This is a genomic window from Marinobacter sp. LM1 (genome assembly GCF_042763285.1).
GTDB lineage: Bacteria > Pseudomonadota > Gammaproteobacteria > Pseudomonadales > Oleiphilaceae > Marinobacter > Marinobacter nauticus.
This window is the reverse complement of the sequence record NZ_CP114373.1, coordinates 2,013,586-2,071,256: the sequence shown is the minus strand read 5'-3', so window position 1 is coordinate 2,071,256 and position 57,671 is coordinate 2,013,586. Positions and strand designations below refer to the sequence as shown.

Annotated in this window: 46 protein-coding genes and 1 other RNA gene (2 of these 47 only partly in view); 11 read left to right on the top strand and 36 right to left on the bottom strand. The window is 53.3% G+C overall.

Translation table 11 applies throughout. The features are described 5' to 3' along the window. From OZ656_RS09685 to OZ656_RS09660, 6 genes are all read right to left on the bottom strand, one after another. On the bottom strand, window positions 1-1,052 hold the 5' portion of the coding sequence (locus tag OZ656_RS09685; protein ID WP_278350663.1) for an HRDC domain-containing protein. 100 nt of this gene lie to the left of the window's left edge; only the first 1,052 of its 1,152 coding nucleotides appear in the window; it begins with the start codon at window positions 1,050-1,052; the stop codon falls past the left edge of the window. 17 nt (window positions 1,053-1,069) lie between these two features. After that, entirely contained in the window at window positions 1,070-1,672 is a 603-nt protein-coding gene (recR, locus tag OZ656_RS09680; RefSeq protein ID WP_278350664.1) for a recombination mediator RecR, read from the bottom strand. A 33-nt stretch (window positions 1,673-1,705) separates the two neighbouring features. Then, window positions 1,706-2,029 carry a YbaB/EbfC family nucleoid-associated protein gene (locus OZ656_RS09675; protein ID WP_061331094.1) on the bottom strand — a complete coding sequence of 108 codons (324 nt, stop codon included), beginning with the start codon at window positions 2,027-2,029 and terminating at the stop codon, window positions 1,706-1,708. 4 nt (window positions 2,030-2,033) lie between these two features. After that, window positions 2,034-3,947: a DNA polymerase III subunit gamma/tau gene (gene dnaX / locus OZ656_RS09670; protein WP_278350665.1), complete on the bottom strand. Its 1,914-nt coding sequence runs from the start codon at window positions 3,945-3,947 to the stop codon at window positions 2,034-2,036. A 124-nt stretch (window positions 3,948-4,071) separates the two neighbouring features. Then, window positions 4,072-4,168: signal recognition particle sRNA small type (gene ffs, locus OZ656_RS09665), an RNA gene on the bottom strand. A gap of 71 nt (window positions 4,169-4,239) precedes the next feature. Continuing rightward, window positions 4,240-4,995 (bottom strand): 2OG-Fe(II) oxygenase, encoded by a 756-nt coding sequence (locus OZ656_RS09660; RefSeq protein WP_278350666.1) that lies wholly within the window; start codon window positions 4,993-4,995, stop codon window positions 4,240-4,242. 109 nt (window positions 4,996-5,104) lie between these two features. Here OZ656_RS09660 and OZ656_RS09655 point away from each other — a divergent pair, with 109 nt between their 5' ends. The 9 genes from OZ656_RS09655 to OZ656_RS09615 all read left to right on the top strand — a co-directional run bounded on the left by OZ656_RS09655 (window position 5,105) and on the right by OZ656_RS09615 (window position 18,392). Further along, window positions 5,105-6,025, top strand: a complete 921-nt coding sequence (locus OZ656_RS09655) for a D-hexose-6-phosphate mutarotase (RefSeq protein WP_379945175.1) — start codon at window positions 5,105-5,107, stop codon at window positions 6,023-6,025. Between the two features lie 30 nt (window positions 6,026-6,055). Continuing rightward, the gene (locus tag OZ656_RS09650) at window positions 6,056-6,871 is read left to right on the top strand and encodes a lysophospholipid acyltransferase family protein (RefSeq protein WP_278739662.1); all 816 of its coding nucleotides are present in this window, start codon (window positions 6,056-6,058) and stop codon (window positions 6,869-6,871) included. Then, window positions 6,871-7,818 carry an SDR family oxidoreductase gene (locus OZ656_RS09645; RefSeq protein WP_011785102.1) on the top strand — a complete coding sequence of 316 codons (948 nt, stop codon included), beginning with the start codon at window positions 6,871-6,873 and terminating at the stop codon, window positions 7,816-7,818. The genes OZ656_RS09650 and OZ656_RS09645 overlap by 1 nt, the downstream gene beginning before the upstream one ends. A 124-nt stretch (window positions 7,819-7,942) precedes the next feature. Then, the gene (prsK, locus tag OZ656_RS09640) at window positions 7,943-10,081 is read left to right on the top strand and encodes an XrtA/PEP-CTERM system histidine kinase PrsK (RefSeq protein ID WP_379945174.1); all 2,139 of its coding nucleotides are present in this window, start codon (window positions 7,943-7,945) and stop codon (window positions 10,079-10,081) included. Between the two features lie 183 nt (window positions 10,082-10,264). Then, the gene (prsR, locus tag OZ656_RS09635) at window positions 10,265-11,587 is read left to right on the top strand and encodes a PEP-CTERM-box response regulator transcription factor (RefSeq protein WP_379945210.1); all 1,323 of its coding nucleotides are present in this window, start codon (window positions 10,265-10,267) and stop codon (window positions 11,585-11,587) included. Between the two features lie 50 nt (window positions 11,588-11,637). Beyond that, the gene (locus OZ656_RS09630) at window positions 11,638-14,340 is read left to right on the top strand and encodes a tetratricopeptide repeat protein (RefSeq protein ID WP_278350671.1); all 2,703 of its coding nucleotides are present in this window, start codon (window positions 11,638-11,640) and stop codon (window positions 14,338-14,340) included. A 120-nt stretch (window positions 14,341-14,460) separates the two neighbouring features. Continuing rightward, window positions 14,461-16,425, top strand: coding sequence for a PA14 domain-containing protein (locus tag OZ656_RS09625; protein ID WP_278350672.1), 1,965 nt, complete (start codon window positions 14,461-14,463; stop codon window positions 16,423-16,425). Between the two features lie 148 nt (window positions 16,426-16,573). After that, a complete protein-coding gene (locus OZ656_RS09620) occupies window positions 16,574-17,254 on the top strand; it encodes a PEP-CTERM sorting domain-containing protein (RefSeq protein ID WP_226538098.1) in 681 nt (226 codons plus the stop codon). A gap of 67 nt (window positions 17,255-17,321) precedes the next feature. Further along, window positions 17,322-18,392: a glycosyltransferase gene (locus tag OZ656_RS09615; RefSeq protein ID WP_278350673.1), complete on the top strand. Its 1,071-nt coding sequence runs from the start codon at window positions 17,322-17,324 to the stop codon at window positions 18,390-18,392. On the opposite strand, the gene xrt is transcribed toward OZ656_RS09615, so the two are convergent. Genes xrt through OZ656_RS09555 form a run of 12 tightly spaced genes read right to left on the bottom strand, consistent with a single transcriptional unit; the run spans window position 18,334 to window position 32,909 of the window. Beyond that, the gene (gene xrt / locus OZ656_RS09610; protein ID WP_278350674.1) at window positions 18,334-19,887 is read right to left on the bottom strand and encodes an exosortase; all 1,554 of its coding nucleotides are present in this window, start codon (window positions 19,885-19,887) and stop codon (window positions 18,334-18,336) included. The genes OZ656_RS09615 and xrt overlap by 59 nt on opposite strands. Before the next feature lie 12 nt (window positions 19,888-19,899). Further along, window positions 19,900-21,021 carry a GNAT family N-acetyltransferase gene (locus OZ656_RS09605; protein WP_278350675.1) on the bottom strand — a complete coding sequence of 374 codons (1,122 nt, stop codon included), beginning with the start codon at window positions 21,019-21,021 and terminating at the stop codon, window positions 19,900-19,902. Beyond that, entirely contained in the window at window positions 21,018-21,917 is a 900-nt protein-coding gene (locus OZ656_RS09600; protein ID WP_278350676.1) for a glycosyltransferase, read from the bottom strand. The genes OZ656_RS09605 and OZ656_RS09600 overlap by 4 nt, the downstream gene beginning before the upstream one ends. Window positions 21,918-21,952: 35 nt before the next feature. Further along, entirely contained in the window at window positions 21,953-22,834 is an 882-nt protein-coding gene (locus OZ656_RS09595) for a glycosyltransferase (protein WP_278350677.1), read from the bottom strand. Next, window positions 22,813-23,880, bottom strand: a complete 1,068-nt coding sequence (locus OZ656_RS09590) for a hypothetical protein (RefSeq protein WP_278350678.1) — start codon at window positions 23,878-23,880, stop codon at window positions 22,813-22,815. Before OZ656_RS09590 ends, OZ656_RS09595 begins: the two co-directional genes overlap by 22 nt. Then, complete coding sequence (gene asnB / locus OZ656_RS09585; RefSeq protein ID WP_278350679.1) at window positions 23,873-25,804, bottom strand: asparagine synthase (glutamine-hydrolyzing); 1,932 nt, start codon at window positions 25,802-25,804, stop codon at window positions 23,873-23,875. The genes OZ656_RS09590 and asnB overlap by 8 nt, the downstream gene beginning before the upstream one ends. A gap of 3 nt (window positions 25,805-25,807) precedes the next feature. Continuing rightward, a complete protein-coding gene (locus OZ656_RS09580; RefSeq protein ID WP_278350680.1) occupies window positions 25,808-27,322 on the bottom strand; it encodes an oligosaccharide flippase family protein in 1,515 nt (504 codons plus the stop codon). Further along, window positions 27,319-28,449, bottom strand: coding sequence for a glycosyltransferase family 4 protein (locus OZ656_RS09575; RefSeq protein WP_278350681.1), 1,131 nt, complete (start codon window positions 28,447-28,449; stop codon window positions 27,319-27,321). The genes OZ656_RS09580 and OZ656_RS09575 overlap by 4 nt, the downstream gene beginning before the upstream one ends. Before the next feature lie 25 nt (window positions 28,450-28,474). After that, window positions 28,475-29,839 (bottom strand): O-antigen ligase, encoded by a 1,365-nt coding sequence (locus tag OZ656_RS09570; RefSeq protein ID WP_278350682.1) that lies wholly within the window; start codon window positions 29,837-29,839, stop codon window positions 28,475-28,477. After that, a complete protein-coding gene (locus OZ656_RS09565) occupies window positions 29,832-30,845 on the bottom strand; it encodes a polysaccharide deacetylase family protein (RefSeq protein WP_379945173.1) in 1,014 nt (337 codons plus the stop codon). Before OZ656_RS09565 ends, OZ656_RS09570 begins: the two co-directional genes overlap by 8 nt. Next, window positions 30,842-32,011 carry a glycosyltransferase gene (locus tag OZ656_RS09560; RefSeq protein ID WP_278350684.1) on the bottom strand — a complete coding sequence of 390 codons (1,170 nt, stop codon included), beginning with the start codon at window positions 32,009-32,011 and terminating at the stop codon, window positions 30,842-30,844. The genes OZ656_RS09565 and OZ656_RS09560 overlap by 4 nt, the downstream gene beginning before the upstream one ends. Window positions 32,012-32,027: 16 nt before the next feature. After that, complete coding sequence (locus OZ656_RS09555) at window positions 32,028-32,909, bottom strand: glycosyltransferase (RefSeq protein ID WP_278350685.1); 882 nt, start codon at window positions 32,907-32,909, stop codon at window positions 32,028-32,030. Window positions 32,910-33,261: 352 nt separating this feature from the next. On the opposite strand from OZ656_RS09555, the gene OZ656_RS09550 reads away from it, so the two are divergent. After that, complete coding sequence (locus tag OZ656_RS09550) at window positions 33,262-34,623, top strand: hypothetical protein (protein WP_278350686.1); 1,362 nt, start codon at window positions 33,262-33,264, stop codon at window positions 34,621-34,623. A 126-nt stretch (window positions 34,624-34,749) separates the two neighbouring features. Then, the gene (locus tag OZ656_RS09545; protein ID WP_278350687.1) at window positions 34,750-35,952 is read left to right on the top strand and encodes a glycosyltransferase family 4 protein; all 1,203 of its coding nucleotides are present in this window, start codon (window positions 34,750-34,752) and stop codon (window positions 35,950-35,952) included. On the opposite strand, the gene OZ656_RS09540 is transcribed toward OZ656_RS09545, so the two are convergent. From OZ656_RS09540 to OZ656_RS09455, 18 genes are all read right to left on the bottom strand, one after another. Beyond that, window positions 35,949-37,025 (bottom strand): glycosyltransferase, encoded by a 1,077-nt coding sequence (locus OZ656_RS09540; RefSeq protein WP_278350688.1) that lies wholly within the window; start codon window positions 37,023-37,025, stop codon window positions 35,949-35,951. The two genes, OZ656_RS09545 and OZ656_RS09540, sit on opposite strands and share 4 nt — an antisense overlap. Continuing rightward, on the bottom strand, window positions 37,004-38,023 hold the full coding sequence (locus tag OZ656_RS09535) for a CapA family protein (RefSeq protein WP_278350689.1): 1,020 nt from the start codon (window positions 38,021-38,023) through the stop codon (window positions 37,004-37,006). Before OZ656_RS09535 ends, OZ656_RS09540 begins: the two co-directional genes overlap by 22 nt. Next, window positions 38,024-39,415 (bottom strand): phenylacetate--CoA ligase family protein, encoded by a 1,392-nt coding sequence (locus OZ656_RS09530; RefSeq protein ID WP_278350690.1) that lies wholly within the window; start codon window positions 39,413-39,415, stop codon window positions 38,024-38,026. 14 nt (window positions 39,416-39,429) lie between these two features. Further along, on the bottom strand, window positions 39,430-40,557 hold the full coding sequence (locus tag OZ656_RS09525; RefSeq protein WP_278350691.1) for a glycosyltransferase: 1,128 nt from the start codon (window positions 40,555-40,557) through the stop codon (window positions 39,430-39,432). Beyond that, window positions 40,554-41,696, bottom strand: a complete 1,143-nt coding sequence (locus tag OZ656_RS09520) for an acyltransferase (protein ID WP_278350692.1) — start codon at window positions 41,694-41,696, stop codon at window positions 40,554-40,556. Before OZ656_RS09520 ends, OZ656_RS09525 begins: the two co-directional genes overlap by 4 nt. Then, window positions 41,696-42,853, bottom strand: a complete 1,158-nt coding sequence (locus OZ656_RS09515) for a glycosyltransferase family 2 protein (protein WP_278350693.1) — start codon at window positions 42,851-42,853, stop codon at window positions 41,696-41,698. The genes OZ656_RS09520 and OZ656_RS09515 overlap by 1 nt, the downstream gene beginning before the upstream one ends. Continuing rightward, window positions 42,850-43,749 carry an XrtA system polysaccharide deacetylase gene (locus OZ656_RS09510; protein ID WP_278350727.1) on the bottom strand — a complete coding sequence of 300 codons (900 nt, stop codon included), beginning with the start codon at window positions 43,747-43,749 and terminating at the stop codon, window positions 42,850-42,852. The genes OZ656_RS09515 and OZ656_RS09510 overlap by 4 nt, the downstream gene beginning before the upstream one ends. A 28-nt stretch (window positions 43,750-43,777) precedes the next feature. Then, on the bottom strand, window positions 43,778-45,064 hold the full coding sequence (locus tag OZ656_RS09505) for an outer membrane beta-barrel protein (RefSeq protein ID WP_278350694.1): 1,287 nt from the start codon (window positions 45,062-45,064) through the stop codon (window positions 43,778-43,780). Next, window positions 45,057-45,962, bottom strand: coding sequence for a polysaccharide biosynthesis protein (locus OZ656_RS09500; protein ID WP_226538094.1), 906 nt, complete (start codon window positions 45,960-45,962; stop codon window positions 45,057-45,059). Before OZ656_RS09500 ends, OZ656_RS09505 begins: the two co-directional genes overlap by 8 nt. Next, on the bottom strand, window positions 45,962-47,479 hold the full coding sequence (locus OZ656_RS09495) for an XrtA system polysaccharide chain length determinant (protein ID WP_278350695.1): 1,518 nt from the start codon (window positions 47,477-47,479) through the stop codon (window positions 45,962-45,964). Before OZ656_RS09495 ends, OZ656_RS09500 begins: the two co-directional genes overlap by 1 nt. 39 nt (window positions 47,480-47,518) lie before the next feature. After that, window positions 47,519-48,121, bottom strand: coding sequence for an XrtA/PEP-CTERM system exopolysaccharide export protein (locus OZ656_RS09490; RefSeq protein ID WP_022991121.1), 603 nt, complete (start codon window positions 48,119-48,121; stop codon window positions 47,519-47,521). Window positions 48,122-48,227: 106 nt separating this feature from the next. Then, the gene (locus tag OZ656_RS09485; RefSeq protein WP_278350696.1) at window positions 48,228-49,640 is read right to left on the bottom strand and encodes a TIGR03013 family XrtA/PEP-CTERM system glycosyltransferase; all 1,413 of its coding nucleotides are present in this window, start codon (window positions 49,638-49,640) and stop codon (window positions 48,228-48,230) included. A gap of 143 nt (window positions 49,641-49,783) precedes the next feature. After that, a complete protein-coding gene (gene prpD / locus OZ656_RS09480) occupies window positions 49,784-51,262 on the bottom strand; it encodes a 2-methylcitrate dehydratase (RefSeq protein WP_278350697.1) in 1,479 nt (492 codons plus the stop codon). Between the two features lie 33 nt (window positions 51,263-51,295). Further along, window positions 51,296-52,474, bottom strand: a complete 1,179-nt coding sequence (gene prpF, locus OZ656_RS09475; protein WP_379945172.1) for a 2-methylaconitate cis-trans isomerase PrpF — start codon at window positions 52,472-52,474, stop codon at window positions 51,296-51,298. Between the two features lie 73 nt (window positions 52,475-52,547). Next, entirely contained in the window at window positions 52,548-55,172 is a 2,625-nt protein-coding gene (gene acnD / locus OZ656_RS09470) for a Fe/S-dependent 2-methylisocitrate dehydratase AcnD (RefSeq protein ID WP_278350699.1), read from the bottom strand. 8 nt (window positions 55,173-55,180) lie between these two features. After that, on the bottom strand, window positions 55,181-56,314 hold the full coding sequence (gene prpC / locus OZ656_RS09465) for a 2-methylcitrate synthase (RefSeq protein ID WP_278350700.1): 1,134 nt from the start codon (window positions 56,312-56,314) through the stop codon (window positions 55,181-55,183). Between the two features lie 47 nt (window positions 56,315-56,361). Continuing rightward, window positions 56,362-57,249, bottom strand: a complete 888-nt coding sequence (gene prpB / locus OZ656_RS09460; protein ID WP_272999084.1) for a methylisocitrate lyase — start codon at window positions 57,247-57,249, stop codon at window positions 56,362-56,364. Between the two features lie 17 nt (window positions 57,250-57,266). Continuing rightward, window positions 57,267-57,671, bottom strand: partial view of a GntR family transcriptional regulator gene (locus OZ656_RS09455; RefSeq protein WP_023010396.1) — the 3' portion only. Its footprint extends 276 nt past the window's final position; the window shows 405 of its 681 coding nt (coding positions 277-681); its start codon lies beyond the right edge, outside the window; it ends in the stop codon at window positions 57,267-57,269.

Genomic DNA, 57,671 nt, shown 5'->3' with positions numbered 1-57,671 from the left:
ATCAGCTTCTCAATACGCTTACGCGGCGCCAACAATTCCATTGGAATATCAACGCGTTCCGCGGCATTACTAAAGTAACGCTTAACTTTCTTGTAAAGCGCTTGCTGATCCCGGCTCAGCGGTCTTGGAATGAGCTCAAGCCCTGAATTATCGGTATCACGGGCGGCCTGCACAAGTTGAACCAGCTGCTCACCATAACGTTTAACGAAACCACCGGGTACGCCCTGAACATCCCTGATCACGGCAGCTGATGACGGCAACCGCTCAGCAACGGCAATCAGCAAGCCATCGTTCAGGACCCTGTTGCGGGGTCGGTCCTGGCGACGACACTCCTGCTCACGCCACGCAACCAGTGCCCGGAGCACCGCTTGCTGTTCCCGGTTCAGGGTCCAGCCTCCCCGGAGTTTCAGATAATGCTGCTCCGGGTCTTCCTGGGTAGCGGCCTCACTGGCAAACCGGCTGGATTCATCCGCCAGAGCATGTTCCAGGTTTCTTTGCCTCAGGTTGGTCAACACCCAGCCGTAGAGTGGCTCCAGAAAACGGATATCGTCCAGGGCGTAGCGCTCCTGGGCCGGCGTCAGTGGCCGTGACACCCAGTCCGAGCGGGTGGCGGACTTATCGAGTGCTTCACCGAACAGCGTCTCAACCAGGCGGGCGTAACCTACAGAGAATCCGGCACCGGCCAGCGCGGCACCGATCTGCAAATCCAGCACACCGGCTGGTTCCACAGTCAGCCAATGGCGGAATAACTCCAGATCCTCACTCATGGCATACAGCAGTTTTGGACGGTTTTCATCGGCCAGCATCGCCCGGAACGATTCCGAGGCCTCAGCCACCTCCGGATCCACCAGCCAGAACTGTCCGCCAGCGCCCAACTGCACCAGGCCAGGAATCGGGTAGAAGGTGGACACCCGCTCGAACTCCGTGTCGAGTGCGACCGGCATGCCGGGTTCAAGGCTTTCGAGCCACTGATCCAGCTGCTCGGGTGTCTCCAGCCAGCGAACGGTATCCGGGGCCGGTGGAATGGCTACGGCCGGGTCGGTTTGGGTCATAAACAGAACCTGGGAACTTATTCAGACAGGGGTTTGCGACCCCGGAATGCATGGGTGAGTGTAAATCCATCAACATAGCCCAGCTCACCGCCAACCGGAATGCCATGGGCCAGGCGTGTAATCAGGATATTCTGGCCATCAAGGCGGTCAGCAATGTAATGGGCGGTGGCTTCGCCTTCCACCGTGGGGTTAGTGGCCAGGATCAATTCCGTTACGCCTTCACGGCGCACCCGATCCAGCAGGCGTTCAATCCCGATCTCCTCCGGGCCCACGCCATCGATGGGCGACAGATGCCCCATCAACACGAAGTAACTGCCTTTGTAATCGCCGGCCTGCTCAATGGCGAGCAGGTCTGAAGGGCTTTCAACCACGCACAGGGTGCCATTGAGGCGCTCGGGTTTCTCGCAGATCTGGCAGATTTCGGTGTCCGAGAAGTTCTGACAACTGTCGCAACGGCGAACACCGTCCATCGCGTGATTCAGCGCCGCTGCCAGCCGTGTTCCGCCAGAGCGCCCCCGCTCCAGCAGATGAAAGGCCATGCGTTGGGCCGTCTTCTGGCCAACACCGGGCAGGCATCGCAGGGACTCCACCAATTCATCAACCAGGGGGCTGAATGCCATGACTACTCCTTAAAAAATCGATGGCAGGCCGGCTCAGAACGGCATCTTGAAACCGGGCGGCATCCCCATGCCAGACATCATGCCGGACATTTTTTCTTTCTGGTTGGCCTCTACCCGGCGAACCGCATCGTTCACGGCGGCAGCCAGCAGGTCTTCCAGGATTTCCTTGTCTTCAGACAACAGGGACGGATCGATATCCACTTTGCGGACATCGTGCCGGCCGTTCATGGTGACTTTTACCAACCCGGCGCCGGATTCCCCGGTCACTTCGGCTTTGGCGATCTCTTCCTGGGCCTTCTGCATCTGCTCCTGCATCTGCTGGGCCTTTTTCATCAGGTCGCCCATATTGTTCATCATCTACTTATCTCCTGGCTGTTTCTGCGGGGCGTATACTTTCTTCGACGACCCGCCCTTCAAATCGTTCCACAATACTCTTGACCAGAGGATCCTGTCGGATGGACTCTTCCGCAGCTTTCTGGCGCGCCGCCCGCTGGCGCTCCTCGAAGGCGGCCGGCGTATGCAACCCCGGCACACCCTGCTCTATCTTCAACTGTGTGGCGTCGCCGAAGCGTGATCTCAAGGCCGCCAGTATTTTTTCTTCGTGGCGAGCATTGAGCAGCCGCGCATGCCCCTCATCCAGAGTCAGCACAACCGCCTGCCCTTCCATTCTCATGGACGAATAGCTGGCCAGGTTTCCAGGCATGCCGGTAATACCCAGCGAGCGGAAATCACGTTCCCAGACAAACCCGTCGGAGGTAACCGGTTGCTCGGGCTCGGCAGGGGCTGGCTCAGGCTCGTTCACCAGGGCCTGGTCAGCATTTTGCTCTGACTGCACCGGATCAGGGGCCGAAACTGGTTCCGGCGCTGACTCTGGCTCGGGTATCGCGCTTGCGTCAGGCTCAATACTGGAATCCGATTGCGGCACCGGCTCTTGCCACTCGGGTGATTCAGCCTGAACGCCGTAGTCTTCTGGCTCCCAGGGTGGCGGGTCATCCACCATGGGTGGCTGCGGTTCAAGTTCAGCTACCGGCTCCGGACTGGGAGCCGGCTGAGGCGCGGGCTCGGGTTGCGGTGCCGCGGCGACAGCCTGGGTGGGCGCGGTTTGCGAAACCGGGCCAGGCTCAGGTTCTGAATCCGCCGGGCCATTGTTGCTGTTGCCAGAGGCCAGCGCCGGCGGTTCCCGGCGATCGGTACCCGGTCGAAACGCCAGCATGCGCAGCAAGGTCATTTCAAAGCCCATACGGGCATCCGGTGTCACCGACAGATCTTTCCGGCCAATCAACGCGGTCTGGTAAAACAACTGAGCATCTTCGGCACTCAGACGACGGGCCAGTTCCTGCACCTGGGCAGCATCGCCCATGGCGTTGTCGGCACTGCCCGGCACCACCTGCTCCATGGTGACGCGATGAAACAGGGACAGCATATCGGACAGGATGACGCCGTAATCCGGCGCAAAATCCGAGATCCGGTTAATTTCAGACAGCAGGCCGGGGCCATCACGCTCAACCAATGCGTTAACAATGCGCTGGATATCGCGCTGATCGATGGTGCCCAGCATATTGCTGACATCACTGGCAGCCAGGTTCTCGTTGCCGAATGCAATCGCCTGGTCGGTCAGGCTGAGGGCATCCCTCATACTGCCATCGGCCGCCCTCGCCAACAGCCACAGAGCCGGGTCTTCAAACGGGATCTGTTCTTCGGTCAGAACGTGCTGCAGGTGGCCAACAATGTGCTCCGGCGTCATCCGCTTGAGATTGAACTGCAAACACCGGGAAAGCACCGTCACCGGCAGCTTCTGGGGATCAGTGGTGGCCAACAGGAACTTGACGTGTTCAGGAGGCTCTTCCAGGGTTTTCAGAAAGGCGTTGAAGGACTGGTTGGTGAGCATGTGCACCTCATCGATGAGGTACACCTTGTAGCGGCCGCGCGTGGGGGCGTACTGCACGTTGTCGGTCAGTTCCCGCATGTCATCTACACCGGTGCGGGAGGCAGCATCGATTTCGATCAGATCAACAAAACGGTTCTCCAGGATCTCCTTGCAGCTGTCGCATTCACCGCAGGGATTCGGCGTTATGCCGGTCTCACAGTTCAGACAGCGGGCCAGCAGGCGGCCAATGGTGGTTTTGCCCACGCCCCGGGTGCCGGTAAACAGATAGGCATGGTGCAGGCGCTGGTGTTCCAGGGCGTGAATAAGCGCCTGTAACACATGTTCCTGCCCCACCATGTCTTCAAAGGTACGGGGGCGCCATTTCCGGGCTAAAACCTGATAGCTCATGATCCATCAACTGCTCTGAAAAATGGGAACAACTCTAGCATGGACAGGCAATGAGAAGAAGCATGCGCTTGCGCAACAAACGGGAGAGGAAACAGGCAAAACAAGAGGCTGGATATGGGGGTGACCCCACCAGCGATCCCCCGGCACACACATCCACCGCTTCGGCTGCTCCCTTCCGGGCCTGACCGGGTTCACGGTTTCATGTTGCGGAGGCACCAATGGGGCCACCATAACGGCGTTTCGGGGCATTTCCCTCGAAAGCGGCGCGCATATTAACAGAAGGGTATAAGGACTACAACGGCAAAGGGACTTCGTCCTGCCGGAACCAACAGGCAATGCTGTACCGGGTGCGATTGGCGGGCAATACCTCGTGGGGCACATCCTCACTCAGAAACAGAGCCGCACGCCCTGCTTCCGGCCGCACCAGACCAACCATCTGATCTTCGTTGTCGGGGCTGAACACCCGCAACTCTCCCCCGTCTTGCAGCTGCCATCCTTCATTCAGATACAGCACCAGGCTGACCACACGGGATGCCCTGCCCCGGAAACTGTCCAGGTGGCGCTTGTAGAAATCGCCAGGCTGGTAGGTGGCATAATGCGCTTCATAGCGCTTCAGCCCAAGAAACAGGCGCTGGTTCAGACCAACCCGCAGGGCATCAAAGAACCGGAACAGCTCCGACTGGGCGGCGGTATAGCCATCAAGCCAGGCGATTTTATCCCGGCGGACGCTACGATCACGGGTCAGATCGGCACCGCGCCCAATCCCTGCTCGCCCCATGGCTTCGGTACGGTCCAGTATCTCTACCTCGTTACGAAGCGCAGCGATCAGGCCAACGGGCAAATGACCGAGCAGATCCAGCTCAATCCAGGCTTTCTCGCTCAGGCTATCGGCGAGTTCATCCAACCAGCCATCGGAGACCAACAAAGAATCACAGCGGCCAGCTGCCCCGATAATGTCTCCAGCCACCTTGTCCAACCGGCCCGCGGACTGCTCGAGAAGCGGCTCCGGCATCGGCAAGACCGACGCTACCGGATTTTCTGATTCCATGTTCAGACCCTCACAATTTTGACGTATTGTATTCAGAAACTCGCCGCGCGCACGGTTTTAAATTACTCTGAAGCTACGGAGTTTTACCTAAAGGAAGCAGTTTCTGAATATGTCGGACAGCAGTAGCAAGCCGCCAGCAACCGGAGGCCCGGGCAACTGGTCATTTACCCGCTGGAGTACCATCGGGCAACTGGAGGCACTTGAAGTTCATCACCCATTGTTCCAGGCCACGTTGTTTCTACAGGGGGCACACCTCACCCATTTCGCGCCAATGGATGAACGCAACTGGCTCTGGCTCAGTGAACTCGCCCGTTTTCAACCTGGCCGAGCAATTCGCGGTGGCATTCCCGTGTGCTGGCCCTGGTTTGGAGACCCACTCCGGAACCCGCCGGAAATCCGCAAGCGCATAGCGTCATCCTCAGCCCACGGCTTTGCCCGCACTGCTTTATGGCGACTGGAAGATGTTCGGGAAAGCGCCCATGAAGTAGAGATCAGCCTGTCGCTCAGCGCCAACGACGATTTTGAAGAACACAGGGATGGCCACGCCCTGGCCCTGATCACATTCAGTTTTTCCGTTCGCGGTTGCCAGATTGCTCTGACAACCACCAATCTTTCGAAAGCGCCGCTGGCGTTCAGCCAGGCCCTTCACACTTACCTGCCCACTGACGACATTCAGCGAACCCGCGTGCTGGGCCTGGGAAACAGCCAGTACATCGACACGCTGAAAGACTGGGACTACGTCTCACAGGAAGGGCCAGTGTATTTCGAAGGTGAAGTGGACCGGATATACGAAACCGGCGAAGCACTGACCGTAGTAACACCTTCCGGCAAGCGAAAGCTTACGTCTGTGGGTAGCGATTCAACCGTGGTCTGGAACCCGGGCCCGGGAAAAGCGCAGCGTCTTTCTGATTTTCCAGACTCTGCCTGGCAGAAAATGCTGTGCGTCGAAACAGCCAATGCAGCATCGGATTATCGGGTATTAAATGAAGGCCAGAGCCACACACTGGGCGTATTCATCGGCCGCGCCTGAGCGGCAACTTCTTTGACACAGGGAGCGGGCATGGGCCTGGCATCGTATCTGAGATCGAAACTGATACCAGCGGAACTGGACGAACAGGTAAACCGCATTCGCAAACCCATCGGCACACTGGGCTACGATCCCTGGGGTTATAACAACGAAGCGGTGAAATACGGCTTTTCCGTTGCCCGGCAATTCTACGAGAAATACTTTCGGGTCAGCGCCTCCGGCGTTGACAATGTGCCGGCAGAGGGCCCGGTGCTGATTATTGCCAACCACTCCGGCCAGTTACCCATCGACGGCCTGCTCATTGGTTACGCCCTCGCCTCACGGGAAAAAAATCCTCGAATTCCCCGCGCCATGATCGAGCGCTTCTTTCCGACGGTGCCGTGGCTTGGCAATCTCCTGAACGAAATCGGCGCCGTGCTCGGAGACCCGGTCAACTGCGCGAAGATGCTCGCCAACAATGAAGCTGTGATTGTGTTTCCGGAGGGCGTAAGAGGCTCCGGCAAGCTCTACCGGGACAGGTATCAACTGAAACGTTTCGGCAACGGTTTTATGCATCTGGCCATGAAGTACAAGGCGCCCATTGTGCCTGTGGGCGTAGTGGGCTGCGAAGAGACCATCCCGGCCATTGCCAACATCAAGCCACTGGCCAATGCCCTGGGCGTACCCTACGTTCCTGTCGCCCTGCCCGTGGTGCTCCCCGCCAAGGTACACCTGAATTTCGGGGAACCCATGTATTTTGATGATACCGAAATCCCTGAAGAGCAGGTCACCGAACGGGTAGAAGCTGTGAAAGCCGAGATCAGCCGACTGATTGACAAGGGACTGAGCGAAAGGAAAAGGCTGTTCTGATGAGCAAGCACCAAAGACCCCGCATTCTGATCACAGGTGCTGCCGGTGCGCTGGCCCAGCAAGTGATCCGCCGCCTGCGAGAAAGCTGCGACCTGGTGGCCGTCGATTTCCGGGAACAGGTTTACCTGGGCGACGACATCCCCAGCTACTGCATTGACTTCAACAAGCGGGTCTTCGAAGACCTGTTCCGACGCTATGAGTTTGATGGCGTGATACATCTCGGCCGCATCCTCTCCAGCCAACTGACCCGCATGCGCCGCTATAACGCCAATGTACTGGGCACCCAGAAGCTACTGGACCTGTCCCACAAATACGGCATACGCCGGGTGATTGTGCTCTCCACCTACCACGTCTATGGTGCCGTGGCCTATAACCCGGCGCTGATAGACGAGTCCGCCCCCCTCAAAAGCGCAGGCCTGAGTGCCGACCTGGTGGATTCAGTGGAGCTTGAGAACCTCGCCAACATCTATCTTTGGCGCTACCCGGAACTCAACATCACTATTCTTCGGCCCTGCAACATCGTGGGCCCCGGTGTTCGCAATACCATGAGCACCCTGCTCAGCAGTGAGCGGGCACCCGTATTGGCTGGCTTTTCGCCGATGATGCAGTTCATCCATATCGACGACATGGCAGACGCCATTGTCGCCGCCTGGGCAAAGCCCGTAAAAGGCGTGTTCAATGTCGCGCCGCAAGACTGGGTCGCCTACCAGCACGCCTTGAAGCTCTGCGGTTGCAAAACCATACCCATTCCCTCCATTCCACCGAGCGTGCCGAAGGCCATTGCCCGGGTTCTGAACCTGCGCAGCTTCCCTCCGTACCTGATGGCATTCTTCAAATATCCGGTGGTGATTGACGGTCGCGCCTTCGCCCGGGAATTCGGTTTTGAGCCCAAACGGCCATTGAAAGAGATTTTCCGGTATTATCGCGATAACAAAAAACCGGTGTGAAACTCATCGGTAATTTGAGTATTCAAATAGACGAACGGCCCTTTTCGGCGCTACCCTGTACATATTAAATACAGTACCCGGGCACCGGCAGGCCCGGGATTCCCGGTGTTCAAGGAAAGAGCTAATGTTCAGGGATCTCAGCGTGATCAGTCACGGTGCGGCAGCCGCTGTCTTTGCGGTTCTGGCCGTTCTTGTGGCAACCCGTTATCTTCGCCGCGACATTGATCGTGCTCTGTTCCTTGCCGCCATTGTTACCGCCCTGTGGGCCTCCGTCCTGGTTACCCAAAGCCTCTGGGGATCGCCCGGATTCTTCACCCGCTACCTCCTGGAACTGCTCAGAGACACAGCCTGGTTACTCCTGCTGTTCGCCATGCTTCGCGACGGCTTTCGGCAAGGCCGGTTCACCAGTCAAATAAAGAAGGTATTGGGTGCCGCAACGGCGATACTGATCATCACCTTGCTGGCCCTTGGTACACTTGAGTTCGCCCTCCACATCGATCTTGTCAGCGGTAAAACCAAGGTGATCGGCCAGATCGCCCTGTCACTCCTGGGCCTGTCGCTGGTCGAGCAAATCTGGCGAAACTCTACTGTCTTCGGCCGCTCCAGCATGAAATACCTGTGCATTGGCGTTGCCACCATCTTCGCCTTTGATTTCTTCATGTATGCCGATGCGCTGCTGTTCGGGCAAGTCGCGGATTCGTTCTGGAATGCGCGCGGTTTTGTGAACGCCGCACTCATGCCCCTTTTTGCCATCAATGTGGTGAACACACGCAAACAACCTGTGGACTTCCAGTTGTCCCGTTCGGCCGTATTTCACGCTGGCACACTCATCTTCGCGGGCGGATACCTGTTACTGCTGGCCATCGGCGGTTACTACGTACGCGCCCTGGGTGGTGAGTGGGGCGAAGCCCTGCAGGTTCTGTTCATCACCGTTTCCCTGGCTTTTCTGGTCACACTTCTGCTGTCGCGGCGTATTCGCGGCCGCCTGATGGTCTTCATCAGCCAGAACTTCTTCGACTACAAGTACGATTATCGCGATGAATGGCTCAAGCTCACCAAGGAACTTGCCAACCTGAGCAACGAACCACCCCTGCCCGAACGAGTAGTGCGCATTCTGGCCGGACTGGTGGAAAGCAATGCCGGCGCGCTCTGGATAAAGGGCGAGCAGAAAGATTTCCACCTGAAAGCAAGCGTCAATATCGCGACTCCGAAGTACACCATCATTGACGAAGACTCGGATATGGTGAAGTTCTTTAAAGATCGTGAGTGGATCATTGATCTGAGTGAATACCGGGAAGACCCGGTGAGCTACAACCTGCTGGAAATACCGGACTCCATCACCAAGACCCCGGAAGCCTGGCTGGTCATCCCTCTGTATCTCGATAACGAACTCTACGGCATTGCCATGGTCGGCGCTCCCTACGCCAGGGTGGAGCTTAACTGGGAGAACTTCGACCTGATCAAGGTGGTAGCCCGCCAGACCTGCAACCTCATCGCCCAGAACGATGCCCAGAACCGGCTCTCACGGGCCATGCAGTTTGAAGCCGTCAGCAAGGCCAGCGCGTTCATGGTGCATGACCTGAAAACACTGATCGCCCAGTTGTCCCTGCTGGTCAAGAATGCGCCCAAACATCGCAACAACCCAGCCTTTATCGACGACATGATTGCCACCACCGATCATGCGGTCCGTAAAATGTCGAACCTCGTGGATCATATCCGCAAACCATCCTCCGGGGCGGACGAGCATCGTGCTCCCATAGACCTGACCCAACTGGTCCGCGAGCTGATTGAAGACAACAGCCGCCGCAGCCCGGCACCGATGCTACTGGGTGCTCCACCCGCCATCCAGGTATGCGCCGACAAAGAACAGCTGCGCAGCGTGCTGGGCCACCTGATTAGCAACGCCCAGGACGCCACGGCTCCAACCGGGGAAATCACACTGAACCTGAAAACGGCCAAAGGCAGCGTGGTGCTGTTTATCCAGGATACCGGCAGCGGCATGACGGAAGAGTTTATCCGCACCCGGCTTTTCAAACCCTTCGAAAGCACCAAAGGGCTTACCGGTATGGGGATTGGAGCCTATCAGGCCCGGGAATACATACAGGAACTGGGCGGTTCGATTGACGTAACCAGCGAGCCCGGCCTGGGCTCCTGCTTTTCGGTACGTATTCCGCTGGCCAATGCAGCAACCGGCGAATCAGCCGGGAATAAGCCGGAACCGACAGATTCCGGCTTTGAGGAAGGCAGGCAAGCCGTCAATTAACCGACGGAGAAGACTATTTTATTAAGCGAGCATTGCAAAGTGTCAATGTTCAGTTAAGAATCAGAGTCATGGAATCGCGTTCGCCTCATGGGCGTCTATCCGATATGAACACGGAACAAAGGACTGGTTGTTGTTGTGAAGCAGTTATTGATAGTCGAGGATGATCCTGGCCTCCAGAGCCAGATGCGATGGTGCTTCAGTGAAGACATTGAAGTCTCGGTGGCCGCTGATCGGGAGGCAGCGCTAACGGCACTTCGGCGTCTCGAGCCTGAAGTGGTGACGCTGGATCTTGGCTTGCCACCCGACCCCGGCGGCGCCACTGAGGGTTTCGCACTGCTGGAAGATATCCTTCGCCTGGCGCCCATGACCAAAGTGATCGTGGTGACTGGGCGGGAAGACAAGGAAAACGCCGTCAAGGCCATAGGCATGGGAGCCTGCGACTTCTACCAGAAGCCGCTGGATGCCGACATCCTCACCTTTGTGGTAAATCGGGCATTCCGCCTCGCGGAACTGGAAAAAGAAAACCGCGAACTGTCCTCGCAAGGCAATGGCACCAACATCAAAGGCATTGTTGCCGCCAGCCCCGAAATGCTGGTGATTTGCCGCACGGTCGAAAAAGTTGCACCTACCGATGTCACCACCCTGATTACCGGCGAAACCGGTACCGGCAAGGAACTCCTGGCCCGGGCCCTGCACGACCTGAGCCATCGCGCCGACAAACCCTTTGCGGCCATCAACTGCGCCGCCATTCCGGAAAACCTGCTGGAGAGCGAACTGTTCGGGTTCGAGAAAGGCTCCTTTACCGGCGCGACCCAATCCAAGAAAGGCAAGATTGAGAGCGCCAACGGCGGCACCCTGTTTCTCGACGAGATTGGCGATATGCCGATGGCACTGCAGGCCAAACTGCTTCGCTTCCTGCAGGAACGAGTGGTCGACCGGGTAGGTTCGGTAAAACCGATTCCCGTTGATGTCCGGGTGGTGTGCGCCACCCACCGGAATGTTCAGGACCTGATTGCCCAGGGCGATTTCCGGGAAGACCTGTATTACCGGATCAGTGAAATCACACTGGATGTGCCTGCCCTGCGTGAACGGGATGGCGACCCACTGGTGATCGCACAATCCCTCCTGAAAACCCTGGGGAAACAAATGGACCGCCCTAACCTCACGTTCTCGGACGATGCGGTTCAGGCAATCAATGCCTACAGCTGGCCAGGCAATGTGCGTGAAATGATCAACAAGGTGAAGCGGGCGATCATCATGGCCGATGGCAAGCGCATCACCGCCGAAGACCTGGTTCTGCCCCTTGAAGCGTGCGACACCGACTTTCAGCTCAACCTGCGCCAGGTACGTGAAGCGGCAGAACGAAAAGCCATTATGCAGGCCCTGACCACCAGTAATTTCAACATGGCTCAGGCATCGCGTCTGCTGGGCGTTACCCGCCCGACGCTATACAACCTGACCGACAAATACCGGATTGAGACCAACACGGCCCCAAACGAGGCCTGAGACACCCAATGCTGGAACAGAACAAGACCCGACGAAAGAAGGAACAGGGCATGAAAATCAAAACTATTGCGCGTGCATCACTGCTCTCCGCTGCCATTGCTTTGACCCTGACGGGGTGCAACAGCGAACCGGACATGTCTCAGGAAGACATTCAGTACATCAGCCATGTTGACCAGGCACGGTTTTTCCAGCGCCAAGGTGAGTTGAAAGCAAGCACCATCGAGGCCAGAAGCGCCATCGATCTCCAGCCGAATCGCGCCGCCCCCTACTTTGTCATCATCCACAACCTGCTAACTGCCGGTGATGCGGCGAACGCTGAACGGCAACTGGACAAGCTCCTTGAGAAGACGAACATTGAGGAGCTGGGCCAATCGGAACGCAACCAGGCTGCGTTGATCCGGGCTGAAGCCCGTATTCTCCAGGGTAAACACCAGGAAGCCCTGGAATCTCTGGACCAGATTTCATCGCCCTCTCCGGATCAACAGTTGCAGGCAGACAACCTGAAAGGTCGCGCCTGGTTGACCAGCGGCGACTTTGACAAAGCCGAAGAGGCCTACCAGAGCGCGTTCGACAAACACAGCAATAACGTTATTGCCATGATCGGCCTGTCCCGGGTTGCCACGGCCAAGGGCGACTTCGACACTGCAAAGGAACGCCTTGAGAAAGCCATAGAAATTGACGCTGAACACGAGGACGTCTGGCTCTGGAAAGCGCAATTCGCCCATGCCCGCCAACAATGGGCCGAAGCAGAACAGGCGTACATACGCGCCCTGGAGACCATTGGCCAGTTCGACGTTATGACCTTCCGGAAATACCAGACCATTTCGGCCCTGATCACCGTTCTGCGTGAGCAGGGCAAATCGGCGGAGGCATTTGTCTATGAGGAAATCCTTGCCAAGTCCGGTCCGGGTACGATCAAAAGCAACCTGGAAGCCGCGGCCTCAGCCTATAATGATGGCGACCTGAATACCGCCGCCAGGTATCTGCAGGAAGTCCTTAACCAGGTTCCCAACCATCAACAAAGCGCATTGATGCTGGGCGTAATACGTTATCGGCAAGGCCGCCCCGAGGAGGCGGAGAAACTGCTTGCACCGCTGGCCGATATGGAAAACGCCGATGAAGTACGCAAACTCCTGGCCGCCACCCGCATATCCATGCGCGACCCGGCTGGCGCAAAATCACTGCTGGAAGACCTGGAGGGCAGCGACGCCGATCCACAAACACTCGCACTGGTAGGCATTGCAAGCCTGGCTTCTGGCGACGATCAGAGTGGCCGCCAGCTCCTGGAAAAGTCGCTGGAACTGGCACCAGACAACCACAACCTGCGTTTGCGCTATGCGGCTTACCTCACTCAAACCCGTGATTTCGCCAATGCCATCAAACAGGCCAGTCAGATTCCGTCGGATGCCACGGAGGCCCTGCAGGCCACAATTCTGACATCCCAGGCCCAGGCGTTGTCTGGCAATTCGCAGGCGGCAACAGACACCCTGGATACCTGGCTTAAAGCCAATCCGGAAAGCATGGCGGCTTTGATCGCCCGGGGAAACCTGGCCAGCAGCCTGAACAACACCCAACAGGCGGCCAGCTACTTTGAGCGGGCGCACAAGCAACACCCGGAAGAAGCAGCTCCTCTGGTAGCTCTGGGCAACCTTGCCCGCGAACAGCAGAACACAGAGCAGGCGATTACCTGGTACCGCCAGGCGGTCGAAACCAACCCGAACAACCTGCCCGCCATTCAGGCCCTTGCCGGTGTGATGAAGCGCGATCAACTGACCGGGCTGATGCAGGAAATCAGCACGCAACATCCTGAGGCAAACGGACCGCGGCTGATCCTTCTGGAATCCGCGCTGATCAACAACGATACGTTGCGAGCCGATGAACTGACCGCCCGGTTGATGGAAAGAGAGCGTGAAGATCAGCCATCGCAGGCAGAGCCGATGGTGGCTGCGGTGTACGAAGGCATAGCCACTCAAATGGCACAGCGCGACAACAGCTCACGTGCTCTTGAGATCCTGAGCCGGGGTCGGGCGCTCTTCCCGGAGAATGAGGCCATTGCATTAAAAGTGGCTGCCATCGAATTCAGCAATGGCAACGCAACCGCCGCGCGAAGCGCGCTGCAGGATGCCAAGCAGCATCACCCGGACTCCCCTGCGCCCTATCAAGTAGAAGCCAGCTATTACGAGAATCAGGGCGAACATCAGCAAGCCGCTGAACTGTATCAACTGGCCCTGGCCAAACGACAAACGGCGGAACTGGCCATCGCCCATGCTCGCGCACTCTCTAACGCCGGCCGATCTCAGAATTCGATAGAAGCACTGCAGGAAGCCAACAAACAATTCCCGAACAATTCGTCAATTCTGCTTACACTGGCGCTTCAAACCCAGCAAGCAGGCCAGACGGATGCGGCCATTGAGCACTACCAGCAGGTTCTGCAACAGACCCCGGACAACGCCCTGGCGCTGAACAATCTCGCCTGGCTGTATTACGAGGCCGGCAACAGCGAAGCGGCATCACTGGCCAAACGCGCCTACGAACTGGTGCCCGAAAATGCTGCGATTGCAGATACCTACGGCTGGATCCTGTTCGAGGCTGGTGAACACGAGCAAAGCCTGGCTGTACTGGAAAGAGCCCATTCCCTGGCGCCGGATTCCCAGGAAATCGCAATGCATCTGGCCGAAGCTTATCGAGCCACCGGGCGCACCGATGCGGCCCAGCAGATCATGGACAAGTTCAGCTCAGGCAACAACGGCTAATCATTACTCACGCTATAACCAAAAAGAGGACATAACGAAACGTTCCTAGCCGCCGGTGGCAGCCCTGACCCACTGCAACAATACTTTACATATTGTTTCCAATAGCAAGGAAGGTGGGTTATGGCTGCTATCAAAGTGTTGAGCGTAGGCACCGTGGTGGTTCTGCTCAGCGGCTGTCAGAACTGGCAGTTCAGGGATATTGAGGATTTGCCACCGACAGCCGCGATACCAGAGACGAGCGAACCGGGAAAGGTCGATGTCTGGTATTTTGACGGTATCTCCGGGAACTACGTTCAGGGCATGCTGGACGCAGAGAAATATCCGGATTCGCCCGATGAAATCACTGAACTCACCCAACTACGCCAAGCCACCAGCCGAGCCAATAATTACGGCACACTGATCCGGGGCTTTATCGAGCCCCCCGAAACGGGCGAATACACCTTTTACATCAGTGGCGACGATCAGACACAACTGTGGTTATCTGATTCCCAGAACCCGGACGGTGCGGTTCAGATCGCCTCCACCATGTCCACGCCCCTCGATAATTTCACCCGCTATGCCTCACAAACCTCCGGCGTACAATATCTGGAGGCCGGCAAAAAATATTACTTTGAATTCAGACACAAGGAAGGTGGATGGGACGACCACTTTACCGTTGCCTGGTCCGGCCCCGGCATCTCTCAGCAAGTGATCAGCGGCAGCGCGCTATACAGCTACGCCCAGAAAGCCCCTGACTCGGCCCCCGAGATGACATCCGAAGATGCCTACCATCTGGGCTACCGAATCGGCTACTTTGACGCTGAACAGGGCCTCTCATTCAACAGCCAGTACCCCCCACTTGATGCGGACAGTGATGATCTGTACGACAACTGGGAGATTGTGTACGGGCTGGATCCATCCAATGCCGCCGATTCAAAATCCGATACCGACAATGATCTGCTTACCGCCATGGATGAGTTCTGGGCCAGGACCAATCCCGGCACCGAAGATACTGATAACGACGGGATTCCGGATGGGTACGAATACGCCTATGGCACGGACCCCACCAACCCGGGCGATGCCAATGTAGATCTTGACGGTGATGGCTACACCATCCTGCAAGAGTACCAGGCCGGCACCAATCCCACCGATGCCAGCGACTTCCCTGCCCCCCAGGAAGTGTATGCAACCGGATTCGTCGGCCAGTACTTCACAGGCACCGAGTTTGACAGCTTCGTTTACAGTCAGCGGGATGCGACCGTCGACTTCAACTGGAATAGTGGAAGCCCGGCAGCGGAGCTTCCAAAGGACCGGTTCAGCGTGCGTTGGCAGGGATGGTTCACACCCCCCCACAATGAAGGAACCCGGGACTACACCTTCACCACCACCACGGATGATGGTGTTCGGCTTTTCCTCAACGGGTCTACCGTCATTGATCAGTGGAAGAACCAATCCCCCACCAGCTACAACGCCACCGCGAGTCTCGAAGCAGGGACCCCCGTTGCCATCACCATGGAGTACTTTGAGTTCGGCTGGGGTGCCACCGCACAACTGGCGATTACCGACGCCGCCACTGGAGATGCCATATCCACGACCAACACCGTCCAGCATCTGACATTGGACAGCGAGTTCGCCGAAAGCACCTTGAACGACGGCATCGACGATCTTTACAAACTTCGCTACGGACTCCCCCTGATGCAACCATCAGCCAGCCGGGTGCTTAACGATAGCGGCGTGACGGTTCTTGAGGCTTATCAATCGGGCCTGCACCCGTACACGCTCGAAACCGTATCGGAGCCAGAATCACCGGTCACCAGCCAGCCCGGTGGTACCGGCGATGCCAGCGGCAGTGTGACACTGTCGTGGACGCCTCCGGGCACCAGGGTAGACGGCAGCAGCATTTCGCTGAGCGAAATTGACCGTTACCGGATCAACTACGGACAGGATGCTGCAAACCTGACTCAAACCCTGGAGGTGCCGGCAGGCACAACCTCAACCACGGTTACCGGCCTGGCGCCCGGCACCTGGTACTTTACGATTCAGGTAATCGATATCAATGGATTGAGTAGTGAACCGTCTGATCCGGTAGAGCATCAGGTTAACTAAGTGAGCATTCTGGTTGTCGAGTTATTTTACAACCAAACAGCAGCGGCCAGAAAATTTCATTAATATTCAATGACTTAAAATCTGGCACAAAGCCTGCTTATTAGAGGATGACGTAACGCAAAGACCACTCACTGGAGGAGTGACTCAAATGAAAAAATTGACTCAAGGCTTGGCAATGGCTGCAGCCGTCGGTTTTGCGGGAGTAGCTCAGGCTGCCTATATCGATTCTGTTGCCAATGCAAACGCACCTGGCGCTGTAGCTGAGCAAAGTGTTCCGGGAGACAACGATTACGCCACTCGCGTAGGTGGTACCTGGACAGCGGATGCACCTCTGTACAACGTGGGTGATACCGTATTGTTCGGCCACAACCTGAAATCCACCAGCTCCGATCCGTTCAAGCTGACCTTCACCTACCTGGGTAAAGAAGCGAACGACAACAACCAGTTTTACTGGGGTAACACGCTGGTATTCGATACCAACAGCAATCCTGATGACCAGTTCAGCGCCGTATTCTACGGTGGTCTTGACGCCCTGCTGAACTTCAAGTTCATCAATGGCAGCGGAGTTACCATCAACAACGATGGCGCCAACGGCAGTCAGTTCAACAACATCGCCAAACCGAACTCCAGCACCAACTTCAACCTCTTCTATGTTGAAGAAGATTACTTCGTAATCAGCCTGGACGATGGCTATGTTGGCGATGACAACCATGACGATATGGTGATCGCAGTTCGTGCCACCAAGGTTCCCGAGCCTGGCACGCTGGCTCTGCTTGGCCTTGGTCTCGCTGGCATTGCAGTCCGGATGAAAGGCCGTAAAAAAGCCTGACATCGAGTTCTATGCTACGCTTTAAAAGCCCTGCACTTGCAGGGCTTTTTCATTTCAGGTCAGGTTCATGGATGTACTGATTGTTTATGCCAATAGCGGCAGAGGGCTGCAAAAAGATGCCAGGATACTGGAAGCAGCCCTGCAGCGGCTTGGGCACCAGACCAGGCAGGTTCAACTGCCCCCTACTCCCGTATGGCGTTCCCGCCTTTCAGCTTATCGATTCAAGGCATTAAAACGATTTTGCCCCGGATTTCTCAGCAAACTCTTCTATCGCAGTCAGATCGGCTTACTCAGGCTGCTACGTCCGGTTCAACAGGCGGATCTCGTCATTCACCTCGAGAATGTCTGGATATCTCAATTGGCTGCTGGCCGACACCACTGGCTCATCCCTAACCAGGAATGGTTCATTGAATCGAGAGGTCCCTACCTCAGCTTTACCAACCGTATACTCTGCAAAACACACCACGCGGTATCGATTTTTTCCGCCTTACATGCAGACACCCACTACCTGGGTTTTACCGGCGGTGAAGTTAGCGCTCAAAACGATTCAGAAAGGAAAAACTACGGTTTGGCTTTGCATGTAGCTGGCAACAGTCGGTTCAAGGGCACGCAACGTGTTATGGCATGTTGGCAGAGGCATCCAGAATGGCCAGAACTGGTCGTTGTCTCCCAGCATCTGGACACCACCCCCGCCGCCAATATCAGGGTAGAGAAGAACCTCACGAACAATGAACTGAACACACTCTGGGCCCAGGCCGGTTTCGCGGTACTACCTTCAGAAGTGGAGGGTTATGGCCAGGTACTGGCAGAGGCCATGGCTTACGGCTGTATTACAATAACAACTGATGCACCGCCCATGAACGAGCTGGTTGGGAAGGACAGAGGCTTTCTGGCACACGTGGAAAGAAACCTGACGTTTCGCCTGGGCACCCGTTACCTTGTCTCAGAACACGCTCTGGAGCGGAGCATTCAAGCTGCGATAGACCAGCCACCGGCCACGCTGGCCCACATGTCCAGGCTGGCAATCGAATGGTATTCAACCAATCACGAACAGTTTCTGTCCCGATTAGAGAGCCAACTCAACGATCTGATCGCACCACCTCTTGATCAATCTGCTCAAGAATCACCGGAAAAGTAGACTCGATAAACTCAGCGAGCGTTGCAGTCACCTCACAGCCATCACACGCCACTGCGGAGATGAGTAAAGAGGCATCATCACGGCCACTGAAGAACCCGCCCACCTGAGCAAGCTTCGCGCGCCACTGATCGGTTTCCCACTGCCCCTGAACAAAGTAGCTATATCCCAGATGCACACGTTGTCCGGAAACACGATGTTTCAGGGTGACTCCCTGCACCGGGATATTCAGGCTGTTTTCAACATCAAAGAAGCCTTCCGGAATCCAGAAATCACGGTCATAAAGGCGGTTACTGTACTGGATGAGTTCCGCACGATGCCTCTGATAGTCATAGGTAAACGCGCCGAGATAGTAGGTTGTGCCCAAACCTTGCCCTGCGCGGGCCTGCAAACGGTCAAACAGGGTCTGCGCATACACTCTGTCTGGATTGAGAACGTTGGGGCGCCACCCCTCCAGTGCAGATCCGAAGACCGGGGAATACCTTTCACTTAAATCAATGGCGTACCCCTCGGGTTCAGAAGCAATGTTGCCTCGCTTGTCCGGCAAAGCAACCCAGGTAACCAGCCCCAACAGCGCGACAACCGTTACAGCAACGGTAGCTTTACCTGCGGGTTTAGCGTGATCTTGCTTCTCGTCATTATCCTGGCTGGCAACAACCTGGTCGTCCCGTTTCTCAAGCTGACGAGCCAGAAAATAAAGGGGAACAAGCGTGCCCGCAAACACCCACCAGCCAAAGTTTTCATGATCCTCGATCAGGCCGGACTGCATGTTCGTTTCATACCCCATGTAGATGATGACGAACACCCGGATCCAGTTGGCAAGTAGAGCGAATGCCACCCCCAAACAGAATAACGTGATGCGGGATCGTAACCTCGACAGGTATAACTCGCCATAAATCAGAACCAGCGCCTGCCCCACCAGCAGATACCGGAGTCCAGAGCATCCATGAGCAACTTCAAAGGTTCCGACACCGATGAGGTAAACGAAAACGCCCTCCACCTCAAAATCAATATCGAAAAAACCCAACAGGAACTTATTAACGGAAACGGTAATTACCTGTAGCGCCCAGGCCAGGAAATCCCACACAGGAATGGTCAGAAACAGCAAACCCAGCGGCACAATGAACCAGCGAGCCTGGCGCCACCCCATCAGCGTCGCGCAGGCAGCAAACAAAAGAGGCACCAACGCCAATTGCTGAAGCGCCTGAAGACGAATCAACCCCCCTACCCAATAGGCAAGCAGACACGCTATCAAAGGAAGAACCCAAACCGGGGCGAAGCCCGGGGCCACCGGATTGGCCTTCGCCTTTCGCCAGATCAGATACAGCGACACGCCGGCTAACAAAAGACCATGGGAGTATGATTCGTCCCACTTTACCCATCGCGTCACGATTCCTTCCAGAGTAGGAAAAGTAACGAATGCCAGCACACATAAGACAAGCAGGAACGGCCACAGGCGACTCATCAGGCTGATAGACGGCATCCTTTCCATATTCATGACAACACCCGCTCAGAGACGAAAGAAACGATTAATTGAGGACACTAAACGGGGCGGCATACACCCCCTTGCCCCATAAGCCATTTTAAGAATGGGAGAACGAACATACTCAACGGTGGTAAACAACACCTGCTCCCCTCTGAAGTGCTGTTTGTAGAACGTATTTTTCCCGGACCCGGCCAGCAAGTCGTAACTGACAATGCTCGAATCCTGAAAGGATCGCTCAATGGCATAACCCAGATGGAGCGTGCCCAAGGACAATTTGTTGTGGAAATCCTGAATGAACCCCGCCTGCAGGTTGTATACCCGATTGCCGGCGCGGACATCATAAAGTACAGACACAATCTGATTGTCGGCTCTCAGTACCGACATTCTCGCGGATTGGCTTCCGGAGAGCCGGTTCAGAAGTGCCTCATGGAAGCGAACAGCATTATCGTCAAAGCAGGGCTTTCCCCAACGCTCGCAGTGAAAACGATTGAGTAATGCCAGAAACGTCTCCGGGGTCTGCCATTCCTCGAAGGAACCATGAAAAGTACCTTCAAACAACTCTCGCCGATTATAGGCTTTCAGACGAGTATTCTTTCCAAGCCTTGATAACCAGTCCGTAAACTGTCCCTGAGTTGGAATCACCACACCTTCCGACTCACTCCGAACCACCCGGGAGAGCGCCAGCGTGTGGCTCAGGCCAGATTCGATCATACTCATTGATCTCGCGGAGGCATCCGCAATAATCATCTCATCCCACCGGGCCTCAGCGAGATAGCTCCCAAGCGCCTGCAGGATGGCCAGTTGCTCACGCCGATCCACAATGACGCCCACATATTCCGTGCGCACCGTAGGCCCCAGCTTCCAGGCATTGCCTACCACATGCAGCCTTCGAACTTTCCATCCCAGCGGCGTGCTGACGGCACTCAGGTAGAGCGGAGCCAGGCCAACCAGCGTATCGCCCGGGGCGTATACACCAAGCAGCAACAGATCAAGGTTCAGTCTATCGCCCCAGGTTTCCCACCAGGACGTCTGCCAGGCCCAGCTCATGAACAGCGGGTCGGCATTACTCTGCTCCAGCAGATGGTCCCAGCTTTCCTGCAGCCCGAAAAACTCTTTCTCAGACAAGCGACGAACGGTATAAGTCACATTCGCCTCCCTCGGCTGGAAGTTAGCAGCATTTTTACAGCGAACCGCCAGGGGCCCATCCAGAACGGGTCCTTCGACAATGACCGAAGCAAAGAACGAAAGGCCTGGCGACGCTGACCAGACGAGTACTCATATCGCCCTTTCCGAATAAAAAAATAACTTAACCCCCGGCGGGCCTCACCCCGGGTAACCGCTGAAGGAAAGGCTTTCAGAAAACCCTGGACCAGCTGTTCGTTCGCTCGAAACCTGCTCTCCTTGTCAGAGGAAATCTGGTTTTCCATAACCCGGTAATACCCAAGCACCGCTGGAACATATAGAAACTGATAGCGGGTGGAAAAACGCAACCAGAGCCCGTAGTCCTCCGCCAACCGATCGGCGCTGTCAAAGCCCCCCATCTCGTCAAAGCAGCGCTTGCGGGTCATAGTTGTGTTCATGCTCACAAAATTATCCCGGAGCAACTGCGGCGTGATACGGCCGGAATAACGGGCCATACGATTCACACCATGTTCATGCCCTTCCCCGTCTATGGTTATGAAATCACCATAGACGATATCCACCTCGGGATGTTCCTCAAAGGCCTTCAGACTGGTTTCCAGCTTTGTACTCACCCAGGCATTATCAGAGTCGAGAAAGCAGATAAACTGGCCAAGGGCCTCGGCAATCCCGCGATTCCGGGCCACACTCTGCCCCTGGTTCTCCTGCTTAAGATATCGAATGCGCGAGTCCGCCAGATACCGCTCCATCAGCTCGGCGGTGCCGTCCGTGGAACCATCGTCAATAACGATCAATTCGAAATCAGGAACCGATTGAGACAGAACGCTCTCAACCGCATACGGCAGGTAGTCCGCCCGGTTAAATGTTGGCGTAATGACCGACACCAGAGGATTAGAAGACATGACTGCTTACTTCCCTGTCTTATTCATCGTTGTTTTTATTTCAGCGCTACCGCAAGCAGCGCTCGCCAGACGTTGGTTTCTGCCGGCGCATACTTCAGCGCTTTCATGATTTCTTTGATGCCCGCAAGCTTTTTACCCACGGCGCCCAGGTAACGCCCCTTTCTGATGTAGAAATGGGCAAATCCCTTATCGAATTCACTCGCACTGAGGGCCTCAGGATACTCTCGGCGAAAGTCGCGAATGATGGCTTCATTGACCCGGAACCGCTGTGTTTTATCCGACGAAATCTGGTTTTCCATCACTCGATACCAGGCCCAGTATTCCGGCTCATAGCGAAACTGATAGCGGGCGGAAAACCGTAGCCACAAATCATAGTCGTCAGCCACACGTCGTTTTCCGCTCATGCCGCCCATCTCATCAAAGCAGCGGCGCCTTGCCATTGCGGTGTTCATGGCAACACAGTTGTCCCGAATCATCCTCGCGGCGATGCGTCCCGAATAACGCGACATATTCTTGCGACTGATCTCAGCACCCTGCTCGTTGATAATCACATTATCGCCATATAGCACATCCACTTCCGGATGCTGTTCAAAAACCCTGACTTGTTTCTCCAGCTTATCAAGCGGCCAATAGTTATCCGAATCCAGGAAGCATATGAAGTCGCCGGACGCCTCCGCCAGAGCCACATTTCGGGCCACACTCTGCCCCTGGTTTTCCTGCTGGAACAGACGGACGCGTTCATCCTGCAGGTAGGGTTCAAGCAGCTCCACCGTATTATCCGTTGAACCGTCATCGACGATCAGAAATTCAAAGTTTCCGTACGTCTGCCCCATCACACTCTCAACCGCCTGCAGAATAAACTCCGCACGGTTATAGGTAGGAGTGATAATAGTGATCAAAGGGTCTTTAGCCGACATCCGTTATCGTCCTTGTTAATACGTTCTTCATTCCACGCTTCCCGGGCAGACTGCAGCAGTTCGCCATCAGAATCTCCCCCCATAATGAACCAGCCGCTGGTGCAATCTCCGCTTGACGAAACTCGCTGTGGTGATTCCCACACAAAAAATCGGGGTTGCTCACGGCCTTGATAAAACCCGTGCGCTTTCATGGCCTGCTTCAGCTCCAAATCGGAGGTCAATGCAGAAAAAGAGGTTGCATTCGGCCATTCCCTTAGCATTGCCTCTACAACCGCCGACTTCAGCGCCGCTGATGCTGCTGGCCCGATGTAATCGACCAGTCGAACCTGTCGGTCATCCGCACGGACAACCCCCAGAGCTTTCAGGGAATCATCCTCGTCCCGTACTTCCAGAAATGAATACTGTGCAAACGGATGCCGCTGATAGCGCCAGTCAAGGTAAGCCCAGTCTCTCACAACAACCTTGTCGTAGCCTTGCGCAACTGCCGCCCACAACTCATCAATCTGTTCTCTGGGTGGCAATTGCTGCAGGAGAGACGCCCGCTTGTGTCCGCTCTGCACTGGGCGGTTAACCAGTCGAGTGCAAAATTGCAGAAGCATCAAAGCCCAGTCACGAGCGCTACGAGGCTGACGGATTTTACGAAGAAAATGCACCTGGTCGCTGGCACGCCAACCCATCCGCTGCAATACGATGGCGGCGACCGGGCTGATGCCAAACGACATAAGAATGGGAGAGCGTTGTGCCAACTCTACTTTGATCAACCGGCCTACGCCCTTTCCGCGCTGGCGCTCAGACACCTTGAAGTCGCAGCTCCACATGGCCTGTGTTGGCCGGCCATTCCATAGAATACTTACCGGCACCACCCCGTTGAAGCCGACAACCGTACCATTCTCTTCCGCTACCACCGGAGCAAAGCCACGATCGCGCGCACCAGGATTCTCCTGGAACTGATAACTCCAGATATCACGTTTGAACGCCACATCAGCAAACAGGTTCAGCACCTGCTCCCGATGGCGTTGATCATCATAGGGTTTGATTTCAGCCACCCGTGCGCTCCAGCCATGCCAGAAACATAAGAATGCCCCATAGCTCTGCAGAGTAGTCCTCGCGCCCTTTTAGGTGCTCATGCCAATAGGCATTCACAACTGAGCGGTCGAGATAGTCCTGCTTGTCAAAGACAGACGGTTGCAGCAGCGCCTCCGCCCAGGGGCGCAGAGGGCCCCGTAACCATTGCCCCACGGGCACCGCAAACCCCTGCTTGGGCCTGTCCACCAAGGACTTTGGCACGTGGCGGTACAAAACGCTACGCAGTACCTGCTTGCCCACGCCGCCATTTAGGTTATAGCTCAACGGCAACGACAGCGCGAAGGAAACCACCTTCGGGTCTAACATCGGTATTCTGGTTTCCAGGCTACAGGCCATCGCTGCCCGGTCGACCTTCACCAGAATGTCATCGGGCAGATACCAATTCAGATCGCGCCACATCAACGCTTTCAATCCGTCGGGGGGAACAGCGTGCGGGATTGCCTGAGTCAGACCATATCTGGGTTCCTGAACGTCCCTCCGAAAACACTCGGGCTCATTCCAGAAAGAGACAGACTGTCGATAGAAATCTGACAGATCCGCGGCCGAGGCCAGCGCACGTTCCGCTTTGAGGCGATGACGAATCGCCAGCGTCGACCGACCTCGCTGGGAAGGCACCAGAGTCCGGATCGCCTGAGCCGTTGCACCCTCTGGTAAGCGGGATAACCAGCGCCGGGCGACACCGGCCGGCTTGGTTCGGCTCCGCCAACGGTTATGAACCGAGGGATACCGAGTGTAGCCACAGAACAACTCATCTCCGCCATCACCTGACAATGCAACCGTGACATGCTTCCGTGTCATCTGGCTGACAAGAAAAGTAGGCAACTGCGAGGAATCCGCGAAAGGCTCGTCATAGAGATCTGGCAAACGCGGCACTAGGTCAAGCGCATCCCTGGGAGTTACGTACAACTCTGTGTGTTCGGTTCCCAGATGACGGGCAACCTCTGCGGCATGCTCTGCCTCATTAAAGCCCGGCTCATCAAAGCCAATACTGAACGTTCTCACCTTCTGGCTTGCACGGGCTTGCATGAGTGCAACCACCGTGGAAGAGTCGATACCGCCGGAGAGAAAAGCACCTAAAGGAACGTCCGATACCATCTGGTCTTCGATCACGTTCCCGAGCAAAACCTCCAACTGGTCACTGGCAGCCTCAAAGCTTTCCGGCGCCCGGCTCTCTGTAAAGCAATCCTCAAGACACCAGTAGCGTTGCGGTTCCGGTAACGTACCCGGTGAGGATCCATCAAGAGGAAAACGAACCAGCGAGGCAGGCGGTAATTTCAGAATCCCTTTATGAATACTGATCGGTGCCGGTATCACGTTGTGCCGGAGCAACAGCGCCAGCGCCCCAGGCTCGACACCGCCTTGCCATGCAGGATGCACCCGAAGCGCCTTTAGCTCCGAACCAAACAACAGACTTTTGCCTTGCCATCCATAATACAGTGGCTTTTCACCCATCCGGTCTCGGGCCAGAATCAGTTCCCGGCTTTTCATATCCACCAGGGCAAAAGCAAACATTCCCGAAAACTTCGGTAGGCTCTCTTCCAACCCCCAACGCTCAATTGCGTGGAGCATCACTTCCGTGTCTGAGTGGCCCCGAAAGGTGCATCCCTCCTTTTCAAGCTCTGATCTCAGCTGCCGAAAGTTATAGATTTCCCCATTGAAGGCAATAACAAAGCGCCCACTCGCTGACGCCATCGGCTGCGCACCCGCCGGTGACAGATCCTGAATGGCCAACCTGCGATGCACCAGACCCAAGCCAAGGTCTGCCTTGAGCCAGATACCTGAATCGTCCGGCCCCCGGTGAGCTATGGCAGCCCCCATACCCTCCAGGGTGGCCTCCGGGGCTCTACCCACATCCCTGTTTACGAATCCTGCAAAACCGCACATGGACTATTTCCTTCCTGCGATGCGAGCCAGTCGAGCGCCCACGTAATCTCGTTCTTCTCGGTTCAACACCAGCAGCCAGAAGGCTGCCAGCCAGCCAATACTTCCCAGAATCGCACCCAACAAAATATGGCGGTAACTGTCGTACATCAGATATTGACCAACACCCAGAATAATAACTGCCATTAAACCAGCCGGGACGAAGCCAGGCAGCACAGACGAGCGCAAATACTCTCTGACGGGAAGTTCGAGATGGCGGCAGGTATATCGGAGATATAAAGGGACAAAGATCAACCCGGGAACGACGGAAGCAAAAGCCACGCCCTCAAGGCCATACGGGTGAACAAGAACAAGGCTCAGGCCAATATTCAGTGCGGCGGCCAAAGGAGTGAGGCGTGCAAAAATCCCGTGTTTATCAATCGCCGTCAGATAACGGCTGGCGAACGGATTGATAAAAGGCAGCACCGTAAAGAACACCAGAAACACGATAAGCCATTCCGCCTTCTCACCAAACTCCGGCCCCAACCATACTGAGATAAAAGGCACTCCCAACAACAGAGCCCCCGTGCCCATGGCCAAAAGAATGCTGACAACGTAACGGGACGAAATCAGAAAAACCCGCCGGATGGTGTCGTTCTCAGCCCTCGCACTCAAGCCGCTGAACAGTGGCATAAAGGCATGAGTCAGTGTCCACCCGAGGTTTCGGATGTGCTGAGTCAGGTTCGCGGGAATACTGTAGAACGGAACCATAGCAGGCCCCATAATCAAACCAATCACCAAAACGTCCGTAGCATTTTCAACACGTGTGGCAATACCTTGAACGAATGATTTAAAACCGAAAACAATCAGCTCTTTCAGACGCACCCAGGAGTAGGATCGCCAACGGGCCCTGATCGCACCAAAGGCGGGGCGGGACAGCAACCACATGAAGAGGATGTACTTTATGGAAATTCCAATGGCGTTGATGCCAGCCAAGAGCACCAGACCATTTTCAGGAGTGATCAACAGGTAAAGGAGCGTGGAACCCACGATCGAATTGATAATCGTGATGTTGTTTTTAAGGTAGTACTTCTGGAACCCTTCCAGGTAGCTCTCTGCAACATATCCTGGAAACGAGATTAACAGGTGGGCCCCGATGATGATCAGAAACAGCGTGTATTTCTGATATGGCTCTCCCTCCGGGGCGATCGCACCGGAAAACCAGATTCCCCAGCATAAGAAAAAGGCGAAGAGGAGCAGCCCGACCATCATCATGAACGCAAAGGCGGACATGTACACAGACTCAAGTGCCTGTGAATCCTGCTCGGCGTGGTGTTTCGCGGCATACCGACTGATGGCAGGCCGCAGGCCAAGGTCCAATATCCCCATGTAGCCAATTACAGCGCCAATCATCTCCCACAGACCGTAGTCGTACTTCCCAAGGTTGTGAACGAAAACGGGGGTCATAATGAAGGTGATGACCAGTTTAACGAGCATCACCAGGACATTTGAGCCGGTGTTGACTAATAAAATACGAATCACCTACCGGACTCCGTATTCGCCAAAACACCATCAAAAAGATGTGCCAACTTGCTGGAGGTTTGGCTAACATCAAATCTTAACGCTGCTTCCTCCCTGAATCTGTCCGATTCAAGTTGAAAAGCATTCTGATTTGCCTCAAACAACTGGATCTTCTCGAGAAGCCCGGCCAACGAACCGACCTCGAATACCATTGCTGGAGAATCAGCGACCACCTCCTTCATTCCTATACAATTGGACGTAATGAGAGGCCGACCGGATACCATAACCTCCATCGGTAGGAGTGGGCACGCTTCCCACTTCGAAGGCATGACAACCACATCAACTCCCCGTATGGCTTCGGCCATCGAGTCTGTCGCCGGAAAGAAATGAAAAAATGAATCCAAACCTCGGCTGCGGATATCTGCCTGTTCCTCCCTGATAAAACCTCCCCAGCCGAAGCAACAGACGTGAACCGGCCTCTCACTACTGCGACGATTCAACTGTTCAACAGCATCAACCAGCAGGCCAAATCCCTTCTGGGCCATGAAACGCCCAAAAAAACCAAGTACTAACGCATCATCAGGAATACCTGCCTCATTTCGAAGGTTCCTGACATGGTCACCAAGAAAGGCCTCAGCTTTAATGCCGTTGCGAATTCCCTTCACGCGCCCGCTAGAGCCCAAAGTGGGGAATGTCTCATCAAAATTTGAAACAGCGTCTTCGCCAACAGGATTGATGACATTCGCCAGGGAAAACAAGCGGGCCATAATCAGCTTCTTTAGCCTTCCAAACCTCCCCTGGAAATGCCCCGGCATAAACACATCATGAGTTGTTATGATGTGAGGAATACGAAGTACCCAAAGCGGAAACGCCGCAATCAGGCCAGCGGTGAATCCATGCGAGTGGACTAATTCCGGCCTGGCTTTGACAACCTGCTTTAACAGCGTCATCAATAACATAATCAGGTTTTCAGAAGACTGGCCAACGACATCAACATTAGGCAACGGCGCGACAAGATTCTGCAGTGCTTCGGACTCTGGTGTCACTAAGCTGAAACAATTGTCACTCTGAGCTTGATCGCCATACACGTAGGAAAAGTATGTCCTAATACCACCCCCCGGGTGCCTGGCAAAAACTACAATTCTCATCAGAAAATCCTTTTAAAAGACAAGATCATCTTTTTTGGGGAACATCAACCAAGTTACTAAACCTGTTGGCAGGCCGCGAACTTTCCTCCTGCAACAAGCCAGAGGGTTCATGAAGATTGATCATTCGATAAAACACGACGACAGAACCTGCAAAAAAATACCAATAGTACTGAGACAGCCCCCAATAATTGAAACTGTACGCAGCATACATCCAAAACACCGCAATTAATGCCTTATTTAGATTCATATAGAAAGTATTATTTTCGCCCCGCGAAGTTAAAATCGTTTTAGAGCTATCCACCAAACGGCGATAGACCTTTACAAGAAAAGATATAAAAATAAATGCACCAACAAAACCCAACTCAATTAAAAGTTCAGCATATAAATTATGAGATGCCTGTCGACTACCAAGAATATGTGTTTTTGCCTCGGGAGTGGTCCCTAGTCCGTGCCCTACGATGGGTCGCTCCAACCCAAGTGAAAACTCTCTAAACATACCCTGAATCCGGCCATCGACAGATGCTGCGTTTGATGTTTCCGACTTCCCCACTAACGATAGATATCGATCCTTCTGTTCATCATTCATAACCTGCCAACCCAGAAGTGCAATAGCAATGGTGACAATAATCAGCATCATTTTACGCTTCGACTCTTTGAATATAAAAAAACCAATAACGAGTAAAGCAACAAAAGCCCCTCGAGATTGAGTCAAAATCAATGCATACATTAGTGGGGGTAAAATAACTATATATAGCAACTTGGCCTTCAAGTTCCAAGACCAAAGAATGTAATGAAGAAATGGAATGGCAGTTACGATCACAAACCCTAATTCATTGGGGTTAATTACGTCAGAAGGTGCACCCGCAAGGCGCTGCGAGAATTCACCATGCCCCAAATGCGTACTACTCCCCCAGTAGCCCTCAGTTAAATTAAGAAATAATGGTTCAAAAACCCTCAAAACCTGACAAAGCACAAACACAAAAAAAAGTATTTTTAGTCTTTTCTCCGTATCCACCAACAATACGGTAAAATAAAAAAACACAACGGCTTTTACAAAATCACCTAAATTATTCTTTATAACACTTCCAGGCCACTCAACCAAAGGCAAAGAAACGATGATGTAAATCAATAGGACTCCGAGCGAATATACAATCGGATCTTTAGTCCATCCTTTAAACCGTTCTCTCTGTAAAAACAGGCTTAAACTAATTATCAAAACAAGAACTAGTGTAGGCCGAATCACACCGTAGGCAGGAAATCGAGCCGACAAATGCAGAAAAAAATCGATCAGAAAGAAGATATAGATTCCGAACGAGAACGAACTGGCAGGCGATCTGTCTCCAGGCGCCATACCGGCCGCGGCTTTAGCATTAGAAATCACGCTAGCCATATGGAGTCTCCAGCACTCGCCCTCTCCATTTTAGTCCCAGCAATTCGACACCCGATACTGCTTTCAAAAACTGAAATTGATCGGCTGAGACAGAGTGCCTTCGCATCGCATACCGCTGTCCATGCTCCTGGCTATCCGAAAAAGCAACTGCCGCACACATAAACCCGGCTTTTTTAACAGCTTCTACCTGTTCACCGACAAAATCATCGGGGGTGCCGTTTGGATAACAAAATGACCTGTTACTCTTCCCCAGGTGCTTCTCCAGATCCTCAGAACTACCGACAATCTCACTTTCAGCCTCCATCAAAGAGACTCGAGCTAGTGACGGATGCGTTACCGTATGACCTCCGACTTCAACGCCAGACTGTTGCATTTCCTGCAACTCCTGCCAGGTTACAGCTTCAAACTCTTTCGGAGGCCTGAGTGGAAGCATGATACTCCAAGCATTTTCCATAGCCCTCAAGCAATCAAGTTTGGCACTGTTTTCGGCACGAAGCATTAGCTGGTTTATACGCCAGAATTCAGACTCAAAATCGGCTTCCAAAATGGGAGTCTGGACTTTAAGAAGCCCGAGATCATATGTACCCGGTGTGCTTGGAGATCTCTCGAGTAGATAACGTAGTTGGTCCGGCCACAACCACAAATCACCGGAGACAAATCCTGTTGTTACGTAAAACGTCGCTGGGACCCCATATTTTTTCAGGATTGGCCAAGCCACATTGTAGAAATCACGGTACCCATCATCTACGGTAATCGCGATGCTGTTTTTCGATGCCACGCCACGAGAAAAAATCTCTTCCGCCAATCCAGACACCGTTATCGCATTATAGTGTTGGGCGATATGTCTAACTTGCCACTCAAAAGCTTTAGCGTCCACATACCCTGGTTTCGGCTCTTTCGAAAAACGGTGGTACATGAGGATTCTGGGGTTTCTGGCCGTCAAAAACCGTGCAAAGCGGTAACCTCCACATTCGCCCGCAAGCTTAACCAACCGGGAAATCTTCACTTGACCTCCGATGGGGAGGCTTTGCCAGCCTTCGATATCACATTTTCGTAAAGTGTTGTGTGGCGTTTGACCATATGACCGATCTCATGTCGACTTTGTGCTAATTCAAAACCCGCCTCACCCATTCTTTCCGCGATACCTGTTAAAGGGTCCAGTAAATCTGCCAGGCAAGAGGCCAACGCTGAAACATCACCACACGGATATAGATAACCAGTCTCACCATGGACCACCGCCTCAGCATTTCCACCAACATCGGAAGCCACAACCGGCAATCTAGCATTCATATATTCGACGATCGCATTGGAGTACCCTTCCGATTGCGAGCACAACAAGCCAACATGCATAACCGACAGAATCTCTTTTACATCTGATCGGGCGCCCAAAAAGTGAACTCTATCCAGAACACCCTCTTGATTTGCCGTTTCGCGATAGGCGGTTTGGTCGCCACCACCTATAAGAACCAGCTGCGCTTCAGGCACGGCATTCAAAACCACCGGCAACGCTTTTATCGCGTCATTGATCCTTTTGATCTCGCGCAGATTTGCGACCAATACGATAAAACGCCCCTCCTCCGGCAGACCCAGTTCTCTGCGGCGATTCCGCTCTTCACCTTCAGATAGCGCGTGATCTGATCCAACCTCATGAGGATAGCCGTTGTAAATGACGGAAACGCTATTGCTTGTATAGCCTTCCTTTTCAACAGTCACGTTCTTCACCGCCAAACTATTGGTAACCACATGACTTACAAAGCGACGGGTTAACCGAAGGATGCGCAGATACGTCTGCGTGTACCAGAACCCCATATCCCTGCGAGAAATGATTGTGGGTATACCTGCTATAAACATGGCAGGTGGAATCAGAATGGAGGAATCGTTGAAAAAAACCTGGCAGACAGATATCCCCTCCGCCCTTTTTCTGACTGCCATGCGGATGACGGAGAGCCAGGTTAATGGGCTCATGACCTTGGAGTGTCCGAGAACCGAAACAGGGCAAGGAAACCCTCCCGCGTCTGTATGCTCGGACGGTCGCAAAACCAAAAGCTCCGGCACAAAACGCTCTCTAGGAAGGCTTTTTATGAGCTGGAGCAATTGACCTTCTGTGCCGGCGTGAGGACTAACAAATTGATCGATAACAAAAAGGATTCGAATTGGACTTCCACTATCCATACAGCTCTCTCTAGCGTTAGCGGGCTTTTTCGAAACCCAGGATTACCGCGATTGACCTCTTGGGGTCACCCAGCCCAGCCCGACTAAAGTGCCAGAGAGCACTCAGTAGCCTACGCTGAAACCAACGCACCTGTCCCATTCTGAAATGCAAGAGCGCCTTACGTTTGCGAATGGTGCTGCTCCGATAGGAAAAACGTTTTTTCGCTCTTGCCAGGATCTCAAACCCCACCATCCAACGACGCTCTAACCCCTGCTGGCTGATTGACTCAGCATGCTTGCGGTAATAGAAGACAATGCCAGGCAGATAAACAAACGGTGCAACTTCAGCGATCCGAACGACCATGTCATGATCCTGGCTTGCCCGGAACGACTCCTCGAAAAAACCAGCTTGATCAAAAACCGACTTTCGCACCATGGCGCCGCCTGGCAGGGCCATATAGCAGTCAAGTAGCAATCGGTTAGGATCTCCCGGCTCAACATGATCATTTGGGGGAATGGGGAATAGCTCTTTGCCATCACTCGAGATAGCCATGGCTTGCCCGTATACCATACCTATGTCCGGGTGACTTTCGAGATAGGCTACCTGTTTGCTGATTTTTTCTGGGTGGAGAATGTCGTCGCTGTCTAAGATGACAATATACTCACCGGCTGCTTGACGCAGCCCAAGATTCAACGACGCTGCCTGCCCGCGGTTTCTACGATCTTCATGTGTCAGTAGCGTCAAGATGCCTTTTCGAGCATAACTATCTAACGCCTCAAGCGTCCCATCCGTTGAGCCATCATCGATCACGAGGTACTCAATGTTTCGGTAGGTCTGCGATTGCACAGACCGAACGGTATCATTGATATAAGACACGCGATTGAATGCTGGCGTAAGGACGGTAACCAAGGGGTCCATCAACGACCTCAACTCACACAGGTTAAAAACTGCAAAGGGCCCACGTACGAGCGTCTCCGCCTCTACCGATAACACCGCACACTTTACCCAAACTTACATTGTGTTACAAAGATCTCGTGCTGCAGTCTTGATAAAAAGCGATGTTAGCCACAAACCTAATTGACGCAACCCATCGTTAAAACCTGATGGCATCACAATGCCTCTCGCCAGACCCAACATTCATTGTAAATTTCTGTAACAAAGTCATACTATTGTTAAGAAGGGTAAGACTGAGAGCCGACGCACGTAGTGCCCAGTGGTTAGGAGTACTCTACTTCTTAACTTCCCGCAATTGAATCGAGGTGACCTCAACATGAACTCCAAAGCTGTTAAACCGGGAATAACATCACTAGGCTTGACATTTGCGTCCGTAATCTTCTCGGCTATGAGCCTACCCGCTACCGCCTCGCCGACAATTCACTCAGCGACGATTCAAGCCTCGGACAATAACGAGCAAGTAATAGTTATCCAGGGACTGGGATTCGGCGACAAGAAACAAGCTGCCCCCGTTTTGATGGACTTTGTAGATGCAAGCTACGAAGGCGGGCTAGTCGAAAACAGTTATCAGTTGCTGACCGATGGACAAAAAGTCCCGGTAGCTTCAAAGGGTGAAGACTCTATATGGGCAACTGCAGCGAGCGGCGCGTGGGGATCATTTCCGCCCGAGGTCACATCGGCTTACACCCCTCGTCATGAAGACTCAACAGAGCAATATCTCTTAGTCGGGCATACGTCTTTCCTTGGCAATCCCGTGGCATACGGAGGAGAGAGCGGTTGGGATACGCCCACCGACAATAAGCAGCTATACGTCTCTTGGTGGTTCAAGCCAGCTTATGCACCACAACGCTACTGGCGCGTATATCCAATCAATATCAGGGGAAGCTTTTCAAAAGGTGAGACCCTTGTGATTGGCGAGGGAATTATCGCTGAATACATCGGCATTGACGAAGAAGGAATGATAAACCTTGTTTTTGCTGAAAAGCCTCCGAAAGCCGAGATGTTGGCGGGAAAAATAATAAAGGGCCAGACCTCCGGAGCCTCCTCAACCTTTCCAAAAGATCACATTAGTGTATCTAGTTATGGCTATGAAGCACCAGGTTCCCAGAAGTATTTACGAGTTTGGGAGGATCCTCAAGGAAAAGAGGGTATTCGTTTCTCGTGGACTCAAATGCATCAGACCATCGGTTCAGTCGTCAATTGGGCTGAAGCTCCCGTTGTCGGGGGAAGTTGGAATCATCTAGAGTTCGAAATGGACACAGATGAAGGGCTGATTAGATTGAAGGTTAACAGTCAGGCTTTCACAGAGTTTAAATTTGACCCTTCACTTGACGCATCTGGTCGATGGAGCCCGACCGCTGCACTTATCGGGCTTGACGGAAAAGTAGGTAAACTCCAAGTGTCACAAATTGATGATATCTATTTTGACTCGACATTGCAGAGAGCAGTAATTGGAAACGCTCCCTCTTTGGAGAAAGTCACTCACTATGAACTCCAAATGCCAAAAAAATGGACCGATCGAGAGATCACTCTTAACGCTCGAAAAGGAAGCCTGAAAGATATCGAAAGCGCATATCTGTATATATTTAACAGCGAAGGAATCGCAAATACACAAGGTTACCCTATATGTAGCGATTGCAAGCTACCTCCTGAAAAGATAGGACTATCTGTAGAATGAATATTTCATTATCATGCATCAACTCTAAATCTACATTTTTTGCTTAGAACGAAATTCTCAAAAATCATTACTTAGGATAAAAACGCCGCAACAACACACCGGCTTCAGACTCAAAGGGACTGAGAAGTGGAAGTAGTAATCGTTTATAAAGAAGATTATCCGTGGGACGTCAGAGTTGAAAAGATTGCACTTACACTTAAATCATTTGGCTTTAATGTAAGTATCATTTCTAAGAATACGGAACGAAAACCTAGTTTTGAGAAAATCAATGAACTTGAAATATATCGGCTTCCTAAATTTAGGACACTGCCAGCAATCCTGGCAAAGCTTTTACAAGCTCCTATTTGGTTCAATCCATTATGGATTTATAAGATATGGTCAGTAACCAGAAAAAAAAGAAGCTCACTGATTATTGTAAGAGACCTACCGCTTATACGTTCCGCCATAATAGTCTCTAAAGTCTCCGGCACGAAGCTTATATTCGATATGGCCGAAGTATATCCGTATATGTATGAGTCTTCAGCATTATTTCCGGACTCAAATCTTCATGCTGTAGTGAACCAAATAATTAAAAACCCAACGTTAACCCGCCGTTACGAAAAATCAGTTTTACGAAAAGTCGATCACACCTTTGTGATGATTGAGGAATCCAGAGATCGTCTCATCGAAAAGAAATTAGCCCACCCTTCCAAAATCACAACCGTTAGCAACACGCCCGCCGTTGACAAGTTTGGCGGTCGACTTGTAAACCACTCCGGTGAACGAATATCTATTGTCTATGTGGGCTTTTTAACCGAGCTCAGAGGGTTAGACACCTTGATACTAGCAATATCAGAATTTATCAAATTAGGCAATGACTCGGATGTCATTAAGTTAGACATAATTGGTAAAGGGCACGCTAAGAGAAAGTTAGAAAGCCTAGTTTCTGATCTGAAGCTGGAAAACTCGGTTACCATTCATGGATGGCTGAGCAAGGAACGAGTAGAAGAAATTATGTCGTCGGCCAACGTTGGCGCTCTCACGTACCGACAATGTAAACACTGGGCCCACACAATACCAAATAAGATTTTTGACTATATGCTTGCCGGATTGCCTGTACTTGCCACCGACATCAAGCCTATAAAAAGAATTGTAGAGGAGGCAAATTGCGGTTTAATCGCAATTGCTGAAGACCCGAAAGATATTGCCCTAAAACTAGCCAAGCTCAAATCGCCAGAGCTCCGAACTGAACTCGGAGCAAATGGCCATAAGGCTGTAGAGAGCACCTATAATTGGCAAAGGGATGCCGGCTATATGCTAGAAGCAATCCAAACATTAGAGCTAGGTTAAATCAAATTTTCGTAATAACTGCGTAGGTTGTTTGTCATTTGTTTTTTCCGAAATCGCGACTTGAAAAGAATTTTGGCGTTATCCTGAACAGCGGTTTTCTCCTTAACATCAAGTCGCATAACCCTTCCAACTCTTTCAACATCTAAGTCTAAATTACCTCTCAGATAGAAGCAGTGAAATCCGTCTTCAGCATGATTAACTAGCTCTCCGGTTTGAGACATAAAAACCAAATTTCCACCCCTAAACGCATTTAATATGGAAAGCCCAAACCCCTCATGAAACGATGTACTAAGGTAGTAGTCAAATCCGCAATTGACTTCGTCCGGAGTATTCGTAAAACCTTCAAAGAAAATAAAACCACCCGCCCCCAAGGAATTAACCAGATCAGTCAACTGATCCTTTTGGGGTCCCTCACCATAGATCGAGTATTGGACATCGAATCCAGAAATAGCCTTCAATTCAGCTATAAGACGAATAGCATAGACCAGGTTCTTGGATTGCTCCAATCTGCACATGGAAAAAAAACGGAACTGATCAGGTTCCAGTAAAAACGGGGCTCGACTACTTCCGGAATCTTCAATTCCATTTAATATCAATGTATAGTTTGATTTGGTTATTTGTTTTACAAGTTCCCCGCCTTTGGTAGAAACGGAAACTACGGAAATGGCTCTTATTTTGAATACGACTCTAAGAGCCAATCGCTTTAACAAGTAACGTAGTGACCTACCCTCAAAATATGGATATTCATTATGAATGTGAAACACTAATTTAGAGCGATAAAAAAATAGCGCGCTGATTAATAGTGGTACAAGGGAATGAGCGTGAACTATTTTAGGATTCACACGCTTATAAAAAAACAATAGGGTTAGCAAGCACGTTAACGATCTGCGTAACGAAAAATTTACCTGAACCTTATCGACGGCTTGGGAAAAATCCACATAAAATCGTTCGTAGGGTTTCAGAAGAACGACCGAAGCATTTCCCATTTCGACGAAATCTTTAATCAAACTGGTGATACCGCTTCCACCCCAGTGGGCAAAATGCAGAACACTTACTTCATTTTTGCTATCCATGAAATAATCTTCCAACGGAGAAACCGAAACTTTGCATGTCTATCACCGAACCCCAAGTGACCAAAAAAATACATGTATTTTTTGAACTGATTGAAAAGATTCGATTTAAAAAAACCATATATCTCATTTCTACCGTCAGAAAGCACTATAGACTCCTGAAGAAATCGGGTCGGCAAGCCTCTGCGATCAAGTATACACTTTGAAAACAACGCGCGTTCAATGCCAGACTTGGACAGCTCGATGTCAAGAATTCCAGACTTACGATATCGATCTTCCCAAGGTAAATCAAAAACGAAGTTCCCTAGACTTGGAGCAAACAATTGGTCACCACATCGTTCAATATGACTCACGACGTGACTATGGTGGCCAATAACAAAATCACAGCCAGCATCGAACATCACTTTCTTTATGTTTTTCTGACGGTCAGTTATCTCGGTAGTGCCTTCAACTCCCCAATGAAGCAATAAAATAACGTGATCCACTTTACTTCTAACCGACTTTATCTTTTTTATGATTCGTTCTTCATTATACACTTCATAAATAGAATTATCTGAATCAAATGGATCTTCAATGTCAGACACCGATATTATGGCAACAGAAACCTCACCATCATTAAAAATTAATGGGGCTTCATCTGACAAACCAACTACAGCTATTTTATTTTCAACTAGCAAATCTACACAATCACTAAATACCAATGGCCCATGTTGAAGTGAGTGATTATTGGCAACACAGGCAACATTTATATTTAATTCCTTTAATGCCTTTACTCCGTTGATATCACCACGAAAAACCCTGTCGGAGAAATCATTTTTTTTAAATGGAATCCTAGACACCGGACCTTCAAGATTAGCAACAACGTAATCTGCATCATGAAGGTACGCAGAAACTTCACTCATATCGGAATTAAAGAGCTGGCCTAAGGCAGACCTGACTCCGTGACCGAATGAAAAGTAGTGTTCGCCTAAACAAACGTCACCTACAAACATTAGGCGCATTTAGCTGCTCCTGTGAGGCTTATATTCACTAATAACTGATTTAAACTTTCCACTTTTTTCCAACTCAATTGAGTGCACAATTTGGATGTCAATATTCAGACCATCACCTACGCGCTTTTTCAATTCGTACTTGATCCACTCGGCGTTCTCATCGCTGAATAACTCTGTGGGCACAACTCGCACGATTATGTTGCCGTTAGCTAGTTGGTGAATCTGGGCCTCAGAAATATTTTGGCCACCTTTAAATACAGGGTCTAATCTACCAACCGCAGCGCCACTCTTTGAGAAGACAATGTCATCGACACGACCCTCAACTCTTGAAATGATCGGAAATTTGCTGCCACACTGACAATCTTTTTTCTCAGAAAACTCAACGATGTCACCCACTTCATATCTAATTAAAGGCATAACATTGTTAATTAGCCCGGTAACCGCAATAGGTCCTTTGTTTTTGAGAATCTCTTCTGAACGAATTATCTCCATTATTCCATGCTCTGGGTTTATATGAAGAGATCCATGCTCACATTCCGAGACAAAAAATGCCATTTCGGTACAGCCATACTGATTAATTACCGGCGCATCGAAAGCCTCCTCTATGGATTTTCTCTGATAGTCCATCAGGGTCTCAGCGGTAGTAATAACAGCTTTTACTTTCAATTTATCAAGACTGTTATTCACTATGTACTTAGAAATCTGATAGATGCTCGATGGGTATCCAATTATTTCGGAAGGCGCCACCTGCTTTATTTTATTATAATATTCAATAATGTTATTCTCAGATAGATGATAAGAAGACATCAGCAAATTTCTATTAAAAAAGTCCCACCGCCAAAAGGGAGGCCTCACTTCATTTGGTCTCATTATTATTCTACCAAAAAGCGTTACCCTTATACCTTTTTCGTCAATCCCAAGACTACGTCTAAGGCGAGTAAAAAACGCATAATGCTGTGATCTCACAGATTTATTGCAGTATACTTTTAAAGGAGTACCACTTGTACCACTCGTATAAAGAGATATTAGTTTCTCTACATCATATTCATCAGAAACGAAATTCTCCGGGCTTTCTTTTACTGTGGATTTCTTTAAAATTGGAAACCTTATTAAATCATCAATACTATTAATATCGTTCTCATCAAATCCATTTCTCTGAGCTATCTCTCGATAGTAAGGGACATTCGTTACTGCATATCTTGCCAATGCTACGAACTGTTCTTCCTGGTATCTTTTTATTTCATCTTCAGAGAATTTTGCACTTTTCATCAACTGAGATAGCTTTAGGTCATGATCAACACTGTACCTTTCTTTTCTTAATTTTAATCCGTATATGCTGACCAAAATATTCTGGAGCCAGAAAGGCATCATAAAGTACAATTTTTCAAAATTGCTATTCATCACAACCTCCTAACCTAGCTTTCACTTAGGCTTTCGTAAATCTTTAAGTAATTGTCAGCCATATTTTTAGATGAATAGTTTTTCTGAAATATAAATTCCGCCCATTCCGATTTTTGTTTTCTTCCTATATCGTCTTTTATCACCAATAGAATTTCACTTGCGAGCTCCTTCGCATCTGTTGTTGGCCTCAGGAGAAAGCCGGCAGACCCACCTTCTAAAACATCCGGGATACTTCCCACGGACGATGCCAGGATGGGCAAGCCTTCCCTCATAGCCTCAAGCAAAGTGATGGGCATTCCTTCAGTTAACGATGGCATAATTAGCAAGTCAGCGTGATGCATTATCTCCGCAACATCATCTCTATACCCTAATAGATTTACTCGGTTCTCTAGGCCTAATTCTGAAACTTGGTTTTGGTGATTTTTTTTCAGCCCGCCTTCGCCTATTATTGTCAATCCTACCGAAAATTGTTCTAAACGATGATCTGCCATCGCTTCGATTAAGGTAGAAAAATTCTTTTCTGGGGAGAGCCTTCCGACTGAGATAATGTTGAACTTTTTATTCATAAACTTATATTTATAGTCAACATCAAGCTTCTCATTAGAAGCTTTTATAGCACGCCCTCCAATACCGTTTCCTACATAGTATTTTTGTTCGCTTTTCAACCTTTTTATGAAAGGAATTTCTAACATGCGACTGGAAACTACGCATACCCGATCTATATAGGGCAGGACAAGCTTATCTATGGTTTCATAAACCCACATTCTTGAGAATCGTTTTGAACCAACATACCCATGGATAGTTGTCACAAATGGGATTCTTTTTTTAAACATTTTGGACATAACTACTAAAATATCAAACTTGTATCCATGGGAATGCAAAACACTGATTCTATTATTTTCAGACCATTTAATTATTTTAAGCGCCTCTTTTAAATTCAAGCCCGGACTCATACGCCATTCAAGAATAGGTAAACCAAGCCTTTTTGCTTCGTGCTCAATTGCCTTCTCTTCTTCCCCCAAATACCCCGCACTGAGAATCATGGGCTCCAGCCCCTGCTTGATTTGCTCTGCTACCAGAGCCAACAGCATTCGCTCTGCGCCGTACAGGCCGCCACTATCAATCAGGTGCAATACCTTCAACTGGAACGCTCCCTGGCCGCGAGGCTCTCCATTCCGGATGGATTACCCGCCTTCGGTGAGCGTCCAGGCTTTGCTCCCACTACCTCATAGCGGTGCTTTAATCGCAGGAATCGTTTTTCGAGAAAATGGTAAGACGCTGAGGCAAGCACACCACTGAGAATCACGCCAGCCAGGAGCTGTAACCACTCGGGGAGAAAATACAGTTTGTCGCCGGCCTGCAGGCCCCATACATGCCACAGATAGATCGGGTAGGATATAACTCCGAGATAGACCGACACAGGGTGATTCATCCAGCCCCAGAAAGCCCCTGAGCTGAGCCTGATCAATTGCAGCAATAGAATCGCGAGTAACAACGCATCAACCGTAAACGCCGGGCCGTAGGCATAATCGCCGCTGCCGTACTCTTTTGACAGGAACAACAGGCCCAAGGGGATAAAAGGCATCCAGAACCGGCTGCTGACGCTATTGAACACAGACAGCCAACGCGGCTTTTGCGCCAGAAACGCCAAAAGGCATCCCAGAGCCAGGTTATCAAATCGCGTATCAAACGCGTTGTAGGCGTAGGATGGTCCGTAGTCGAGGTAGGTGTAGGAATAGGAGCGCCAGGCCAATACAACCAAACTGGCAATAATCAGGAAAGCAACCGCGTACTCTCGGCCGCGCCTCATCAGAAATACGAAAAGCATCGGCCAGATCAGATAGAACTGCTCTTCAATGGCCAGAGACCACACATGCGCAATGGACGACGACGAATGTCCCTCCAGCGCGTTGTGGTAGTTCATAAAATAGAACAAGCCGGGGACTATGGCTTCTTTGATGTCGTCATTTCCGCGGAACAAATCCCACGAAATCGATACCAGTAAGAAGGCGTAGTAAGCCGGGAAGATGCGAAGAGACCGGCGCATGTAAAACTTTCTGAATGAAACGGTTCCCGTTTTGGCATGTTCCTTTAGCAAGAGCCAGGTAATCAAAAACCCACTCAGAACGAAGAAGCCAGCCACGCCATGGCGTGCCGAAAAGAACAGCGTGCCTACCCCTGAGTGAGCCAGCACCACGGCCATGACGGCAACCATTCGAAATCCATCAAGCCCGGGGAGTTTTTTCTCCTCCAGCAAGGCTTCCAGGTTGGGCAATGCCATTATCCCTTCCTTGGGTTCCAGACAACCTTCTTTTCGCCCTTGGCGAAGGCGACAAATGCCTTAAAGGACGCAAGGTTTAACAATACGAAGTAGTATGGCAGGGCATACACGGTAGAAAGCGATTGCCCCCGGCTCTCTTTTTGATAGCCCGCCCACGCGAAATAGAGAAACAGGCCGTACCCTATCGCGGCTAACGCATACAACCCTTTCACCGGCGCCAGGTAAAGGGCAGCAATCGCAAGGGTTATCATCGGTGCAAAGGCCGCGTAGCGCAGCAGCTTGTGGGAGATAAGCTGCCAGGCAAACACTGGATCGTTGGCCGGGCTCATGAGCTGTTTCATGTCTTTGAGCGCCCACAGTGCACGGAGGCTTACCCGCACCCGCATGCTGAATTCACTGCCCCCATCGCTTAACGCTTCTTCCTTGAGCAGCGCCCCAGGTTCATAAACAACGCGGTACCCCTGCTCAACCACTTTGAGTGGCTGAACAAAATCCGGCAACTGATCGGCATTCAGCTCGGAATGCAGTTCTTTACGCATGGCGTCAATGCCACCGTCAACGCCCACCACAGAGCCTACCAGAGTCTCCTGCGCCCTGAGCCAGTTCTCATACTTCATGTAAGCGCTGCAGCCGTCGCCAATCAGGGCGCCCTCCGGGTTCACGTAGACCATTTTTCCGGTTACGTATCCCACCGCTGGGTCGTTGAAGTTACTCACCAGTGCTTTAAGGGCTTGTTGATCCCATTCGGAGTTGGCATCCGAAAACGCCAGGATATCCCCCTCGGCATGCTGTTTGAGCATGTTGAGCCCTGCGGTTTTACCCTGACGGGGTACCTGACGAAACAGCTTGACCGGGAAAGGCGCATCCGCAGCAACCGCCTGGACAATCTCGTCGGTTCCGTCCTCTGACTCATCGGAAACCACCAGGATTTCCAATTGCTCCCTGGGATAGTCCAACGCCAGCTTGTTCCTGAGCGTAGCCTCAATATCTTTAGCCTCGTTGTAGGCAGCGATAAGAATCGAGACTTTCGGCTGGTAAGCGCCGCTCTTGTTTACGGGCAAGGGGCGTGCGGATGCCAGCAGTCTGATACAGACGGGATAGCCGAAGTAGATGTAAGCCAACAACAGGAAAGATATCCAGAAAACTGCGACCATCATTCCATCCCTGCCACAGAACGAGAGCCTAGAGTGTTCGATAAGGGCTCAAGAACCCCTTCGCTTTCCAGAACCTGGCTCATGGTGGTAAACCGGAAATCAGACAGTAATCTGGCCAATCTCTGTTCACACACATCGAGATTGTTGTAATGGCGGAAGCGGGAGAACCACTTTACATCCAGGCGCGGCTGGCCCGGATCTACTTCCCAGGGGTGAAGGTAAAACACAAAAGGCCGTCCCTCCCGGTTAATGGAGCCCAGTCCGTATCGACTGAACCAGTAGGGGAAAAGCCGGAAATATCCACCACCAGCAATTGGAAGGGTGTAACCCGGCAACTTGAACGTGCTTAGCGGGAACTCCGCCAGCTCATAGCCTTTATCGGTGGTCAGTCGATGGGGCCAGCGTGGCGTGCCGGGCATGCCATAGCGATCGTGATGCACTGGAAAGATGGACGAATCCCAGGTAAACCCCTGCTCGGCAAGAATATCCAGCGCCCAACGCGATTGGTTAGTAATGGAGTAGCTGGCCGCGCGATACCCTGTTACCGGCGCACCGAGAATGTCCTCAAGAATAGCCTTCGATCGCCGGGTTTCTTCTTTGAAAACGTCCGGCGTCTGGTTATAGATCAACTGATGACTGTAACCATGGCTGGCAACTTCATGGCCTTGAGCCGCAATCCGTTTCACCAGCTCTGGAGATCGCTCAGCGACCCACCCAAGGGTAAAAAAGGTCGCTTTTACATCTGCCCTCTCGAATAACGAGAGAATGCGATCTGTATTCGCTTCAACCCTATACTCCATGGAGGACCAGTCGTCGTAGCGAACAGCCTCTGCCAATGCAGCTACCTGAAAGTAGTCTTCCACATCAATGGTCAGGGCGTTCTGTATCGGTTCTTTCATGGCCATAGCCTCACACTTCCTGTGTTGATCAGCGCAGTCGGTATTCCAGACCAACCAACACCCAGTTCTCATCGTATTCCCGGCTGGAAACATCGCTGGACTTGGCGTCGTGCCCTACCCTGGCCAACAAACTCAAATCCCGGGTTGTCTGGTGTTTAGCCCCGAGAACGAGCCGGGCGACTTCGTCCTGGCTGTCGTCGCGTTCATAACTCAGGTGGTCGAAGCCCAGCGCCAGGTATCCGGTGGTCAGTTCCGAAAACTGGCGAGAATAGCGGGCATTAATGCCGGCTTTGTCTTCTTTCTCGTCGCTTTCCAGGTAATCCGAGCGATAAGCATAGAGGTCAAGATTCAGTGAGGAGGCGTCGGAAAACTGCTTGTTGATGCCGGTCGACAAAACGCTGTTTTCAACGGTGATGCTTTCGCGGAGGTTGAACTCGAACTCTCCGAAACGAAGGTCAAGCGTGGACGTGCGGTCTGTCAGCTCCCTTGAGGCATTCAGGTACCATTCGGTACTCGGATTGATTTGCCGGGTAAGGTTTATCTGGCCTACCAGCCCATCGCTCGACTGGTTGGTATTGGCGTAATCCGTTTCGATTTCACTCACGCCAACAGAACCGGAAAGAGACGTGGTCGCCCAACGGTTCTCGAAGGTAACCTGGGCACTATTCACATCCACTTCTGCGCCATAGTCGAACTCGGTTTGACTGTAGGAAACTCTCAGCCCCCCGGTGAATGTTGAACTGAACAGGTGGTTCCAGGCGATAGAACCGGTATAGCGCTCGCTGTCCGTTTCCTCCGGTTCGTCGTACTCGGTGTTGGCGTAGCGGGCAGAAAGATTGAGCCAGTTGGTGTCATTCAGACGCCAGAGGTATCTGGGGCCAGTGCTGAACACGTTTTTTCGGGTTCGGTTGTCCGGTGTGTCACTCTGGCGAGTGTCCTGGTTCACTACCCTAAGGTTGTTGTCCACTTCCCAGTAAAGCTGGTTGGCGAGCTCGCAATCGCCCTGGAAGTCCATTTCCGCGAAGCTCTCGCTGTCAAAGCTATCGTCCTGCCACCAGGAATACCTCAGAGTGCCCAGGAAATCAGCGTTGCAGCGTCCGGGATCTGTCTGGTAACCGGCGGTAAGGTAGGCACGGGTCTCGAAATCGCTGTCTTCATTCGTATCTGCTTTGCGGGCATTGTCGGTGAAGCGGCTGTCCAGCCCGAACGTAACCTCACTTTGCGCAAAAACGGGGAACGAGCAGGCACCAGCCAGTAACATTACTGGTATTGCCTTTACTGCAACGGGTGTCCCTACCCTCTGCTGATCAGCCATTGATCACCGCTCCTACAAACTTGTCCGGATTGAAAGCCGTCGCAGCTTGTTCGGCCGTCGCCGCAGTGATCTTGCCGTGAGGTACCACCAGCATGGCGTAATCGCAGAGTTCGGTCAGAATGCGGGCATCCGGAGATTCGGATATCGGCGCCGTGTCCAGCACGATGAAACGGTCCGGATAGCGACGACGGATTGCCTGCAGGAATTGCTTCATCCGGAAGGAGGTAAAAAACTCGGCCGGTGTTTCACGGCGACTGCCTGCCGGAATCAGCCTCAGCCTGGGAATACCGGTCGGATAGAGAATTCTGGAAATGTCGTAGTCCGGGTCATCCAGAAAGTCGGTCAGGCCTGTTTCGGGCATCACATCCAGCGTGGAGTGCAAAGACGGCTCGCGCAGGTTGCAGTCGATGATCAAAGCCGTCTTGGCCTGATCAAAGGCAAAGGCTGCCGCAAGATTCAGGGCTACAAACGAGGAACCGGCGCCAGAGCTGGCACCGCTCACGACCAGAGTGAAGTTATTGCCTCCGGAAACCTCCAGCAGCTTGGTTCTCAGATCCCGGAAGCGGTTGACCAGCGCGCGGTTGCGGGACTCGGGATAGATAATCCGACGCTCGTCGAGGTCGTCCTGCGTGAGCCTTCTGGGCTCCTGCATACGCACGATCTGCTTACTGATAACGTATTTATCAACCGCGCCGGGGCCCAGTTCCAGAGAACTTGGCACCAGCATGCGGGAGTCTTCGTCATCCCGGAAATCCAGCTCTTGTTTCAAACGCTCCTTGCGCTTCAGCCAAAAGGAATGCTCTTCACTGCCCGCCGGGCTGCTGCCGGTTGTCTCATTGCCAGAATTCTGGGAACCCTCGGGATCAAATCCGGACCGATCATTTCGTTGTTCTGGCATCAGATCACTCCCATTTGAGCTAGCACAACGATGGTCACATACACTGTTACCGTGAGCACCGCGAAAATCCCGATCAGTAACGTAACCTTTCGATCCCGTCGCTTTTCGTAGGGTGTTCGTACCTCCGGAATCTCAACAAGAACCGGCAAACCAATGTCTTCTTCCAGCTGCTTCCTGGCACGAATGCGGGGGTCTACCTGCAGTAAGCCGGCAACGGCACCAAAGGGCGCTGCCAGCCCCAGAAACAATCCAGCCGCGGCAAACATGGAGAATTGCGGGCCAGAAGGCGTACGCGGGAATTGAGCGGTTTCATTGATGCGGTAGTTGAGCCCCTGCCCTTCAATGTCGAGATGCATGGAGACCCGCGCTTTTTCCCGGCGTTTGAGCAGGTCATCGTAAATCTCACGGTTCACTTCCATGTCGCGGGTGAGCTCGGAGTACTGGGCCTTGTTGGCCTGGATGCGTTCCATGCGCTTTGCTTGCTGTTCCAGCAGACGGGAGAGCGAAGTAATTCTTGTATCCACGGTGGCCATATCCGCCCGCGTGGTAGAGAGGTTTGCCCGCAGTTCCTGGTAGAGCGGGTTAACAGCTTCTTCGCCCTCAAGTGAACTCACGTCCGTCGGCCGTTCTGCCGCCTGATCTCGTTGTTTGCGCAGTTCCGCCAGCTGTTCCCGAAGTATCACGATATCCGGGTAGGTATCGTGGTACTGCAGCCGCAAGCTGTCCAGGCGCTCCTCAAGGATACGAATCCGCTCTCTGTAGGCGTCTTCTGTTCGACCCTGGCGAATGGTGGGACGAATACCGGAAAGCTGGCCCTGTAGGGAAGCCGCACGGGTTTCAAGTTCTTTTTTCTCGAGTTCGGCCAGTTCCAGCTGATTACGAAGCTGCGCCATGCGGGCATTGGCTTCCTGCTCCGTTCCATCGGTGTTTTCAGAGAGGAACTCCTTGAGCCGGTTCTCAGCCTGGGCCAGTTGCTGCTCGTAGCTTTTAACCTGTTTGTCGATGAAATCGTAGGCGTTGCGGCTTTCGGCCCGCTTACGGTCTTTGGTTTCTTCTATAAAGACCTGCCCCAGTTTCTGGGCAACGCGGAATGCTTCCATCTGGGAAGTGGACGAGAAGCCAATACTGAAATAACTGTCGCCCCGGGGCCTGACCGACAAACCCGAGCGAATGTTCGCAATCCGGTACTCAAGTGCCGCCGGGTCAGAGGGCGCATCCGGATAAATTTCAGGATCCAAAGCCACTTTCTCGATCAGGCTCCGGCTCATCAGCAATTCTTTTGCAGCCGAGGTACGGTCGTTAATCTCCGTGGCCACGGCGCGCCCTTCCATCAACGGCGCAATGATGTTGCGGTCGTCTACGAAGATGATGGTCTCAGACTGATACTTATAGGGCCATACAAAGCCTGCTCCAAGCACAGCAAAACTGACAATCACAAACGCAAGAAACGCGAGGCCCTTCCGGCCCCGGACCTCGCGAATGATCTCCTGCGGTAACTGGGATAACGGTAATGCCATAACCTAACCCGCCTTCAGACCTTTTAGCTCTGCAACCACTCAGAAACTGCGCTCTGGAATGGTAAGAATGTCACCCGGCCGCATGCCGTAGTTGGTTTCAACCCGGCCTTTGTTAAGGATGTCGTCCAGTTTTACGGGAATGGCAACCACCTCGCTCTCAAGCTTCCGATACAGCATGGCGTTGTTCAGCGCGGCAAACTCGTTCGCACCACCGGCATTCAGGAAGATATCCAGAACCGTCATGCCGCTCTGGTGAGGCACTGAAATGGGCTGGCGAACCGCACCGGTTACCCGCACCCGGTCTGTGAATTCATGGCTGCCCATGGAGGTCACAACCACACTCACCTGTGGCTCACGAATGTACTCAGTCAGGGAAGTACGAATGGAGCTGGCCAACTCTTCGGGCGTGCGGCCACTGGCCTGTACGTCGCCTACCAGCGGTACGGAGATCTTGCCGTCAGGCCGAACCGGAACGGAGATACTGAGATCCTCGTTGCGCCACACAGAAACCCGTACGACATCGGTTGCGCCCAGTATGTACTGATCCACGCTATCCCGGGTATCAACGGCCAATGCACGCTGGATCTGTTCTGAAGAGGAAGCGGAAGGGCCGGCACAACCCGTTGCCAAAACTACCGCCATGAGGGACACAATAAGCCCTTGGATGAGATACTTCCGTGACATCTTTATTCCTCTCTTGTGAGGTCCGTGCTCTATTCCATGTTCCGGGAACAGCTGACTCCCGAAACTACCTTGATCCTTTTTTGAACAATACCACTTCTACTGTCTGAATTATAATCAACAGATCAAGAAGTAAACTCTGGTTCTTGATGTAGTAGAGGTCGTAGCGCAGCTTTTCCCGGGTGTCCTCTTCGTTGTCCGCATAGGCGAAACACAATTGAGCCCAACCGGTCAGCCCGGGTTTTACCCGATGCCTTTCTGCATAAAACGGAATTTTCTCAGACAGCTGCTCAACAAACACCGGCCGTTCCGGCCTCGGGCCAACAAAGGCCATGGTGCCATTCAGTACATTAAAGATCTGTGGCAGCTCATCAATCCGCACCTTACGGATAAACTCACCAACGCGTGTCACCCGAGTATCGTTCTTCTGAGCCCAGACCGCGCCATTCTTTTCCGCGTCGGTAATCATGGAGCGAAACTTGTGCACCTTGAACACCTGGTTGTTCAGACCCACCCGCTCCTGGCTGTAGATCACGGGTGCTCTAAAGCCATCTTCCAGTTTGATGGCGATGGCGGTGAGAATCATGATCGGGAACGTGGCCAGCAGAAGCGTACCGGAAGCCAGTACGTCCAGCGCCCGCTTGCCAACGCCATACACCGAAGAAACCGTGAATCCGTCAGAGAACACCAGCCAACCACGGGTGATCATCTCCAGGGCCACTTTGCGGGATTCACGCTCGTAGAAATTGGCACCGTCGATAATGTGCACACCTTCCATTTTGCATTCCAGAAGGTCTTCCATCGGCAAGCCACGGCGGCGATCGTCTACCGCAACCACAATCTCCCGCACTGGGTGTCGAAGTACGTAGTCGTGCAAAGAGGTTGGAAGGTTAATAAGGTACTGCTCATCCACCTCCACCGTGTCATCCGGCATGGGAACGAAGCCGTCCAGTGAAAAACCTTTGCGGTTGAAGGGGGTGGTCAAATCCTCAAACATCTGTTTTGCCCGGCGCCCGGCACCCAGCACCAGAACCCGGCGCTTGAAGCGATCCTTTCCTACCAGAGCAAAGAACACCACTCGCGCAATACCTAACGAAAATATCGCCAGCACAGTTGCCGATGTCAGCAACCCGAAGCTACCCAGATACCATAGCCAGTCATTGGCCACGAAGTAGGCAAAGCCGTGCAGCGGAATGGCGAAAATCATGGCCATGATGGTGCGCAGCATCATGCCAGACATGCCTTCTTCCACACGAGACTGGTGCACGCCCAGGGCGATCATGACGATCAAATTGAACAACGCAAAGATCGTGATGGAAGGGAGGACAAAAACAAGATTATCGAGGAAGAATTCGAGCTCGCCGAAGAAGCGGAAAAACACCGCCAGTGCGAACGCAAGGCCCATGACGATCAGATCGATCAGGCCGAGAATAACAAAAGGTAAGTGTATATAGTGTCTGAACAACCTGACGTGGGCCACGTCGACTCCTTGTGCGGTTCACACTGCCTGTACTGCAAGCATCCTTTGCTACACACTGTAACAAACCGTTACGGGATTGTACGGCAATTCATTGAAACTGCAATGTGGGCCACTCGCCCATTTCGTTCAATTTTACAAATATTTTATAGTTGCGACACAAACTCGTGCACCTGCATCACCTCAAGCCGCCCCAGACTCCCACAACTGTCCATAATGGCGTCGCATTGTTGGGCAGGAAAGCGTGTCTGAAGGTTGGCCCGGAATTTCTCCACCAGCAGCGGCATACCTTCCTCTCGCCGGCGTCGGTGCCCTATCGGGTATTCCACGGCAACCTTGTCGGTACTGGAGCCATCCTTGAAGAAAACCTGTACCGCATTGGCGATTGACCGTTTATCGGCCTCCAGGTATTCGCGGGTATAGCGCTCATCCTCGATCACTTGCATTTTTTCCCTGAGCCGGTCGATTTCAGGATGGGCCTGGTGAAAGCTGTCTTCGTAATGCTCTGCTGTCAGGTTGCCAAAGATCAGTGGCACCGCCGTCATGTACTGCAGGCAGTGATCCCGGTCTGCGGGATTGGCTAGCTTGCCCTGTTTGGAAATAATGCGAATGGCCGACTCGTGGGTAGTGATCTCTATGCGATCAATGTCGTCCAGCCGGCCCTTCACTTGCGGGTGTAGTCTTACCGCTGCCTCGGCGGCGGTCTGGGCATGAAACTCTGCCGGGAAAGAGATCTTGAACAGGATGTTTTCCATCACGTAGGAGCCGAAAGACTGTGGTAATGCGAAGCTACGTGATGATTCGGGTTTCAGGGCCTGATCTCGATTGGTCTTGCTGAAGAGGACGTCGTAGAAGCCCCATTGTGGCGCCGTCAGCACCCCGGGAATGCCCATCTCCCCGCGCATGGCAATGTCTGCCAGGCGAACCCCACGAGAGGTGGCATCCCCCGCCGCCCAGGATTTTCGGGAACCGGCGTTGGGCGCGTGGCGATAGGTTCTCAGGGCCTGACCATCGACCCAGGCATGAGACAGCGCTGAGAGCATCTGTTCCCGGTTGGCGCCCATCAGTTTGGCACTGACGGCGGTCGACGCCACCTTCACCAGCACAACATGATCCAGCCCTACCCGGTTAAAGGAGTTCTCAAGGGCAAGTACACCCTGAATTTCATGGGCCAGGATCATGGCCTCAAGAACGGCCTTCATGGCCAGTGGCGCCTGGCCATTGGCAACGCGTTTTTGAGAAAGATGGTCGGCAACCGCAAGAATGGCGCCGAGATTATCGGAAGGGTGGCCCCATTCGGCCGCCAGCCAGGTATCGTTGTAATCCAGCCAGCGGACGATACAGCCTATGTCCCAGGCGGCTTTCACCGGGTCCAGGCGGTATGGAGTGCCAGGCACCCGGGCACCGTGGGGAACGATCGTGCCTTCCACCAGCGGGCCCAGGTGTTTGGTGCATTCCGGAAAACGCAACGCCAGCAAACCGCAGCCCAGGGTGTCCATCAGGCAATAACGGGCCGTTTCCCAGGCTTCTTCGCTTTCTATGCGGTAATTCAGGGCATAGTCGGCGATTTGTTGCAGTACGTCGTCGTAGTCCGGGCGTTCGTTGAGATCGTAAGTGGCAGACATATTCCGGCCCTCCTGTCCCAACTATAGGAGCCATCAGAAGCTGTCGCCAGGTACCCTCACCCAACCTTCCATGATAATCCGCGCACTGCGGCTCATGATGGCCTTGGTGGCTGTCCACTGACCATTTACTTCCGTCGCTTCCGCGCCTACCCGAAGGGTTCCGGACGGATGACCGAAAGTCACATGGGTACGATCGCCGCCGCCGGCTGCCAGATTAACCAGCGTGCCGGGAATAGCAGAGGCCGTTGCGATAGCCACCGCAGCCGTACCCATCATGGCGTGGTGCAGCTTGCCCATGGACAGCGCCCGAACCAGTACATCAATATCGGCCGCGTTAATCTGCTTTCCGCTGGAGGACACATAATCCGAAGGTTTGGCCGCAAACGCCACTTTCGGAGTGTGTTGGCGATTGGCAGCTTCCGCGATATCGGAGATCAGGCCCATTTTCACCGCGCCATGGGCGCGAATGGTTTCAAACATGGCCAGGGCTTTGGGGTCGCTGTTGATGTCGTTCTGCAGCTCGGTGCCCTTGTAGCCGATGTCTTCGGCATTGATGAAAATGGTCGGGATACCGGCATTGATCATGGTGGCTTTCAGGGTGCCGACACCCGGCACTTCAAGCTCATCCACCAGATTACCCGTGGGGAACATGGCCCCCTCGCCATCGGCCGGGTCCATAAACTCGATCTGGACTTCTGCCGCCGGGAAGGTCACGCCATCCAGTTCAAAATCACCGGTTTCCTGCACTTCACCGTTGGTGATGGGCACGTGGGCCACGATGGTTTTGCGGATGTTGGCCTGCCAGATACGAACGATACAGATGCCGTTTTCAGGAATACGCTCTTTGGCCACAAAGCCGCCGTTGATGGCAAACGCGCCTACGGCGGCGGTTAGATTGCCGCAGTTACCACTCCAGTCAACAAAGGGTTTGTCGATGGACACCTGGCCAAACAGATAATCGACGTCGTGGTCCGGTTGCGTGGGCACTGCCAGGATCACCGATTTACTGGTGCTGGAGGTGGCATTGCCCAGGCCATCAATCTGCTTTTCGTAGGGATCGGGGCTACCAATTATGCGCAGCAAAAGCTTGTCTCGCGCTTCACCGGGTACCTGGCAGACTTCGGGCAGATCCTGCAGGCGGAAGAAGACGCCTTTACTGGTACCGCCACGCATGTAGGTGGCAGGAATACGAACTTGGGGAGCAAAACTCATTGAGCGAGCCTCACTTGAATGAATGTTTCAGGCGGGAGCCAGGAACAACTCCCGCCTGACCTTGCCATGGCGATCAGGCGGCGCTTTCAGACGCCAGGAAATCCTGGGCAAAGCGCTGCAGTACGCCACCGGCAGAGTACACGGTGACCTCTTCCGCGGTATCCAGACGACAGATCACCGGCACCCGGTCTACTTCACCGGTTTTGCGGTGAATGACCAGTTCCAGCTTGGCGCCGGGGGCGGGCTTGCCTTCCACGTCGTAGGTCTCGGTACCATCGAGCTGAAGCGTGTGGCGCGTGGTGCCTTCTTCGAACTGCAGCGGCATCACACCCATACCGATCAGGTTGGTGCGGTGAATCCGCTCGAAGCCTTCGGCGACGATGGTCTCTACACCTGCAAGGGCAACACCCTTGGCCGCCCAGTCACGGGAAGAACCCTGCCCGTAGTCTGCACCGGCAATGATGATCAACGGCTGCTTGCGTTCCATGTAGGTTTCAATGGCTTCCCACATGCGCATGGTCTTGCCTTCCGGCTCCACACGGGCCAGGGAACCCTGCACCACTTCCCCGTTTTCGTCCCGGACCATTTCGTTGAACAGTTTCGGGTTGGCCAGGGTCGCTCGCTGGGCAGTCAGGTGGTCACCACGGTGGGTGGCGTAGGAGTTGAAGTCTTCCTCCGGCAGGCCCATCTTGTGCAGGTACTCACCGGCAGCCGAGTCCATCATGATGGCGTTGGATGGCGACAGGTGGTCTGTGGTGATGTTGTCCGGCAGGATCGCCAGCGGGCGCATACCCTTGAGCGCACGCTCGGCGGCCATGGTACCTTCCCAGTATGGCGGCCGACGGATGTAGGTGGACTGCGGGCGCCACTCGTACAGCGGGCTCTTGGCCTGCTCGGCTTCATCCAGGTTGAACATCGGGATGTACACCTGCTTGAACTGCTCCGGCTTCACGTATTCGCCGACAATGCGGTCGATTTCTTCATCAGACTGCCACAGGTCTTTCAGGGTGACGGGGTTCCCATCCTTGTCGTAGCCCAGGGCGTCCTGTTCAATATCGAACCGAACGGTACCGGCGATGGCGTAGGCGACAACCAGCGGCGGTGACGCCAGGAAGGCCTGTTTCGCGTATGGGTGAATCCGGCCATCGAAGTTCCGGTTACCAGAGAGAACGGCGGTGGAATACAGGTCCCGATCAATGATCTCCTGCTGTATTTTCGGGTCCAGGGCGCCAGACATGCCGTTACAGGTGGTGCAGGCATAGGCCACGATACCGAAACCCAGTTTCTCCAGTTCTGGTAACAAACCAGCTTCTTCCAGATACAGGCGGGCCACTTTGGATCCCGGTGCGAAGGAGGATTTCACCCACGGCTTGCGCACCAGCCCCAGCTCGTTGGCTTTCTTGGCCAGCAGGCCAGCCGCCACCACGTTGCGGGGATTCGAGGTGTTGGTGCAGGAGGTGATGGCAGCAATAATCACCGCGCCATCGGGCATCAGGCCCTTTTTCTCTTCTTCCAGTGCCTTGTCCAGATTCACGGCAATGCCCCGATCGTGCAGATCGGACGTGGCGACACGGCGGTGCGGGTTGGACGGGCCTGCCACATTACGAACCACGGTAGACAGATCAAACTCCAGCACGCGCTCGTACTGAGCCCCGGTCATCTCGCTGGCCCACAGGCCGGTTTCCTTGGCGTACTTCTCAACCAGGTCTACCTGCTCTGGCTCACGACCGGTCAGCTTCAGGTAGTCAATGGTCTGCTCGTCGATGTAGAACATCGCGGCCGTAGCACCGTATTCCGGGGTCATGTTGGAAATGGTGGCCCGGTCGCCGATGGTCAGGCTCGATGCACCTTCGCCGAAGAATTCCAGGTAGGCGCCGACGACACGCTCCTTACGCAGGAACTCGGTAATCGCCAGAACAATATCGGTGGCGGTAATGCCAGGCTGGCGCTTGCCAGTCAGCTTCACACCCACGATATCAGGCAGACGCATCATGGACGGACGCCCCAGCATCACAGTTTCCGCTTCCAGACCGCCCACGCCTACGGCGATAACACCCAACGCATCAATGTGAGGCGTATGGCTGTCGGTGCCCACGCAGGTATCCGGGAAGGCAATCGGGTGACCGTCTTCATCCGGGCGGTTCTGAATCACCGGCGACATCTTCTCCAGATTGATCTGGTGCATGATGCCGTTACCGGCCGGAATCACGTCCACGTTCTTGAACGCGGTGCGGGTCCAGTTGATGAAATGGAAACGGTCTTCGTTACGACGGTCTTCGATGGCGCGGTTCTTCTCGAAGGCATCCGGGTCGAAACCCGGGGCTTCCACGGCCAGGGAATGGTCAACAATTAACTGGGTCTGAACCACCGGGTTGACCTTGGAGGGATCACCGCCCTTCTCGGCAATAGCATCGCGCAGGCCGGCCAGGTCCACCAGGGCGGTCTGGCCCAGGATGTCATGGCACACCACCCGCGCCGGGTACCAGGGGAAATCCAGGTCGCGGCGACGCTCAATCAGCTGCTTCAGGGAATCCGTCAGAGACTCCGCATCGCAACGGCGCACCAGCTGCTCCGCCAGAATCTTGGAGGTATAAGGCAGCTTGGCGTAAGCGCCCGGCTGGATGTCTTCTACCGCCTGGCGCGTATCGTAGTATTTCAGTTCCGTGCCCGGCAGGGCTTTACGGTATTGGGTATTCATAGTCTCTCTCAGCTCCGCTTGTCGATGGGCAACCAGTCCTGATGTTCAGGGCCTGTGTACTCAGCGCTCGGGCGGATAATTCGGTTGTTGGCGCGTTGCTCTTTCACGTGGGCGGTCCAGCCGGATACCCGGGACATCACGAAGATGGGCGTGAACAACTCGGTCGGAATGCCCATGAAGTGGTAGGCAGAGGCGTGGAAGAAGTCGGCATTACAGAACAGCTTCTTCTCGCGCCACATAACCTCTTCGCAGCGAACGGAAACCGGGTACAGCACGGTGTCGCCCACTTCCTGCGCCAGCTTCTCGGACCACTTCTTGATGATGGCGTTGCGCGGGTCGGACTCGCTGTAGATGGCGTGCCCGAAGCCCATGATTTTCTCTTTGCGTTCCAGCATGCCCATCAGGCCAGCTTCAGCTTCTTCCGGCGTCTTGAACTTCTGAATCAGTTCCATAGCCGCTTCGTTGGCGCCGCCGTGCAGCGGGCCGCGCAGGGAGCCGATAGCACCGGTCACGCAGCTGTGGATGTCAGACAACGTGGAGGCGCATACACGTGCCGTGAAGGTAGAGGCGTTGAACTCGTGCTCCGCGTACAGAATCAGGGAGACGTTCATCACCCGCTCATGCAGCTCGCTGGGCTTCTTGCCATGCAGGAGCTCCAGGAACACACCACCAATGGAATCGCATTCGGTGCTGGCGGTATCAATGCGCACGCCCTCATGGGCAAAGCGGTACCAGTAGGTAATGATGGCCGGGAACACGGCCAGCATGCGGTCGATCTTGTCGTCCTGCTCGCTGAAATCCTGTTCGGTTTCCAGATTACCCAGCATAGAGCAGCCAGTACGCATCACATCCATCGGATGCGCGTCCTTGGGGATCTGCTCCAGCACCAGTTTCAGGGCTTCCGGCAGGCTGCGCAGGCTCTTGAGCTTGCTTTTGTAGGCATCCAGCTCGGCCTGGTTCGGCAGTTTGCCTCGCAGCAACAGATAAGCCACTTCTTCGAACTGGGCGTTATCCGCCAGGTCGGTAATATCGTATCCGCGGTAGGTCAGGCCGGTACCGGTTTTGCCAACGGTGCACAGGGCGGTTTCACCAGCTACCTGGCCACGCAGGCCAGCGCCACCGAGTTTCTTTGCTTCAGCCATGTTGGTCTCCCAGATTTTCTGTTTATATTTTGTTCAGTTTAACGCAATCAGTCTTTTTTCTGAGCGAACAGCTGGTCCAGCTTCTGCTCGAAATCGTGGTAGTTGAGGAAATCGTACAGCTCCATACGGGTCTGCATCAGGTCAACCACGTCTTTCTGGTCGCCTTTCTCGAGAATGTTCTGGTATACCGTCAGCGCCGCCTTGTTCATGGCACGGAAGGCGCTCAGCGGGTACAGCACCATCGCCGCGCCGGCATCCGCCAGTTCTTTCCGGTTGTACAGCGGCGTGGCGCCAAATTCGGTGATGTTGGCCAGAATCGGCGCATCGATCGCCTCGGCGAACGCCTTGTAATCGCTCAGTTCGTGTACGGCTTCCGCAAAGATGCCATCGGCACCGGCTTCAATACAGGCCTTGGCACGATCGATGGCCGCGTCCAGCCCTTCTTTCTGAAACGCATCGGTACGGGCCATGATGAAGAAGTCTTTGTCTTCACGAGCATCGGCTGCGGCTTTAATGCGGTCTACCATTTCCTCTTTGGAAACGATTTCCTTGTTCGGGCGGTGGCCGCAGCGCTTCTGGGCTACCTGGTCTTCAATATGCACCGCAGCGGCGCCGGCACGCTCCATCTCGCGAATGGTACGGCCAATGTTAAAGGCACCACCCCAGCCAGTATCGATATCGACCAGCAGCGGAATATCCACGGCGGCGGTAATCCGGCGCACATCTTCCACCACATCGTTCATAGTGGTCATGCCCAGATCCGGCAGGCCATAGGAGGCGTTCGCTACACCACCGCCAGACAGGTAAATGGCCTGATGCCCTACCCGCTCGGCCATCATGGCCGCGTAGGCGTTGATGGTACCAACAATCTGCAGTGGCTGGTTTTCTTTCAGGGCTTTACGAAAACGGGCGCCCGGGGAGAGTTTGTTAGCCATGGGTTTTTCCTCTCTTATCAGATGGTGAGAACGCCTTCTTCGATTTTCTTCTCGATGTTCTGGCGTGCAGCATTAATGTGTCGTTTCATCAGGAATTCGGCGAGTTCGCCATCGCGCTGGGCAATGGCCTCGACGATACGGCGGTGTTCACCCAGCGCCAGATGGGGGCGCCCGGCCGAGGTGCTTAACCGGTAACGGTACATCCGCACCATGTAGTAAAGATCACCCAGGAGCATCTGGGCCAGTTTGGTATTGCGACTGCCGGTGGCAATCCGGTGGTGGAAATCGTAGTCACCCTCGGCCTGGTAGTAGGCCTGGCCCTGAGCTTCCTCAATCATTTTTTCGTGACTATCGAGCGTGGCCAGGAGATCATGGATTTCTTCATCGGGCATGCGTTCGGCCGCCTGACGGGCTGCCAGCCC

What these genes read in the sequence shown, in the direction of transcription:
- recR (WP_278350664.1), bottom strand. Translation starts at nt 1,672, where the DNA reads ATGGCATTCAGCCCCCTGGTTGATGAATTGGTGGAGTCCCTGCGATGC.
- OZ656_RS09675 (WP_061331094.1), bottom strand. Translation starts at nt 2,029, where the DNA reads ATGATGAACAATATGGGCGACCTGATGAAAAAGGCCCAGCAGATGCAG.
- dnaX (WP_278350665.1), bottom strand. Translation starts at nt 3,947, where the DNA reads ATGAGCTATCAGGTTTTAGCCCGGAAATGGCGCCCCCGTACCTTTGAA.
- OZ656_RS09660 (WP_278350666.1), bottom strand. Translation starts at nt 4,995, where the DNA reads ATGGAATCAGAAAATCCGGTAGCGTCGGTCTTGCCGATGCCGGAGCCG.
- OZ656_RS09655 (WP_379945175.1), top strand. Translation starts at nt 5,105, where the DNA reads ATGTCGGACAGCAGTAGCAAGCCGCCAGCAACCGGAGGCCCGGGCAAC.
- OZ656_RS09650 (WP_278739662.1), top strand. Translation starts at nt 6,056, where the DNA reads ATGGGCCTGGCATCGTATCTGAGATCGAAACTGATACCAGCGGAACTG.
- OZ656_RS09645 (WP_011785102.1), top strand. Translation starts at nt 6,871, where the DNA reads ATGAGCAAGCACCAAAGACCCCGCATTCTGATCACAGGTGCTGCCGGT.
- prsK (WP_379945174.1), top strand. Translation starts at nt 7,943, where the DNA reads ATGTTCAGGGATCTCAGCGTGATCAGTCACGGTGCGGCAGCCGCTGTC.
- prsR (WP_379945210.1), top strand. Translation starts at nt 10,265, where the DNA reads ATGCGATGGTGCTTCAGTGAAGACATTGAAGTCTCGGTGGCCGCTGAT.
- OZ656_RS09630 (WP_278350671.1), top strand. Translation starts at nt 11,638, where the DNA reads ATGAAAATCAAAACTATTGCGCGTGCATCACTGCTCTCCGCTGCCATT.
- OZ656_RS09625 (WP_278350672.1), top strand. Translation starts at nt 14,461, where the DNA reads ATGGCTGCTATCAAAGTGTTGAGCGTAGGCACCGTGGTGGTTCTGCTC.
- OZ656_RS09620 (WP_226538098.1), top strand. Translation starts at nt 16,574, where the DNA reads ATGAAAAAATTGACTCAAGGCTTGGCAATGGCTGCAGCCGTCGGTTTT.
- OZ656_RS09615 (WP_278350673.1), top strand. Translation starts at nt 17,322, where the DNA reads ATGGATGTACTGATTGTTTATGCCAATAGCGGCAGAGGGCTGCAAAAA.
- xrt (WP_278350674.1), bottom strand. Translation starts at nt 19,887, where the DNA reads ATGAATATGGAAAGGATGCCGTCTATCAGCCTGATGAGTCGCCTGTGG.
- OZ656_RS09600 (WP_278350676.1), bottom strand. Translation starts at nt 21,917, where the DNA reads ATGTCTTCTAATCCTCTGGTGTCGGTCATTACGCCAACATTTAACCGG.
- OZ656_RS09595 (WP_278350677.1), bottom strand. Translation starts at nt 22,834, where the DNA reads ATGTCGGCTAAAGACCCTTTGATCACTATTATCACTCCTACCTATAAC.
- asnB (WP_278350679.1), bottom strand. Translation starts at nt 25,804, where the DNA reads ATGTGCGGTTTTGCAGGATTCGTAAACAGGGATGTGGGTAGAGCCCCG.
- OZ656_RS09575 (WP_278350681.1), bottom strand. Translation starts at nt 28,449, where the DNA reads ATGAGAATTGTAGTTTTTGCCAGGCACCCGGGGGGTGGTATTAGGACA.
- OZ656_RS09570 (WP_278350682.1), bottom strand. Translation starts at nt 29,839, where the DNA reads ATGGCTAGCGTGATTTCTAATGCTAAAGCCGCGGCCGGTATGGCGCCT.
- OZ656_RS09560 (WP_278350684.1), bottom strand. Translation starts at nt 32,011, where the DNA reads ATGGATAGTGGAAGTCCAATTCGAATCCTTTTTGTTATCGATCAATTT.
- OZ656_RS09555 (WP_278350685.1), bottom strand. Translation starts at nt 32,909, where the DNA reads ATGGACCCCTTGGTTACCGTCCTTACGCCAGCATTCAATCGCGTGTCT.
- OZ656_RS09550 (WP_278350686.1), top strand. Translation starts at nt 33,262, where the DNA reads ATGAACTCCAAAGCTGTTAAACCGGGAATAACATCACTAGGCTTGACA.
- OZ656_RS09540 (WP_278350688.1), bottom strand. Translation starts at nt 37,025, where the DNA reads ATGGATAGCAAAAATGAAGTAAGTGTTCTGCATTTTGCCCACTGGGGT.
- OZ656_RS09535 (WP_278350689.1), bottom strand. Translation starts at nt 38,023, where the DNA reads ATGCGCCTAATGTTTGTAGGTGACGTTTGTTTAGGCGAACACTACTTT.
- OZ656_RS09530 (WP_278350690.1), bottom strand. Translation starts at nt 39,415, where the DNA reads ATGAATAGCAATTTTGAAAAATTGTACTTTATGATGCCTTTCTGGCTC.
- OZ656_RS09520 (WP_278350692.1), bottom strand. Translation starts at nt 41,696, where the DNA reads ATGGCATTGCCCAACCTGGAAGCCTTGCTGGAGGAGAAAAAACTCCCC.
- OZ656_RS09515 (WP_278350693.1), bottom strand. Translation starts at nt 42,853, where the DNA reads ATGATGGTCGCAGTTTTCTGGATATCTTTCCTGTTGTTGGCTTACATC.
- OZ656_RS09510 (WP_278350727.1), bottom strand. Translation starts at nt 43,749, where the DNA reads ATGAAAGAACCGATACAGAACGCCCTGACCATTGATGTGGAAGACTAC.
- OZ656_RS09505 (WP_278350694.1), bottom strand. Translation starts at nt 45,064, where the DNA reads ATGGCTGATCAGCAGAGGGTAGGGACACCCGTTGCAGTAAAGGCAATA.
- OZ656_RS09500 (WP_226538094.1), bottom strand. Translation starts at nt 45,962, where the DNA reads ATGCCAGAACAACGAAATGATCGGTCCGGATTTGATCCCGAGGGTTCC.
- OZ656_RS09495 (WP_278350695.1), bottom strand. Translation starts at nt 47,479, where the DNA reads ATGGCATTACCGTTATCCCAGTTACCGCAGGAGATCATTCGCGAGGTC.
- OZ656_RS09490 (WP_022991121.1), bottom strand. Translation starts at nt 48,121, where the DNA reads ATGGCGGTAGTTTTGGCAACGGGTTGTGCCGGCCCTTCCGCTTCCTCT.
- prpD (WP_278350697.1), bottom strand. Translation starts at nt 51,262, where the DNA reads ATGTCTGCCACTTACGATCTCAACGAACGCCCGGACTACGACGACGTA.
- prpF (WP_379945172.1), bottom strand. Translation starts at nt 52,474, where the DNA reads ATGAGTTTTGCTCCCCAAGTTCGTATTCCTGCCACCTACATGCGTGGC.
- acnD (WP_278350699.1), bottom strand. Translation starts at nt 55,172, where the DNA reads ATGAATACCCAATACCGTAAAGCCCTGCCGGGCACGGAACTGAAATAC.
- prpC (WP_278350700.1), bottom strand. Translation starts at nt 56,314, where the DNA reads ATGGCTGAAGCAAAGAAACTCGGTGGCGCTGGCCTGCGTGGCCAGGTA.
- prpB (WP_272999084.1), bottom strand. Translation starts at nt 57,249, where the DNA reads ATGGCTAACAAACTCTCCCCGGGCGCCCGTTTTCGTAAAGCCCTGAAA.